The sequence below is a fragment of the Pseudomonas sp. NPDC079367 genome, assembly GCF_044542195.1.
Taxonomy (GTDB): Bacteria; Pseudomonadota; Gammaproteobacteria; order Pseudomonadales; family Pseudomonadaceae; genus Aquipseudomonas.
This window is the reverse complement of the sequence record NZ_JBITTW010000038.1, coordinates 1-57,671: the sequence shown is the minus strand read 5'-3', so window position 1 is coordinate 57,671 and position 57,671 is coordinate 1. Positions and strand designations below refer to the sequence as shown.

At 61.3% G+C, this 57,671-nt stretch carries 43 protein-coding genes and 1 other RNA gene (1 of these 44 running past the window's edge); 24 read left to right on the top strand and 20 right to left on the bottom strand.

Annotation, left to right across the window (positions count from 1 at the left end; all coding sequences use genetic code 11):
* The 6 genes from ccoG to hemN all read left to right on the top strand — a co-directional run.
* Window positions 1–1,029 carry the 3' portion of a cytochrome c oxidase accessory protein CcoG gene (ccoG, locus tag ACIGDJ_RS22955; RefSeq protein WP_397479627.1) on the top strand. Its footprint begins 387 nt before the window's first position, so the window shows 1,029 of its 1,416 coding nt (coding positions 388–1,416); its start codon lies beyond the left edge, outside the window; the stop codon is at window positions 1,027–1,029.
* Window positions 1,030–1,042: 13 nt separating this feature from the next.
* Window positions 1,043–1,582, top strand: a complete 540-nt coding sequence (locus ACIGDJ_RS22950; RefSeq protein ID WP_101157375.1) for a FixH family protein — start codon at window positions 1,043–1,045, stop codon at window positions 1,580–1,582.
* A 135-nt stretch (window positions 1,583–1,717) separates the two neighbouring features.
* On the top strand, window positions 1,718–4,168 hold the full coding sequence (locus tag ACIGDJ_RS22945) for a heavy metal translocating P-type ATPase (protein WP_397479626.1): 2,451 nt from the start codon (window positions 1,718–1,720) through the stop codon (window positions 4,166–4,168).
* 23 nt (window positions 4,169–4,191) lie between these two features.
* Window positions 4,192–4,404, top strand: coding sequence for a cbb3-type cytochrome oxidase assembly protein CcoS (gene ccoS, locus ACIGDJ_RS22940; protein ID WP_101157371.1), 213 nt, complete (start codon window positions 4,192–4,194; stop codon window positions 4,402–4,404).
* Complete coding sequence (locus ACIGDJ_RS22935; RefSeq protein ID WP_101157369.1) at window positions 4,397–5,080, top strand: sulfite exporter TauE/SafE family protein; 684 nt, start codon at window positions 4,397–4,399, stop codon at window positions 5,078–5,080. The genes ccoS and ACIGDJ_RS22935 overlap by 8 nt, the downstream gene beginning before the upstream one ends.
* Window positions 5,081–5,249: 169 nt before the next feature.
* Window positions 5,250–6,632 (top strand): oxygen-independent coproporphyrinogen III oxidase, encoded by a 1,383-nt coding sequence (gene hemN, locus ACIGDJ_RS22930; RefSeq protein WP_397479625.1) that lies wholly within the window; start codon window positions 5,250–5,252, stop codon window positions 6,630–6,632.
* Here hemN and ACIGDJ_RS22925 read toward each other — a convergent pair.
* Window positions 6,629–7,111, bottom strand: a complete 483-nt coding sequence (locus ACIGDJ_RS22925; protein ID WP_101157365.1) for a hypothetical protein — start codon at window positions 7,109–7,111, stop codon at window positions 6,629–6,631. The genes hemN and ACIGDJ_RS22925 overlap by 4 nt on opposite strands.
* A gap of 154 nt (window positions 7,112–7,265) precedes the next feature.
* Here ACIGDJ_RS22925 and fnr point away from each other — a divergent pair, with 154 nt between their 5' ends.
* Window positions 7,266–8,000: a fumarate/nitrate reduction transcriptional regulator Fnr gene (gene fnr, locus ACIGDJ_RS22920; RefSeq protein WP_016773865.1), complete on the top strand. Its 735-nt coding sequence runs from the start codon at window positions 7,266–7,268 to the stop codon at window positions 7,998–8,000.
* A 75-nt stretch (window positions 8,001–8,075) separates the two neighbouring features.
* Window positions 8,076–8,624, top strand: a complete 549-nt coding sequence (locus tag ACIGDJ_RS22915; RefSeq protein WP_007918333.1) for an adenine phosphoribosyltransferase — start codon at window positions 8,076–8,078, stop codon at window positions 8,622–8,624.
* A gap of 90 nt (window positions 8,625–8,714) precedes the next feature.
* On the opposite strand, the gene ACIGDJ_RS22910 is transcribed toward ACIGDJ_RS22915, so the two are convergent.
* From ACIGDJ_RS22910 to dnaX, 5 genes are all read right to left on the bottom strand, one after another.
* Window positions 8,715–9,863 (bottom strand): acyl-CoA dehydrogenase family protein, encoded by a 1,149-nt coding sequence (locus ACIGDJ_RS22910; RefSeq protein WP_101157363.1) that lies wholly within the window; start codon window positions 9,861–9,863, stop codon window positions 8,715–8,717.
* A 150-nt stretch (window positions 9,864–10,013) separates the two neighbouring features.
* Window positions 10,014–10,616, bottom strand: a complete 603-nt coding sequence (gene recR / locus ACIGDJ_RS22905; protein WP_064363871.1) for a recombination mediator RecR — start codon at window positions 10,614–10,616, stop codon at window positions 10,014–10,016.
* 66 nt (window positions 10,617–10,682) lie between these two features.
* Window positions 10,683–11,717 carry an NADP-dependent oxidoreductase gene (locus ACIGDJ_RS22900; RefSeq protein ID WP_101157361.1) on the bottom strand — a complete coding sequence of 345 codons (1,035 nt, stop codon included), beginning with the start codon at window positions 11,715–11,717 and terminating at the stop codon, window positions 10,683–10,685.
* A 280-nt stretch (window positions 11,718–11,997) separates the two neighbouring features.
* Window positions 11,998–12,336, bottom strand: a complete 339-nt coding sequence (locus ACIGDJ_RS22895; protein ID WP_003223337.1) for a YbaB/EbfC family nucleoid-associated protein — start codon at window positions 12,334–12,336, stop codon at window positions 11,998–12,000.
* A gap of 66 nt (window positions 12,337–12,402) precedes the next feature.
* Window positions 12,403–14,493, bottom strand: a complete 2,091-nt coding sequence (gene dnaX, locus ACIGDJ_RS22890; RefSeq protein WP_101157359.1) for a DNA polymerase III subunit gamma/tau — start codon at window positions 14,491–14,493, stop codon at window positions 12,403–12,405.
* Between the two features lie 145 nt (window positions 14,494–14,638).
* Between dnaX and ACIGDJ_RS22885 the strand changes: the two genes are divergently transcribed.
* A complete protein-coding gene (locus ACIGDJ_RS22885) occupies window positions 14,639–15,388 on the top strand; it encodes a substrate-binding periplasmic protein (RefSeq protein WP_397479624.1) in 750 nt (249 codons plus the stop codon).
* A gap of 41 nt (window positions 15,389–15,429) precedes the next feature.
* Here ACIGDJ_RS22885 and ACIGDJ_RS22880 read toward each other — a convergent pair whose 3' ends face one another.
* The 8 genes from ACIGDJ_RS22880 to ACIGDJ_RS22845 all read right to left on the bottom strand — a co-directional run bounded on the left by ACIGDJ_RS22880 (window position 15,430) and on the right by ACIGDJ_RS22845 (window position 27,505).
* Window positions 15,430–17,397: a hypothetical protein gene (locus ACIGDJ_RS22880; RefSeq protein WP_397479623.1), complete on the bottom strand. Its 1,968-nt coding sequence runs from the start codon at window positions 17,395–17,397 to the stop codon at window positions 15,430–15,432.
* A 36-nt stretch (window positions 17,398–17,433) separates the two neighbouring features.
* Entirely contained in the window at window positions 17,434–17,922 is a 489-nt protein-coding gene (locus ACIGDJ_RS22875) for a hypothetical protein (protein WP_313004436.1), read from the bottom strand.
* Between the two features lie 201 nt (window positions 17,923–18,123).
* Window positions 18,124–18,220, bottom strand: an RNA gene (ffs, locus tag ACIGDJ_RS22870) — signal recognition particle sRNA small type.
* Window positions 18,221–18,366: 146 nt separating this feature from the next.
* Entirely contained in the window at window positions 18,367–19,530 is a 1,164-nt protein-coding gene (locus tag ACIGDJ_RS22865; RefSeq protein ID WP_397479622.1) for a putative zinc-binding metallopeptidase, read from the bottom strand.
* A gap of 203 nt (window positions 19,531–19,733) precedes the next feature.
* Window positions 19,734–22,091, bottom strand: coding sequence for an NAD-dependent DNA ligase LigA (ligA, locus tag ACIGDJ_RS22860; protein ID WP_397479621.1), 2,358 nt, complete (start codon window positions 22,089–22,091; stop codon window positions 19,734–19,736).
* Window positions 22,092–22,230: 139 nt separating this feature from the next.
* Entirely contained in the window at window positions 22,231–23,094 is an 864-nt protein-coding gene (zipA, locus tag ACIGDJ_RS22855; RefSeq protein WP_101157350.1) for a cell division protein ZipA, read from the bottom strand.
* Window positions 23,095–23,354: 260 nt separating this feature from the next.
* On the bottom strand, window positions 23,355–26,843 hold the full coding sequence (gene smc, locus ACIGDJ_RS22850) for a chromosome segregation protein SMC (protein WP_313004426.1): 3,489 nt from the start codon (window positions 26,841–26,843) through the stop codon (window positions 23,355–23,357).
* 2 nt (window positions 26,844–26,845) lie between these two features.
* Window positions 26,846–27,505 (bottom strand): GntR family transcriptional regulator, encoded by a 660-nt coding sequence (locus tag ACIGDJ_RS22845; RefSeq protein WP_016773849.1) that lies wholly within the window; start codon window positions 27,503–27,505, stop codon window positions 26,846–26,848.
* 268 nt (window positions 27,506–27,773) lie between these two features.
* Here ACIGDJ_RS22845 and xdhA point away from each other — a divergent pair, with 268 nt between their 5' ends.
* The 4 genes from xdhA to guaD all read left to right on the top strand — a co-directional run bounded on the left by xdhA (window position 27,774) and on the right by guaD (window position 33,916).
* On the top strand, window positions 27,774–29,228 hold the full coding sequence (xdhA, locus tag ACIGDJ_RS22840; protein WP_397479619.1) for a xanthine dehydrogenase small subunit: 1,455 nt from the start codon (window positions 27,774–27,776) through the stop codon (window positions 29,226–29,228).
* Window positions 29,221–31,614, top strand: a complete 2,394-nt coding sequence (gene xdhB / locus ACIGDJ_RS22835; protein ID WP_397479618.1) for a xanthine dehydrogenase molybdopterin binding subunit — start codon at window positions 29,221–29,223, stop codon at window positions 31,612–31,614. Before xdhA ends, xdhB begins: the two co-directional genes overlap by 8 nt.
* Before the next feature lie 126 nt (window positions 31,615–31,740).
* On the top strand, window positions 31,741–32,598 hold the full coding sequence (gene xdhC / locus ACIGDJ_RS22830) for a xanthine dehydrogenase accessory protein XdhC (protein ID WP_397479617.1): 858 nt from the start codon (window positions 31,741–31,743) through the stop codon (window positions 32,596–32,598).
* A gap of 13 nt (window positions 32,599–32,611) precedes the next feature.
* The gene (gene guaD / locus ACIGDJ_RS22825) at window positions 32,612–33,916 is read left to right on the top strand and encodes a guanine deaminase (RefSeq protein WP_397479616.1); all 1,305 of its coding nucleotides are present in this window, start codon (window positions 32,612–32,614) and stop codon (window positions 33,914–33,916) included.
* A 107-nt stretch (window positions 33,917–34,023) separates the two neighbouring features.
* Here guaD and ACIGDJ_RS22820 read toward each other — a convergent pair whose 3' ends face one another.
* Window positions 34,024–34,788 (bottom strand): GntR family transcriptional regulator, encoded by a 765-nt coding sequence (locus ACIGDJ_RS22820; RefSeq protein WP_039763010.1) that lies wholly within the window; start codon window positions 34,786–34,788, stop codon window positions 34,024–34,026.
* 359 nt (window positions 34,789–35,147) lie between these two features.
* On the opposite strand from ACIGDJ_RS22820, the gene ACIGDJ_RS22815 reads away from it, so the two are divergent.
* Complete coding sequence (locus ACIGDJ_RS22815) at window positions 35,148–36,338, top strand: benzoate/H(+) symporter BenE family transporter (protein WP_101157336.1); 1,191 nt, start codon at window positions 35,148–35,150, stop codon at window positions 36,336–36,338.
* A gap of 134 nt (window positions 36,339–36,472) precedes the next feature.
* On the opposite strand, the gene ACIGDJ_RS22810 is transcribed toward ACIGDJ_RS22815, so the two are convergent.
* Window positions 36,473–36,817, bottom strand: coding sequence for a YggL family protein (locus ACIGDJ_RS22810; RefSeq protein ID WP_007916365.1), 345 nt, complete (start codon window positions 36,815–36,817; stop codon window positions 36,473–36,475).
* A 233-nt stretch (window positions 36,818–37,050) separates the two neighbouring features.
* Here ACIGDJ_RS22810 and dacB point away from each other — a divergent pair, with 233 nt between their 5' ends.
* Complete coding sequence (gene dacB, locus ACIGDJ_RS22805) at window positions 37,051–38,511, top strand: D-alanyl-D-alanine carboxypeptidase/D-alanyl-D-alanine-endopeptidase (protein WP_039763007.1); 1,461 nt, start codon at window positions 37,051–37,053, stop codon at window positions 38,509–38,511.
* Window positions 38,512–38,601: 90 nt separating this feature from the next.
* Here the strand turns inward: dacB and ACIGDJ_RS22800 are convergent, their stop codons facing one another.
* Together ACIGDJ_RS22800 and rlmKL are read right to left on the bottom strand one after the other, a co-directional pair.
* Window positions 38,602–40,986 carry a diguanylate cyclase gene (locus ACIGDJ_RS22800; protein WP_397479615.1) on the bottom strand — a complete coding sequence of 795 codons (2,385 nt, stop codon included), beginning with the start codon at window positions 40,984–40,986 and terminating at the stop codon, window positions 38,602–38,604.
* Window positions 40,987–41,131: 145 nt separating this feature from the next.
* A complete protein-coding gene (rlmKL, locus tag ACIGDJ_RS22795) occupies window positions 41,132–43,402 on the bottom strand; it encodes a bifunctional 23S rRNA (guanine(2069)-N(7))-methyltransferase RlmK/23S rRNA (guanine(2445)-N(2))-methyltransferase RlmL (RefSeq protein WP_397479614.1) in 2,271 nt (756 codons plus the stop codon).
* A 530-nt stretch (window positions 43,403–43,932) separates the two neighbouring features.
* On the opposite strand from rlmKL, the gene rmf reads away from it, so the two are divergent.
* Window positions 43,933–44,148, top strand: a complete 216-nt coding sequence (rmf, locus tag ACIGDJ_RS22790) for a ribosome modulation factor (RefSeq protein WP_003223300.1) — start codon at window positions 43,933–43,935, stop codon at window positions 44,146–44,148.
* 238 nt (window positions 44,149–44,386) lie between these two features.
* Here rmf and ACIGDJ_RS22785 read toward each other — a convergent pair whose 3' ends face one another.
* A complete protein-coding gene (locus ACIGDJ_RS22785) occupies window positions 44,387–45,409 on the bottom strand; it encodes a quinone-dependent dihydroorotate dehydrogenase (protein ID WP_397479613.1) in 1,023 nt (340 codons plus the stop codon).
* Between the two features lie 218 nt (window positions 45,410–45,627).
* Here ACIGDJ_RS22785 and ACIGDJ_RS22780 point away from each other — a divergent pair, with 218 nt between their 5' ends.
* From ACIGDJ_RS22780 to cobA, 8 genes are all read left to right on the top strand, one after another.
* Entirely contained in the window at window positions 45,628–46,839 is a 1,212-nt protein-coding gene (locus tag ACIGDJ_RS22780; protein WP_397479612.1) for a CmpA/NrtA family ABC transporter substrate-binding protein, read from the top strand.
* A gap of 15 nt (window positions 46,840–46,854) precedes the next feature.
* Window positions 46,855–47,430, top strand: a complete 576-nt coding sequence (locus ACIGDJ_RS22775) for an ANTAR domain-containing response regulator (RefSeq protein WP_101157324.1) — start codon at window positions 46,855–46,857, stop codon at window positions 47,428–47,430.
* Window positions 47,431–47,812: 382 nt separating this feature from the next.
* Complete coding sequence (locus ACIGDJ_RS22770) at window positions 47,813–49,024, top strand: nitrate/nitrite transporter (protein ID WP_313004379.1); 1,212 nt, start codon at window positions 47,813–47,815, stop codon at window positions 49,022–49,024.
* Between the two features lie 7 nt (window positions 49,025–49,031).
* On the top strand, window positions 49,032–50,702 hold the full coding sequence (locus tag ACIGDJ_RS22765; RefSeq protein WP_397479611.1) for a protein kinase: 1,671 nt from the start codon (window positions 49,032–49,034) through the stop codon (window positions 50,700–50,702).
* A gap of 406 nt (window positions 50,703–51,108) precedes the next feature.
* Complete coding sequence (nirB, locus tag ACIGDJ_RS22760) at window positions 51,109–53,562, top strand: nitrite reductase large subunit NirB (RefSeq protein WP_397479610.1); 2,454 nt, start codon at window positions 51,109–51,111, stop codon at window positions 53,560–53,562.
* Window positions 53,559–53,876, top strand: coding sequence for a nitrite reductase small subunit NirD (nirD, locus tag ACIGDJ_RS22755; protein WP_016773836.1), 318 nt, complete (start codon window positions 53,559–53,561; stop codon window positions 53,874–53,876). The genes nirB and nirD overlap by 4 nt, the downstream gene beginning before the upstream one ends.
* Window positions 53,876–56,587, top strand: coding sequence for a molybdopterin-dependent oxidoreductase (locus tag ACIGDJ_RS22750; RefSeq protein WP_397479609.1), 2,712 nt, complete (start codon window positions 53,876–53,878; stop codon window positions 56,585–56,587). The genes nirD and ACIGDJ_RS22750 overlap by 1 nt, the downstream gene beginning before the upstream one ends.
* Before the next feature lie 13 nt (window positions 56,588–56,600).
* On the top strand, window positions 56,601–57,362 hold the full coding sequence (gene cobA, locus ACIGDJ_RS22745; RefSeq protein WP_397479608.1) for a uroporphyrinogen-III C-methyltransferase: 762 nt from the start codon (window positions 56,601–56,603) through the stop codon (window positions 57,360–57,362).
* Between the two features lie 102 nt (window positions 57,363–57,464).
* Here the strand turns inward: cobA and ACIGDJ_RS22740 are convergent.
* Window positions 57,465–57,671 (bottom strand): OmpA family protein (locus tag ACIGDJ_RS22740; protein ID WP_397504622.1); only part of this gene is annotated, 207 nt, incomplete at its 5' end.

The following is a 57,671-nucleotide window of genomic DNA, read 5'->3' as shown; positions in this document are numbered from 1 at the left end:
TGGTGCGAGAAGGTCACCGAAGGCGACCGCAATCAGCGCATCAAGCTCGACAAGGCGCCGATGAGCGCCAACAAATTCCTGCGCAAAGCGGCCAAGCACGCGCTGTGGTTGTTGATCGGTTTTGTCACCGGCATGACCTTCGTCGGTTACTTCTCGCCGATCCGCGAACTGGTCATTGAATTCTTTACCGGCCAGGCCGATGGCTGGTCGTATTTCTGGGTCGGTTTTTTCACACTCGCCACGTACGGCAATGCCGGCTGGTTGCGTGAGCAGGTGTGCATCTACATGTGTCCGTATGCGCGCTTTCAGAGCGTGATGTTCGACAAGGACACGCTGATCGTTTCCTACGACCCGCGCCGTGGCGAAAGCCGTGGGCCGCGCAAGAAAGGCATCGACTACAAGGCGCTCGGCCTTGGCGACTGCATCGACTGCACGATGTGCGTACAGGTCTGCCCGACCGGCATCGACATCCGCGATGGCCTGCAGATCGAGTGCATCGGTTGCGCCGCGTGCATCGACGCCTGCGACAGCATCATGGACAAGATGGATTATCCGCGCGGGCTGATCAGCTACACCACCGAGCACAACCTGTCGGGGCAGAAAACCCATAAACTGCGGCCGCGCCTGATTGGTTACGCCGTGGTGTTATTGGCGATGATCAGCCTGTTGGTCGCCGCGTTCTTCATGCGTTCGCTGGTCGGTTTCGACGTCAGCAAGGATCGCGTGCTGTACCGCGAAAACGCCGAAGGCCGGATCGAAAACGTCTACAGCCTGAAGATCATGAACAAGGATCAGCGCGACCACACCTACGTGCTGCAAGCCGAGGGCCTGCCCGACCTGCGCCTGCAAGGCAAACGCGAGATCAGGGTTGCCGCCGGCGACATCGTCAGCATGCCGGTCGAGTTGTCGAGCGCGCCGGAACAACTGCCATCGAGCACCAACGAGGTGAAATTCATCCTCAAGGACGCCGATGACGACAGCGTCCACGTTGAAGCCAAGAGCCGATTCATCGGCCCACAAATCCGTTGAGAGAATTTTGAACATGCCCGCTGCAAACGCCGCAAGTCCCTGGTACAAGCACCTCTGGCCGTGGATCATCATCGCGATTCTGGCCTGCTCGGTGGCCTTGACCCTGTCCATGGTGACCATCGCGGTGAACAACCCGGACAACCTGGTCAACGACAACTATTACGAAGCGGGCAAAGGCATCAACCGTTCACTGGACCGTGAATTGCTCGCACAGAACCTGAAACTGCGCGCGGCGGTGCATCTGGACGATATGACTGGCGAAGTCGACCTGCGTTTGAGCGGTGACAGCCTGCCGCAAACCCTGGAACTGAACCTGATCTCGCCGACCCAGCCGGAGAAGGATCGCAAGATTGTTCTGACCCGCAGTGAAAGCGAGACCGGGCGCTACATTGGCCAGTTGAGCGACAAGGTCGAAGGCCGGCGGTTTGTCGAGTTGCTTGGCAGCCAGGACGAGCACGTGTGGCGCATGTTTGAAGAAGAACTGGTCAGCCATGACAAGGATCTGCTGCTGGGTGATGAGCCATTGCAGGGTGCGGAAGACCTGAAAAAATAAGCCTTACTCTGATCGTTCCCACGCTCTGCGTGGGAACGCAGCCAGGGACGCTTTGCGTCCCAGCCGAAGCGGACGCGGAGCGTCCGGGAAGGCATTCCCACGCGGAGCGTGGGAACGATCATCGGAACGCGCACCATGACCACTCCGCTCCCCTGCTACCACTGCGCCCTGCCCGTCCCGTCGGGCAGCCGCTTCACCGCTGTCGTCCTCGGGCAGGCACGCGAGTTCTGCTGCCCGGGCTGTCAGGCGGTGGCCGAAGCCATCGTCGCCGGTGGCCTGGAAAGCTATTACCAGCATCGCAGCGAAGCTTCGGCCAACCCCGAAGCGCTGCCGGTGCAACTGAGCGATGAACTGGCGCTGTACGATCGCGCCGACGTGCAGCAACCTTTCGTCCGCCACGAGGGCGACCTGGCCGAAACCACCTTATTGATGGAAGGCATCAGTTGCGCCGCTTGCGGCTGGCTGATCGAAAAGCATCTGCGCACTCTGCCCGCCGTCGCCGAAGCGCGACTGAACCTGTCCAACCATCGCTTGTATGTGCGATGGGCCGATGCGCAATTACCGCTGAGCCAGGTCCTCGCCGAACTGCGCCACATCGGTTACGCCGCCCACCCCTATCAAGCCGACCGCGCCAGCGAACAACTGGCCAGCGAGAATCGCCTGGCCCTGCGCCAACTCGGCGTCGCCGGTTTGCTGTGGTTTCAGGCGATGATGGCGACGATGGCGACGTGGCCGGAATTCAACATCGACCTCAGCCCCGAGCTGCACACGATCCTGCGCTGGGTCGCGCTGTTTCTGACCACACCCATCGTGTTCTACAGCTGCGCGCCGTTCTTCAAAGGGGCGATGCGCGATTTGCGTACCCGCCACCTGACCATGGACGTTTCTGTTTCACTGGCGATCGGCAGCGCTTACATCGCCGGAATATGGACATCGATCACCGGGGTCGGCGAGCTGTACTTCGATGCGGTCGGCATGTTCGCCCTGTTTCTTTTGGCCGGGCGCTATCTGGAACGCCGCGCCCGCGAACGCACCGCTGCCGCGACTGCGCAACTGGTCAACCTGTTGCCGGCCTCATGCCTGCGCCTGGACAGCGATGGCCAGAGCGAACGCATCCTGCTCAGCGAGTTGCGTGTGGGCGAGCGGATTCTGGTGCAGCCGGGCTCGATTCTGCCGGCCGACGGCAAAATCATCGACGGTCAGTCGAGCATCGATGAATCCCTGCTGACCGGTGAATACCTGCCGCAACCGCGCACACTGGGCGATGCAGTCACCGCCGGCACCCTCAATGTCGAAGGCGCACTGACCGTGCAAGTGCAGGCGCTGGGGCAGGACACGCGTCTCTCCGCGATCGTGCGCCTGCTTGATCGCGCTCAGGCGGAGAAACCGCGTCTGGCGGAAATCGCTGACCGCGCCGCGCAATGGTTTTTGCTGCTGTCGCTGATCGCGGCCGCAGTGATCGGCCTGCTGTGGTGGCAGCTGGATTCCTCACGGGCGTTCTGGATCGTCCTCGCCATGCTGGTGGCGACCTGCCCGTGCGCGCTGTCATTGGCGACGCCGACCGCCCTCACCGCCGCCACCGGCACGCTGCACAAACTCGGGCTGCTGCTGACACGTGGGCACGTGCTGGAAGGCTTGAACCAGATCGACACGGTGATCTTCGACAAGACTGGCACGCTCACAGAAGGTCGCTTGGTGCTGCGCTCGATCCGCCCGCTCGGCGCGCTCGACAGCGAGCAATGCCTGAGCCTTGCCGCCGCGCTGGAAAACCGTTCGGAGCACCCGATCGCCCGCGCGTTCGGTCGTGCGCCGCTGGCCGCCGAGGACGTGCACAGCACCCCGGGCCTGGGCCTTGAAGGGGTCGTCGGCGAGCGCCGTTTGCGCATCGGTCAGGCGTCGTTTGCCTGCGCGTTGAGCGGCGCGGCGTTGCCGTCAATGCCTGAAGAAGCCGGACAATGGCTGTTGCTCGCCGACACCCACGGGCCGCTGGCGTGGCTGGTGCTTGACGATCGCCTGCGTGACGACGCTCCGGCCCTGCTCGCGGCCTGCAAAGCACGGGGCTGGCGCACCTTGCTGTTGTCCGGCGACAGTTCACCCATGGTCGCCAGTGTCGCCGCCGAACTGGGCATCGACGAGGCCCGGGGCGGTCTGCGCCCCGATGACAAACTGCAAGTGTTGCAACAACTGCACAAGCAAGGGCGCAAAGTGCTGATGCTCGGTGACGGCGTCAACGACGTGCCAGTGCTGGCTGCGGCGGACATCAGCGTGGCCATGGGCTCGGCCACCGATCTGGCGAAAACCAGCGCCGATGCGGTGTTGTTGTCCAACCGTCTCGACGCCCTCGTACAAGCCTTCACGCTGGCGCGACGCACGCGCCGGGTAATCATCGAAAACCTGCTGTGGGCGGCGCTGTACAATGGCCTCATGTTGCCGTTCGCTGCCCTCGGCTGGATCACTCCGGTGTGGGCGGCGGTCGGCATGTCGATCAGTTCGCTGACGGTGGTGCTCAATGCCCTGCGCCTGACTCGCCTGCCGAGCGCGCCGGCTGCCGGCAGCCCGACCCAAACCCGCCCGCTGCCGGCCTGAGCCGCGCGGGCCTGGAGTGACAGATGCCAGCTCTCTACGTGATGATTCCCGCTGCCTTGCTGATCGTCGCCATCGCCGTGTACATCTTTTTCTGGGCGGTGGACAGCGGTCAGTACGATGACCTCGACAGCCCGGCGCACAGCATCCTCTTTGACGATCAGGACCCCAATCACACCGCCGCAGTAGACGAAGCCAACGCCTTCAAACCGGACGACAAGGCGCCACCTCATGCTTGAACTGGCGCCCCTGCTGGTATCGGCGCTGATCCTTGGCCTGCTCGGTGGCGGCCATTGTCTGGGCATGTGCGGCGGCCTGATGGGCGCGCTGACCCTGGCGATCCCCAAGGAACAGCGCAGCCGGCGCTTTCACCTGTTGCTGGCGTACAACCTGGGGCGGATTCTCAGTTACGCCACGGCGGGATTACTCATCGGCCTGGCCGGCTGGGCGGTTGCCAACAGCCCGGCAGCGCTGTTCATGCGCGTGCTGGCCGGGTTGCTGTTGATCGCGATGGGTTTGTATCTGGCCGGCTGGTGGAGTGGGCTGACCCGGATCGAAGCGCTCGGTCGTGGTTTGTGGCGCTTCATTCAACCCGTCGCGAATCGCCTGCTGCCGGTTTCCAGTCTGCCGCGTGCCCTGCTGCTCGGTGCGTTGTGGGGATGGCTGCCGTGCGGGCTGGTTTACAGCACGTTGCTGTGGAGCGCGAGTCAGGGCAATGCGCTGGACAGCGCATTGCTGATGCTTGCGTTTGGCCTCGGCACCTGGCCTGTGCTGCTCGCCACGGGGCTGGCGGCTGAACGAGTGACCGCGATCCTGCGCAAACGCAGCGTGCGCATGGCCGGTGGCTTGCTGGTGATTGTGTTTGGCCTGTGGACCCTTCCCGGCCCGCATCAGCATTGGCTTATGGGTCATTAGAAGCAAAAGATCGCAGCCTTCGGCAGCTCCTACAGGAGGTCGAATTCCAAGGTAGGAGCTGCCGAAGGCTGCGATCTTTTGATCTTGTGCCGTTGATGCAAATCAACAGCCCCATCGCCGCACCCCGATAGACTCGCCACACTGCCAGCCTATCCGGGGGAATGCCCGCATGCTCGACGCCATTCGTTGGGACACCGATTTGATCCGCCGTTACGATCTGGCGGGGCCGCGCTACACCTCGTACCCGACTGCCGTGCAATTTCACGGTCAGGTCGGCACCTTTGACCTGTTCCATGCCCTGCGCGACAGCCGCAAGGCGCAGCGGCCGTTGTCGTTGTACGTGCATGTGCCGTTCTGCGCGAACATTTGCTATTACTGCGCCTGCAACAAAGTCATCACCAAGGATCGCGGTCGCGCACAGCCGTATCTGCAGCGGCTCGAGCAGGAAATCCAGATGATTGCCTGCCACCTCGACCCGGCGCAAAAAGTCGAGCAACTGCATTTCGGTGGCGGTACACCGACCTTTCTCAGCCACGACGAACTGCGCCAGCTGATGGCGCACCTGCGCGAGCATTTCAACTTACTCAATGATGACTCGGGCGATTACGGCATCGAAATCGACCCGCGCGAAGCCGACTGGTCGACCATGGGCCTCTTGCGAGAACTGGGTTTCAATCGGGTCAGCATCGGTCTGCAAGACCTTGACCCGGCGGTGCAGCGCGCAGTCAATCGCCTGCAAAGCCTGGAAGAAACCCGCGCGGTGATCGATGCGGCGCGAACTCTGCAATTTCGCTCGATCAACATCGATCTGATTTATGGCCTGCCGAAGCAGACACCGGACAATTTCGCCCGCACCGTCGAGGAAGTGATCAGCCTGCAACCGGATCGTCTTTCGGTATTCAACTACGCGCACTTGCCGGAACGCTTCATGCCGCAACGACGGATCAACAGCAGCGATTTGCCGAGCCCGGCGCACAAGCTGGAAATGCTTCAGCGCACCATCGAGCAACTGATCGCGGCCGGTTACCGCTACATCGGCATGGACCACTTCGCTCTGCCCGATGACGAGCTGGCGATCGCTCAGGAAGACCACACCCTGCAACGCAACTTTCAGGGTTACACCACCCACGGCCACTGCGACCTCATTGGGTTAGGCGTGTCGGCGATCAGTCAGATTGGCGATTTGTACTGCCAGAACAGCAGCGACCTCAATGCCTATCAGAACAGCCTTGTCAGCGCGCAACTGGCGACCAGTCGGGGCCTCGTATGCAACGCCGACGATCGCTTGCGCCGCGCGGTGATTCAGCAGCTGATCTGCAATTTCACTCTGGTATTTGCCGAGATCGAACAGCAGTTCAACGTCGATTTCCAAGGCTATTTCGGCGCGCTATGGCCGCAATTGCAGGGTATGGCCGATGATGGCCTGATCAAACTTGATCGCGAGCGGATCGAGGTATTGCCGGCGGGCCGATTGCTGGTGCGCTCGGTGTGCATGGTCTTCGATGCGTACCTTGAGCAGCAGAACCGCCAGCGTTTCTCGCGAGTGATTTAAGGTTTGGTCAGCAACGAGCCGACCTTGAGGTTCTGATCCGGGGTCAGCGCCGACTGGTTCATGACTTTCGACAAGGCCAGGTTGGCGGTGATCAGGCCGCTGTTGAGGGCGGCAATAGCGCCACGCAGGGCGGCGAGCTTGTTGATCTTTTCTTCAATGGAAAGGGTTTTGTCTGACATGACTGCCGCCATGCGGGCTTTCTTCTCGACGATTTCTTTTTGGATTTTTCGAATCATTTTCAGCAAATGCCGGATGTTCTCTGGCAAGCCGCTGTTGTCGATGTCACTGTTTTTGCCGCCGACAGCAGCGGATTTGGCGATGGCCGCACCGGACAGCGACACTTTGACGCCCTCGACCAAGGTCGGGGTTGCGGTGTTGGACATCTCGTCATCGCGGCCCGTTGCAGTGTCGCTTTTGGTGCCCCCTGGCGAAGCAGTAACGCCACTACTACCGGGGCTTAGCGTGCCAATGGCGGTCATCGGGGCCTTCCTTGGATGAATGCTGATAACAGGTTATCGGCCGTAAGTGCTGCGGCTTTATCTCGGTAAGACAACGCCGCCGCGTGCTGGCCTGAATGTCCTTGTGTGGGTTACCCTTACGGCTTATGTGTGTTTTCCCACAAGGATTGAAGAAATGTCCGAGCCAGTCAAACTGCGCGCTCACAACCAGGCCCATTGCAAGGATTGCAGCCTGGCCCCGCTCTGCCTGCCACTTTCTCTGAATCTGGAAGACATGGATGCGCTGGACGAAATCGTTAAACGCGGCCGCCCGTTGAAAAAAGGCGAATTCCTGTTCCGCCAGGGTGACACCTTCGATTCCGTTTATGCAGTGCGCTCCGGCGCCCTCAAGACGTTCAGCCTGAGCGATGCCGGTGAAGAACAACTGACCGGCTTCCACTTGCCGAGCGAACTGGTCGGCCTGTCGGGCATGGACACGGAGAAACACCCGGTGTCGGCCCAGGCGCTGGAAACTACTTCAGTCTGTGAAATCCCTTTCGAGCGCCTCGACGAACTGGCCCTGCAACTGCCGCAACTGCGCCGCCAGTTGATGCGCGTGATGAGCCGCGAAATCCGTGACGATCAGCAAATGATGCTGCTGTTGTCGAAAAAAACCGCCGACGAGCGCATCGCGACCTTTCTGGTCAACCTGTCGGCACGTTTCCGCGCTCGCGGGTTCTCGGCCAACCAGTTCCGCCTGAGCATGTCGCGCAATGAAATCGGCAATTACCTGGGCCTGGCGGTGGAAACCGTGTCGCGGGTGTTCACGCGCTTTCAGCAGAACGAGTTGATTGCCGCCGAGGGCAAAGAGATCCACATTCTCGACCCGATTCAGCTATGCGCGTTGGCCGGCGGTTCGATCGAAGGCTGATCACGACCCGCGGTTGAGCGAATCGTTTCAGCCGCGGGTATACTGCGCCGTTTGCAGCCCTGCCAGGACACCCCGATGGTCTTCGACTCCTTCGACATCAAATCCCTGATCCGCCCCGTGATCGACTTCCCCAAGCCGGGCGTGATCTTTCGCGACATCACCCCGTTGTTCCAGTCGCCGACAGCCCTGCGCCTGGTCATGGACAGCTTCGCCCACCGCTACGTCGAAGCCGACTTCACCCACATCGGCGCGATGGATGCCCGTGGTTTTCTGATCGGTTCGGTATTGGCCTATCAGTTGAACAAGCCGCTGGTGCTGTTCCGCAAGCAGGGCAAACTGCCGGCGGACGTGCTCGCTGAAGGCTACGCGACCGAGTACGGCGAGGCCTTTCTGGAAGTGCACGCCGACAGCCTGTGCGAAGGCGATTCGGTGGTGATGTTCGATGACCTGATCGCCACTGGCGGCACGCTGATCGCGGCGGCCAACCTGATTCGCCGCATGGGCGCGCGGGTGCATGAAGCGGCGGCGATCATCGACTTGCCAGAGCTGCAAGGTTCGCAGCGTCTTGAGGACATGGGTATTCCAACGTTTTGCCTGACGCAGTTTGCGTTGACCGACAAATAATCAAGATCAAAAGATCGCAGCCTTCGGCAGCTCCTACACAGGGATCCGCATTTCCCTGTAGGAGCTGCCGAAGGCTGCGATCTTTTGCTTTCAGAGCCCCATCTGCTTGCTGATGATTTCGTTCATCACCTCCCGCGTCCCGCCGCCAATCGACAGAATGCGGTTATCCCGATACAGCCGCTCCACCAGACTTTCACGCATGTAACCAAGCCCCCCCAGAATTTGCACGGCCTCTGTGGTGATCCGGTCGGACGTGTCAGTGGCAAAGTTCTTCGCCATGGAAATTTCCTTGATCACGCTCTGTCCTGCCGCGATCTTCGCCGCTTGCCGGTAAGTGAATTCCCGCGACACTTCCAGCGCCGTGGCCATTTCGGCGAGGCGATGCTTGATCACCTGAAACTTGCCGATCGATTTGCCAAAGGCCTCACGCTCGCGCGCCCATTTAAGGCTCTGTTCCAATGCGAGTTGCGAAGTCATGTTGGCCATCAGCGCCAACGCCAGCCTTTCGTTCTGGAAGTTACCCATGATGCAGGCAAAGCCCATGTTCTCGGCGCCAATCAGATTGCCCACCGGCACGCGGCAGTCGTCAAAAAACAACTCGGCGGTGTCCGAGGCCCACCAGCCCATTTTCTTCAACTGGCGGCCGACACTGAAACCTGGCGTGCCCTTCTCGATCAGCAACAGGCTGATACCGCCAAACCCCGGCGCACCGGTACGCACCGCAACGGTGTAGAAATCCGCGCGCACGCCGCTGGTGATAAAGGTTTTGCTGCCGCTGACCCGATAGAAATCGCCGTCACGCACAGCGCCGGTCTGCAGGTTGGCGACGTCGGAGCCGCCGCCAGGCTCGGTCACCGCCAGGGCGCTGATTTTCTCGCCGCTGAGCACCTGTGGCACGATCCGCTCACGCACATCGGGTAACGCCCACTTAACGATCGGCGGCAGGCCGATATCGAGCGAACCCAGCCCCGCTACCAGCCCGCCAGAGCCGCAGCGCATCAGCTCCTCACTGGCAGCGACCTTGGCGAACAGATCACCTTCATGGCTGCCACCGAGCGCCTCGGGATAGCCGATGCCGAGAATCCCCGCCGCACCGGCCTTCAAGTACAGCTCACGGGGGAAGCTTTCGGCTTCTTCCCACTGATCGATGTCCGGCAGTATCTCGCGTTCGACGAAACGTCTGACGCTGTCGCGGACCAATTGGTGGCTGGGGTCGAAGTATTCCTGAAAGGCAGGCATGGGCGAGCTCCACGGAAGGGTTCGCCGAAGTTAACCGAGCGCTTGCTTGGTTAACAAGATAGAGAAGATCAAAAGATCGCAGCCTTCGCCAGCTCCTGCACTGGAAAGCGTTCCCTGCAGGAGCTGGCGAAGGCTGCGATCTTTTGATTTTTAAAGGGAAATCGGTTTACGCCCGGCGAACGAATGCGCCAGCGTGCCGCCGTCGACCAGCTCCAGCTCACCGCCCAGTGGTACACCGTGGGCAATCCGCGAAGCGATCAGGCCTTTGTTCTGCAACAACTGGGCGATGTAGTGCGCGGTCGCCTCGCCCTCCACCGTCGGGTTGGTCGCGAGGATGACTTCAGTAAACGTCCCGGCCTCTTCAATCCGCGCCATCAGTTGTGGAATGCCGATCGCTTCCGGCCCCAGGCCATCCAGCGGCGACAAATGCCCCTTGAGCACGAAATAGCGGCCACGGAAACCGGTCTGTTCGACTGCATAGACGTCCATCGGTCCTTCGACCACGCAGAGCAGCGTGTCGTCGCGGCGCGGGTCGGCACATTGCGGGCACAAATCGTCCTCGGTCAGCGTACGGCACTGGCGGCAATGACCGACGCCTTCCATGGCCTGGCTCAAGGCCTGGGCCAGACGTGTACCACCGCTGCGATCACGTTCGAGCAACTGCAACGCCATGCGCTGAGCGGTTTTCTGACCCACGCCTGGCAAGGTGCGCAGCGCGTCGATCAGTTGGCGAATCAAAGGGCTGAAGCTCATGTGTAAACAGTCCGACTAAACAACGAGACGCGGTTTATACCCGCGCCTCTGGCCAGCGTCAAATCCTCAATCCTGGGCAACCCGGACCACCAGTTTGCCGAAGTTGCGCCCTTCCAGCAGACCGATAAAAGCCTCGGGAGCCTGCTCCAGGCCCTCGACCACGTCCTCGCGGAACTTGACCTTGCCGTCGCGCACCCACGGGACCATGTGGCTGATGAATTCCGGCTGGCGATCACCGTAGTCGTCAAACACGATGAAGCCCTGAATACGCACGCGCTTGGTCAGCAGCGTGCGTTGCAGCATCGGCAGGCGATCCGGGCCAGTCGGCGCCTCGGCAGCGTTGTAGCCGGCGATCAGGCCACACAACGGGATGCGCGCCTTGGGGTTGAGCAACGGCACGACCGCGTCGAAAACATGGCCGCCGACATTTTCGTAATAGATGTCGATGCCGTTGGGGCAGGCCTTGGCCAGTTGCTCGGCGAAGTCGTCGGCCTTGTGGTCGATGCAGGCATCAAAACCCAACTCCTCGACCACGTATTTGCATTTCTCGGCACCACCGGCCACGCCGACGGCGCGCAACCCTTTGATCTTCGCCACTTGGCCGACCACCGAGCCGACGGCACCAGACGCCGCAGCCACTACCAGGGTTTCGCCTTCTTTCGGCTGACCGATGTCCATCAGGCCCATGTAGGCGGTCATGCCCGGCATGCCCAGAACGCCGAGGGCCATCGATGGGCTCGGCAGCCCGGCGGGAATCGGCATGATGTTACGGCCGTCGCTGAGGCTGTGGCTTTGCCAGCCAGTCGCACCCACCACGAGATCGCCGGCGTGGAATTTCGGATGACGGGACTGCTCGACCCGGCTGACCGCGCCGCCCGTCATGACTTCGCCGATTTGCACTGGCGCGGCGTAGGATGGTGCGTCGCTCATGCGCCCGCGCATGTACGGGTCCAGCGACAGGTAGAGGGTTTTCAGCAGCACCTGCCCTTCCTGCAGATCCGGCAACGCCTCGCGCTCGAGACGGAAGTTCTCCGGGGTCGGCGCGCCGGTCGGGCGCGAGGCAAGAACGAAGCGTTGATTGAGGGTGAGAGGGTCGGACATGTCAGCGTCTCCTGTGAATGGGAAATTCGGTGATATAGGGAGCAGACCTTGGCAGTGGTGGTGTGTTCGATGTTTCTTCATGTGGATCGAGTCGGCCCCTTCGCGAGCAAGCCCGCTCCCACATCCGAGCGCATTTCTTGAGATGGAACGCAATGACCTGTGGGAGCGGGCTTGCTCGCGAAGGCGTCAGTCCTGCACGCCCATGACCATCAGGTAGAAACAAAAATGCCAGGCGCAATGCCTGGCATTTTGTGTAGCTCATCTGCCGCCCAATGGCGAATCAGAAAGGCAATTTCATACCCGCTGGCAGGTTCATGCCGGCGGTCATGCTGCCCATTTTTTCCTGGCTGTTGGCCTCGATCTTGCGCACGGCGTCGTTGACGGCGGCGGCGACCACGGCTTCGAGCATCTCTTTGTCGTCTTCGCTCAGGCCTTCGACCAGGCTTGGGTCGATGCTCACGCTTTTAACGTCGTGACGACCGGTCATCACCACGGTGACCATGTCGCCGCCGGCCTTGCCGGTGACTTCGGCGTTGGCCAGTTCTTCCTGCATCTTGGCCATTTTTTCCTGCATCTGCTGCGCCTGCTTCATCAGGCCGGCCATGCCACCTTTCATCATGGGAATCACCTCAAACGTACTTGGATAAAACAGCGCCCGGCCATCGAGGCCGAGCACCTTCAGTTATTAGCCTTGGGTGACCAAGGCGTCGACAGGTTCAATAGTATCGCTTCGCACCACCGCGCCGAACTGCTGAACCATCTGCTGGATGAACGGATCACCGTGGATCGACTCCTCCGCCTCGCGCTGACGGTTGGCGCGGCGCCGCGAGGCAGCCTGGGCCGGGGTTTCCTGCTCGGGCTTGATCAGCTCGATGGTCAGGGTCAGGGTGCGCCCGTGAAACTGGTTCAACACGTCGTTGAGACGACGCTGTTGCGTGGCGTTGAACAGGGCGCTGTGAGCCGGATCGAGGTGCATCAGCCAGTGATCGCCGTCTACCGCGATCAACGTGCAGTTCGCGGCGATGCTGCCGGTCATGCCGGAAATCGGCAGTTTCGGGAACAGCTCCAGCCATTGCAGGGCCAGGCCAGTGGCCGGCGCGGCGGCAGGTTCCGGCTCGGGCTCAGGCTCGGGATCGGCGGCGTGTTCGCTGGCCAGTTCGTCGAGGTAGCTGTAGGCCGAATCCATGTCCGGCTCGATGTAATCCTCATCCAGCGGCGGCTCGTCATCCATGTCCATACCCGGCGTAGCGGCATCGACCTCGGCGACGGACGGCTCGGGAATCGGCGCCGCGGCCCACTCCGGCGCATCCGGGACGACGCTGTCCGGGGTTGGCAGCGGCATTGGCGGCAGCTCGGGCTGCTCGCCAGCGGTTTCCAGCACCGGTTCTACGGCAGGTTGCTGTACAGGCGCCGGCTCGGGCTCGGCTTCTACCGGATCGTTCCATGGCAGATCGACCACAGCTTCGACGGCGACCGGCTCAGGCTCCGGTTGCGCTTCGACAACCGGCGCAACAGGTTCTGGCTCGGGCATTGACGCCGCTACGGCTGCCGGCTCAGCCACCGCTGCTGGCGCAACCGCCGCAGCGACCACCGGCGCAGGCTTGGGCGCGGCAGCCACTGAGTTTGCGGAATCAACTGTGGCCTGGCTGATCCCCACTGGCTTTAGCGGTTGCCTCGGCGCGTCCGCCGTGTCCGCCGGTCGGAACGCCAGCATCCGCAGCAAGACCATTTCGAAGCCGCCGCGCGGATCCGGCGCCAGCGGCAAGTCGCGGCGACCGATCAGGCCCATCTGGTAATAGAACTGCACGTCTTCGGCCGGCAACGCCTGGGCCAGGGCCAATACGCGATCACGGTCGCCATGACCATTGTCGACGCCTTCCGGCAGCGCCTGGGCGATGGCCACGCGGTGCAGCACGTTGAGAATTTCCGAGAGCACGCCGTTCCAGTCCGGGCCTTGCTCGGCCAAGTGACGCACGGCTTCGAGCAGCGCCTTGGCGTCGCCTTCGATCAGCGCATGCAGCACGCCATAGACCTGACCGTGATCCAGCGTGCCGAGCATCGCCCGCACGTCGGTAGCGAGCACCTTGCCTTCACCGAAAGCGATGGCCTGATCGGTCAGGCTCATGGCGTCACGCATCGAGCCGTCAGCAGCACGGCCGAGCAGCCACAGTGCATCGTCTTCGAACGGTACGTTTTCCGCCGTAAGCACGTGGGTCAAATGTTCGACCACACGCTCCGGCGTCATGTTTTTCAGGGAGAACTGCAGGCAGCGCGAAAGAATGGTTGCCGGAAGTTTCTGCGGATCAGTGGTCGCCAGGATGAACTTGACGTAGGGCGGCGGCTCTTCGAGGGTTTTCAGCAGCGCATTGAAGGAATGACTGGAGAGCATGTGCACTTCGTCGATCAGGTAGACCTTGAAGCGCCCACGGCTTGGCGCGTACTGCACGTTATCGAGCAACTCGCGAGTGTCTTCGACCTTGGTGCGGCTGGCGGCGTCGATCTCGATCAGGTCGACGAAACGGCCCTCATCGATCTCGCGGCACACCGAACATTCGCCACAGGGGCTGGAGGTGATGCCTGTCTCGCAGTTCAGGCACTTGGCAATGATCCGCGCGATGGTGGTCTTGCCGACCCCGCGCGTCCCGGTGAACAGGTAGGCGTGGTGCAGCCGCTGGCTGTCCAAGGCATTGATCAGAGCCTTGAGCACATGGGTCTGGCCGACCATTTCGCGGAACGAGCGCGGACGCCATTTACGTGCAAGAACCTGATAACTCATCGAAAACCGTCGCAGCGAAGGAAGCAGAAGCGGCTAATGCTAGCGGAGCAAGGGCAAAATTGCATCCGGTGTCCTCGTCTAATATGGCTAAGCTGCATCAGCAGAGGCTTTTATCGGCTCGGGACGGCGAATGACCGGAGCGTTTATGCGGTGGGCCCTGTGGGCATTGCTGGGAATCAGCCTCAACGCGATGGCCGCTCAAGCGCCGTTGCGCTTCGCCGTGCCGGACAGCTGGGCGATGCCGATGGTGCAACTGCAAGACGGCAGACCGACCCAAGGCATCCTGCACGACATTCTGCTCAGCCTGGCGACCCAGGTCGGCGCGCCGGCGCACTTCATCGTGCTGCCGCGCGCGCGGATACAGAGCGCCATGGAGCACGGCGACATCGATGTACGCTGCTATGCCGCCCAGTCTTGGCTGCCGAATCAGTCCGGCGATTACATCTGGAGCGTGCCGCTGTGGTTTCAGCGCGACCTGCTGGTCAGCCGCCAAGACCAATCCGCACGGATCGATCCCGCCCACCTGCCGCGCCAGGCCATCGGCACCGTCAACGGTTACAGCTACCCCACCCTGCAACCGCTGTTCAACGCCGATCAGTTACAACGCGAAGACGCGCGCAATCAGGAACAGGTGCTGGAGAAGCTCCTTGCCGGACGCTATCGCTACGCCGTGAGCAACCAGTGGACGCTGGACTGGATCAATCAGCGCCTGCTGCCGGAGCAGCAGTTGCGCGGGGTCGCGGTGCTGCAGGAACAGGATATCGGCTGCTATGTGAGAAACGACCCGAAGGTGCCGGTACAGCGAATTCTGCGGACGTTGCTGCGAATGAAAATGTCCGGCGAGATCGACGACATTATCCGGCTCTACACGGGCAGCTCCGGGAACACTCGATAACCCTGCCGGGGTGAGCCTGCTCGCTCTTGCAAACGCGTCGATCAATAACCGTGCGATTCGCGGAATTTCGGCTCGCGGCTGTGGTGATAATCGATCCACTCCACCACATCGTAAGGCAGATAAAGCTGCTGCCGGGAGCGGGACACGGCGATGTACACGGCGCAGATGCGCTGGTCGAATTCGTAGGCGTCCCTGAATTTCTCGTTACTGAGCAATGCCCGCGTCAACAGCACCCGCCTGAACTCCATGCCGCCGGCCTGCTCGGCCATCATCAACAGACAGGCCTTGCCCGGTTCGATGATCTTTTGGCTCAGTCGAGTCAGGTCGGCAATCCTGAAGCCTTCTTGCAGTTGTGCTTCGATCCACAGAAACGCCTCGTCGAAACGGTTGGCCTCGCGCACTTGCCGCCAATCGGCCATGTCACTGAAATAGGGGTGTGGCCCTTTCTCACTGGTCCCGGCGTTATAGAAATCGCGGCGGAACAATTCGATGGCGGTGGTCATGAAATGCTTGATGTCGTCCTGCGCTTCCCTGTCAGGGAAACTGAAGGCGCAATTGGAATCGTGCAGGTGAATGGCCCACATCATCGTGTCCCATGGCGACGCGGTCAGCACCACACAACCCTCCGGCGGCACGAAGGCTTCGGGGTAGTACTCAATATCGACGTCAGCGTGACGAGCGCCTTCAAACGGCACTTTGCTCTTGTGCGTGTGGCGCGAGATCAGCGGATTGACCAAGCGCTCGACATTGCGCCCCGAGCGCACCGAATAGCAGATATCGCTCTGGCGGACTTCACGCTTGCGCTTGAGAGCCTCACCCGTGGCCTGTTGATATTCATCGCCGAGGGTGATCAGCACCTGCTTCCCGCGCTCGATGATTTGCAGCAGCGACGCCGGCACATCCTGGCTCTCATCGATGATCACATGGGTGTAGCGCGGCGGGACGCGGCAACCGGAGAGACTGGCGCGCTTGATCATGAGCAACGTCTGAAAACCCGTCTGGCTGGACCAGGCCGGGTTGGCCTCGAGATAAACCCACAGGCGACTGGAATATTCCAGCAGCGCCTGCGAGTCAGCGCCGGTCAAGGGCTGCTGAAAATGCGGCAGGTGCCTGGCGCACAACGTGTGATCTCGTGAGGCGCAGTACAACTCCAGCACGCGCAGGCAGACCTCAAGGGTGCCCTGCCCATCGTGGTGGCGAAAGCCGAACATGTTCAGTTCCTGCGCCAGCGCCTGCTTGCTCGGGATCCGCGCTGGCGTCCTGGCCAAATGCACCCGGGGACCCAGTAGCTGGGCCTGGGCGAAATCGAAAAACGTCTGGCCAATTTCGGTGTCGTGGACCTGCACGATGTGCTTGCGCAACGTCGCCAGTTTGGCCGGGGTGCGCGCCAGCACCAGGGTGCGTTTCGAGCGCAGGCATTCGATCAGCGCACTGAGCATGTAGCTCTTGCCGATGCCTGCATAACCTTGCACGTGCAGGTCTTCGTCGAGATTGGCGCGAAAGGTTCGCAGCAGCTTGTCCTGCGCCGCGCTTAACCAGTGCTCACGCTCGCGTGGCGTGATCATTTGCTGGCGGAACGGGTTGTTCTGTTTCTGATGGCGAATCTTGTAGTCGACATCCCATTGCCCATCGGGCAACAGGTATTCCTGCGCAGTGACTTCATCGGCCATGAGAAACCGCAGGTTCAGACTCTTGAGCGCATTGAGGCCGAAGTACAATTTGCGCGAATCGAACAGCCGCCGCGCCTCTGAAATCAGTCCCGCCGATCCCGACCGCCGAGAGGTGACAGACCAGTCAATGAGTTTGGCGAGAATTTTTTCTGCGGCGCTGGCGCTCAAATCCTTTTCCGTGGCCTGGGCGAGATTTTGGATGACCAGCAATGCCGCCAGCTCCGGGTCGCTCAGGCTGGCCAGTGTCGCGTCACCGTCGGGCTGCAACAACGCCATACACGCATCGTGAGCGATGGGCAGAAATACCGGGGTGGCCAAATCAAAATGTTCCGGGTGCATACAACCTCGCCGTCTGGGCTTTGACACATCACCAGATCAGTCCTGGTCATTCTCGTCGTGCAATTGATGGGTGTGCGCTAGTTGCCCCTCGCTGCCGGCCTCGGGATTGACCCGCAGCTCGAAGGCGTAGTCGCCCAGCGTCCCGGACATGCCGCGTCGATCTCCACCGGCCGACACCGCCCCAGCATCAATCTGCGCCTGCACTTCGTAGAGCGCCATTTCCAGCAGTTTGCGCAGGTGTTCAGGGCTTTGCGCGGTGGCGTGCAGTTGCAGGTCGTATTGGCCGGCCACCGACTCAGCGATGGCCGGCTGAGCCTGCACCGCGACCGGCTGAGTCGTTTCTTCAGCCGCATTGAATACAGTCGAAGCCGCCAGGATGGCGGCGTGCTCTTCGTCCATCAGGTCGAGCACTCGTGACAGCTCCAGCGTGCGCTCGGGCTGCTCCTGCATTTGCGCTTTGACTTCCAGACGACGCAACTGCCATTCGCGCAGTTTTTCCCGGGTCAGATCGTCAATTTCACCCACTTGCCTTACCTCTCGATACCAGGCGAGGGAGTATGCCACTGTTCAGCTTCGACAGCCTCAAGGGCGCCGGGAGGCTGCGTTGCGGTTCCGCGCGTTTCTGATGGCGGATCAACGCCAAAGCCAAATCGCAGGCATAAAAAAACCGCAGTGGGCGAAACCCATGCAGTTCTGTTTGCAGCCTTTGGTTCGTTAAGGTGGTGCCCCCACCAGCCACACCCCGGCACACAATGTTCCCGCTGTGGCTGCTTCCTTCCGGATCTGACCAGGTTCACGGGTAATCGTTGCGGGGGGACCGATGGGGTCACCATAACGACGCTTGCCTGTCGGCGAGCCGCGCCATTGTACCTGTCTGAGATGAAGTTACAACCGTTGGTTGCAGATAAAAAATACCAACAGGTTCAAGGACATGCGAAGACGGCAAAAGATCGCAGCCTCCGGCAGCTCCTACAGGGCCAGGACTTCGTCTGCACGACCGCCCGCTTGCTGGATCACCAGATGAATGAAGTGCAGCTTGGCGATTGCCGCTGCCGGCAGCACGAAGGGATAGAAATCCGGCTGGCCCATGCTGCGCGACAGTTCGTTGAGCATGCCGGCCAGTTCGATCCACGCATTGACGAACGAGAGGAACGCCGTGCCGCCCGGATGCTCGGGGTCATACAGGGTGCTGGCCGGAAACGGCTGATAGTCGAAATCCATTTCCCGCGCGCTCATGCCAAAGCCCAGCGCGGTGTCCACCGCGTCCATCATGTGCAGGTAATGCGCCCAGGTTTCCGCCCAGTCTTCCCACGGATGCATGGTCGCGTAGGCACTGACGTAGTGCTGCGGCCAGTCCAGCGGTGCGCCTTGCTGATAATGCCGGTCCAGCGCCTCGGCGTAGCTGGCGCGCTCGTCGCCGAAGAGATTGCGGAACGCGTCCAGCCAAGGGCCGTTGGCGATGAGGCGATCCCAGTAGTAGTGGCCGACCTCATGGCGAAAATGCCCGAGCAGCGTGCGATAAGGCTCGTGCATCGCTGCTCTGACTTGCTCACGGTGAGCGTCGTCGGCCTCTTTGATGTCGAGGGTGATCAGGCCATTGGCGTGGCCGGTCATCGGCGCGTTGCCTTCCAGGTCGACACCGATGAAGTCGAACGCCAGCCCGGCTTCCTCATCCTTGGTTTTCGGGATGACCGGCAGGCCGAGAGTGATCAGTTGCGCGACGAGGCGGCGTTTGGCGATCTCGACCTTGCGCCAGCGCTCGGGGTTTTGCGCGACGGACAAATCGGGAATGGTGCGATTGAGGCTACAGGCGATGCACAAGGTGTCGTGATCGTTGGCCGGCAGCAGCCAGTTGCAGGCTGCGGGCATGTCGAGGTTGGCGCAGCGGCGAAACAGGCCGGCCTCAGGATCGACGTCAAGCGTCCAGGTGCCCTCTTCCGGCCCCGGTTGCAGCGAGGTCAGGCGACTTTGTTCGGGTTGGTAACCGAGCAAGGCGTTACAGGCCAGGCACTGACTGTTGCGAAAGAACAGCGACTGGCCGCAACGGCACGGCCAGACTTTGCTGTTGCGCGAGGTTCCGGCCACGAACGGCGCGATGATGCGGGAACTGAGCTGCTCGAAAAAGCGGTGCATGGCGATCTCTCCCTGGGACTGGCCAAGACTAGATCATTCCCGCGCACTGATCGTTCCCCCGCGCTGCTGCACCGCCTGAACCTGATAGCTGATCGTTCCCACGCTCCGCGTGGTAATGCATCCCGTGACGCTCTGCGTCACAGCGGACGCGGAGCGTCCGGGGCGGCATTCCCACGCGGAGCGTGGGAACGAACAGGGCGAGGTCACACGGTGATGCCGTGGGTTTTGAGGAAGGCGATAAACGCTTCTTCGTCCATGACCTTCACCCCCAGTTCGTTGGCCTTGGTCAGTTTCGACCCGGCACCCGGCCCTGCGACCACGCAATGGGTTTTCGCCGACACCGAACCGGCGACCTTGGCACCCAGGCTTTCCAGGTGATCCTTGGCCACATCCCGGCTCATCAACTCGACCTTGCCGGTCAGCACCCAGGTTTCGCCGGACAACGGCAGACCTTCGACGACTTTCTTTTCGCTCTGCCAATGCATGCCGAAATCGCGCAGCTGCTGCTCGGCCCGCTCGGCCAGTTGCCGATGCTCAGGCGAGGCGAAGAACTCGCGCACCGAATTGGCCTGTTTCTCCGGCAACGCCTGACGCATGTCCAGCCAGTCAGCGTTCATCACCGCATCCAGCGAGCCAAAGCGGTCAGCGAGTTTCTGCGCACCGCCGGGGCCAACGAAAGGAATGTGCAGTTTGTCGATCAAGCCGCCCAAGGTCGTACTGGCGGCGAACTCGGCGCCCAATTCGCCCTGATCCTGAATCTGCAAACCATGGCCAAGCAATTCGCTGATCACCTGCTGATTGTGCGCATCCTCAAAGAAACTGTGAATCTCGTGCGCGACTTCCAGGCCGACGTCCGGCAAGTAGGTCAGCACGTGAGGCAAGGCCTGTTGCACGCGCTCCAGCGAACCCAGCGAACGCGCCAACACCTTGGCCGTCTCTTCGCCAACATCGGGAATGCCGAGGGCGTAAATGAAACGTGCCAGGCTCGGCTGCTTGCTGTCTTCGATGGCTTTGAGCAGCTTGTTGCTCGATACCTCGGCGAAACCTTCCAGATCGACGATGTCGTCGAACTTCAGTGCGTAAAGATCGGCTGGTGAACTGACCAGACCTTCATCAACCAACTGCTCGACACTCTTGTCGCCCAGACCTTCGATGTCCATCGCCCGGCGCGAAACGAAGTGAATGATCGCCTGCTTCAGCTGCGCACCACAGGCCAGTCGCCCGACGCAGCGATACACGGCGCCTTCGCTGAAGGTTTCCCTGCCCTTGCTGCGCTTGACCAGTTGCGTACGCTCGACATGCGAGCCGCACACCGGGCAGTTTTCAGGAATGGCGACCGGGCGCGCGTCATCGGGGCGACGCTCGGTGACTACCTGCACCACTTGCGGAATCACATCGCCTGCGCGGCGGATGATCACCGTGTCGCCGATCATCAAGCCCAGCCGCGCCACTTCGTCCATGTTGTGCAGCGTGGCGTTGGCCACGGTGACGCCGGCGACTTTCACCGGTTTCAGACGCGCCACCGGCGTCACCGCACCGGTGCGGCCGACCTGGAACTCAACATCGAGCAATTCGGTGAGTTCTTCCATCGCCGGGAATTTGTGCGCGATTGCCCAGCGCGGCTCGCGGGCGCGGAAACCCAACTCGCGCTGGTCGGCGATGCTGTTGACCTTGAACACCACACCATCGATTTCATAGGCCAGCGAATCACGGCGCGCACCGATGTCGCGGTAGTATTCCAGGCATTCGTCAATACCTTTGGCCAATTTCAGTTCGTGGCTGATCGGCATGCCCCACTTCTGCAACTGCTTGAGGTTGCCGATGTGAGTGTCGGAAATATCGTGGGACACTTGGCCGATGCCGTAGCAGCAGAATTCCAGTGGACGATTGGCGGTGATCTTCGAATCGAGCTGGCGCAGGCTGCCCGCCGCCGCGTTGCGCGGGTTGGCGAAGGTTTTGCCGCCGATTTCCAGTTGCGAAGCATTGAGGCGCTCGAAACCGGCCTTGGACATGAACACTTCACCGCGCACTTCCAGCGTCGCCGGCCAGCCTTCGCCGTGCAGTTTCAGAGGAATGTTGCGCACGGTGCGCACGTTGACGCTGATGTCTTCGCCGGTGGTGCCATCGCCACGGGTAGCGCCGCGCACCAGCAGACCGTCCTGATACAGCAGGCTGACCGCCAGGCCATCAAGCTTCGGCTCGCAGCTGTATTCCACCGCCGCGCCGCCACCAAACAGATCACCCGCTGGCACATCGAGACCTTCGTTGACGCGGCGATCGAACTCGCGCATGTCGGCTTCTTCGAAGGCGTTGCCGAGGCTGAGCATGGGGATTTCGTGACGCACCTGAGTGAACGCGGTCAGCGCCATACTGCCGACGCGCTGGGTCGGCGAGTCGCTGGTGATCAGTTCCGGGTTGGCCGCTTCCAGTGCCTTGAGCTCGTGGAACAAGCGGTCGTATTCGGCATCCGGAATGCTCGGTTCGTCGAGAACGTGGTAGCGATAGTTGTGCTGATCCAGCTCAGCGCGCAGCTCTAGAATGCGGTTTTTGGCGGCGGTCATGGGTGTTCTCTCATAAAGCAAAAGAGCAGCCGAGGCTGCTCCAGTGTTATTCCATCATCGGCGGCGGGCCAGAAGATCGCAGCCTCGTTGCACTCGTCAGCTCCTACAAGCCGAAGGTTGCGATCTGTTGATTCAAGCCTTAGCGCTTCTGGGTCAGGGCGCGGCGTTCGAATTCGACGATGCGCTGACGGTAGTGCTCGATCGTCTGCGCGGTCAGCACGCTGCGCTGATCGTCTTTCAATTCGCCGTTCAATTCCTGGGACAGCTTGCGTGCTGCCGCCACCATCACGTCGAAAGCCTGCTTCGGATGACGCGGGCCTGGCAGGCCGAGGAAGAAGCTCACTGCCGGAGTGCTGAAATGGTCGATGTCGTCCAGATCGAAAATACCCGGCTTGACCGCATTGGCCATGGAGAACAGCACTTCACCGTTGCCGGCCATGCTTTCGTGACGGTGGAAAATATCCATCTCACCGAAACGCAGGCCGCTTTCGAGAATGTTCTGCAGCAGCGCCGGGCCCTTGAAGCCGGCCGGGTCACGGCAGATCACGCTGATCACCAGGACTTCTTCGGCTTGCGGCTGATCTTTTTCTGCCACGGCAGATGCAGGCTTGCTGTCTTCGGCAAAATCGTCGTCACGGCTGCTGAAGCTCGGACCGCCGTCCAGATCCAGGTCGAGGTTCAAGTCGCCCTGCGCCGGGCCGTTGCTGCCGCGCTTGCCGCGTTTCGAGCCGGATTCACGCGGCTCGCGGGCTTCGCGATTGGGCATGCTCACCGACGGCAGATCGTGCTCGTCCAGTTGCGGCTCTTTGTGCGTATCCAAGACGCGGGCCGGGCCCAACAGCTCGGCGCTGGTGTCCTCGTCCGGCAGATTGGACAGGCTCCGGTCGAGACGGAATTTCAGCTTTCCCTTGCCGCCGCGCATACGGCGCCAGCCATCGAAAAGAATACCGGCAATCACAATGATGCCGATGACGATCAGCCACTCGCGCAGACCGATTTCCATGTAATCCCGTGCCTCTATAAAAAATGCTGAAAAAATAAGGGGTTTACACTGCGTAAACCGCTTTAAAACGTGGCGCCAACTCTATGTTCTGACAGGCGTTTTGCCCACGTATACGAAAAATTGACATTAAACTAGCACGACCAAAGACAACTTTACACCGTCTGTCTCATTTGGCTTGCGCGAATATGTCGATTGGCCATCCAGCCGATGTCGGTAAAAAGTCCTACAGACCTCCAAAACTATTCCCACACCAAACCGACTCAGGCATCCACCATCGCCATTGCCTCTTCGACATCCACTGCCACCAGTCGCGAACAACCCGGTTCATGCATGGTCACGCCCATCAACTGCTCGGCCATTTCCATGGCGATCTTGTTGTGGGTGATATAGATGAACTGCACGGTTTGCGACATCTCTTTGACCAAGCGTGCGTAGCGTCCAACGTTAGCGTCATCCAGTGGCGCGTCAACCTCATCGAGCATGCAGAACGGCGCCGGGTTCAACTTGAAGATGGCAAACACCAGTGCCAGTGCCGTCAGGGCTTTTTCGCCGCCGGAGAGCAAATGGATGGTGCTGTTCTTCTTTCCGGGCGGCTGCGCCATGATCGTCACCCCTGTATCGAGTAGATCTTCGCCCGTCAGTTCCAAATACGCGCGCCCGCCACCGAAAACTTTCGGGAAAAGTGCCTGTAATCCGCCGTTGATCTGATCAAAGGTATCTTTGAAACGGTTGCGGGTTTCCTTGTCGATCTTGCGAATGACGTTTTCCAGAGTCTCTAGCGCCTCGACCAGGTCGGCGTCCTGTGCATCCAGATAACGTTTACGCTCCGATTGTTGCGTGTATTCGTCGATGGCGGCGAGGTTGATCGCACCCAGGCGCTGAATGCGCGCGTTGATGCGTTCGAGTTCATCTTCGGCTTCGCGTTCACTGGCCTGCGCCGTCAATGTGGCGAGCACGCCATTGAGGTCGTAGCCATCTTCGAGCAATTGATCCTGCAAAGCCTTGCGGCGCACGGTCAGGGCTTGCCACTCCATACGTTGCTGTTCGAGCTGGCCGCGAATCAACTGCGATTGCTGCTCGGCCTGGGTCCGACGCTTTTCCGCGTCACGCAGTTCGCGGTCGGCGTCCTCCAGAGCGATTTGCGCCGTTTTGAGCTCTTCGTCGACGGTCATGCGCTTGTCGAGCAGTTCTTCGAGTTTCAGACGCAGCTCTTCCAGCGGCGCCTCGCCCTCCTCCAGGTTCAGGCTCAGCTGTTCGCGTTTTTCGGTCAGACGCTCGGCCTGCATTTCCAGGCGCTCCAGCGCCTGTCGCGTGGAATCGTGCTGAGCGCGCAGCGAGCCGAGACGCACGGCCAGTTGATGGGCATGATCCTTGTGCTGCCGGGCTTCCTGGCGCACGCGATCAAGGCGTTCGCGTAGGCTGTCGCGCTGGGCCAACAGCAATTCGCGCTGTTCGGTGTCCAGCGCCATGGCATCCAGCGCTTCCTGCAATTGCATGCGCGCTTCGCCGACCTGCTCGTGCTCGAGCTCACGCTGTTCGGCGAGTTCAACCAATTCTTCATCGAGGCGGGTGCGGCGCAACGTCAATTGTTCGGCCTTGGCTTTACCGGCCGACAGCTGCGCCTTCAGTTCGCCTTGCTGGCGCGCTTCGTCCTGCAGCAAGCGGCGCAGATGTTCGCGGCCGTTTTCCTGCTGGCGCTGTTGCGCGCGCAGTGTTTGCAGGCGGGTTTCCATGGCCTCGACCGTGGCTTCGCGCTCTTCGCGCTCCAGTTGCAGGTCTTCGATTTCCTGGCCACGAGCGAGCATGCCGCTTTCCGCTTCGCTGGCGCGACGTACGCGCAAAAAGTGCCGACCGACCCAATAGCCATCGCGGCTGATCAGGCTTTCGCCAGCGCCGAGCTGCCCGCGCAAGGCCAGCGCCTGCTCAAGGCTGTCGACCGGTTTGACCTGACCCAGCCACGGCGACAGATCGATCTGCGCCTCGACTTTGTCCAGCAGGCTGCCCGCCACCCGCACGCCATCGCTGGCCGGACTGAGCAAGCGCAGATCGCCCTGAGTGAAACCGGACAAATCAAAACCGCTGAAGTCGTCGACCAGCACCGCTTGCAGATCAGCACCGAGCACGGTTTCCACCGCCAGCTCCCAACCCGCCTCGACCTTCAAGCCTTCGGCCAGACGCGGACGCTCGGCGAGGTTGTGTTCCTTCAACCATTCGGCGGTGCCGGTGCCCGGATCCAGCGCTGCCTGCTGCAAGGCTTCAAGGGATGCGAGGCGCCCGTTGAGCCGCTGCAGATCGCCCTGCGCCTGTTGCTGCGCGGTCAACGCATGCTGTAATTCCTGACGTAGTTGTTCGAGCTTTTCGACTTGCGCTTCTTCGCTGGTCTGCAAATCTTCCAGGGTCGCTTCGGATTCGGCGAGCTGCTCGTTGAGCGCCATGATCGCCGCGTCTTCCGGGTCGGCGGAGAGCAACGCGCGCTCTTCAGCGAGGCGTTTCTGCCGGTCGGCGAGGCGCTCCATGCTGCTTTCCAGCTGCTGGATCCGCGATTGCTGGACTTCAGCCTGACGGCGCGGTTCGGCAGCGGTGAGGTTGAAAGCGTCCCACTGCTCCTGCCAGCCGTGCATGGTGGTTTCGGCTTCTTCGAGGGCCGCGGCGGCTTCCTCGGCAGCAGCGCTGGTGACTTCCTGCTCGGGGGTGAGCATGTCGAGCTCTTCGCCGAGGGTCAGCAGCAACGTGCGGTCGTGGCCCAGGTGCGATTCGGTTTCCAGACGCGCACGTTCGGCTTCTTTCAGGTCATCCTGCAATTGACGCAGGCGTTGCTGGCCATGCTGGATGCTCTGCTCGACCCGGGCGATGTCGCCGCCGACCGAATAGAAACGACCCTGCACCAGATTGAAGCGCTCGGACAAATCATGGTGGCCGTCGCGCAGGCGTTCGATGGCCGCATCAGCGTTACGCTGTTCAGCGACCAACGCTTCGAAGCTGACTTCCTGGTTGCCGATGATCGACTCGCGCTGACCGACCTGCTCGTTAAGATCCTGCCAGCGCAATGCCGAAAGTTGCGCCTTGAGCTGACGCTCTTCGGCCTTGAATTCCTGATACTTCTTCGCCGCTTCGGCCTGGCGGTGCAGACGTTCGAGCTGGCGCTCCAGCTCTTCGCGCAGGTCGGTCAGGCGGGCGAGGTTCTCGTGGGTACGGCGGATGCGGTTTTCAGTCTCGCGGCGGCGCTCCTTGTATTTGGAGATGCCCGCTGCTTCTTCGATGAAATTGCGTAGGTCTTCAGGCTTGGATTCGATCAGCTTGGAGATCATCCCCTGTTCGATGATCGAATAGCTGCGCGGGCCGAGGCCGGTGCCGAGGAAGATATCGGTGATGTCGCGCCGACGGCATTTGGTGCCGTTGAGGTAATAAGTGGTCTGGCTGTCGCGGGTGACTTTGCGACGAATGGAGATTTCCGCGTACGCCGCGTATTCGCCGAGCAGCGTGCCGTCGGAGTTGTCGAACACCAGCTCGATACTGGCCTGGCTCACCGGTTTGCGGCTGGTCGAACCGTTGAAGATGACGTCGGTCATCGACTCGCCACGCAGGTTCTTCGCCGAACTTTCGCCCATCACCCAGCGCACAGCGTCGATGATGTTCGATTTGCCGCAACCGTTCGGCCCGACGACCGCCGCCATGTTACTGGGGAAGTTCACAGTGGTCGGATCGACGAAGGATTTGAACCCCGCCAGTTTGATGCACTTTAGCCGCACGCTCAGGCAACCGTCAGCGCAGACACCACCAGATCGCAGCTGCGCTGGGCATATGCCGTGAGCACGATGCGGATCTGCGGCAAATCACGGGCGAGAACGGCGGCGAGCAAGCGTTCGAACAGTTCGAGGAATTCGCTCATTTCCGCCTTGCGCTGTTCGAGGGCGAGGAAATATGCGCGGCTCATCGCCGGCTGGAGGTTCTCGACGGTTTCCTGCAGGTATGGGTTGTTGGCAAATGGATAGGCGGCGCGCATCACCGCGAAGCTGTCATCGACAAAACTGCGGATATCGCCGCGCTCGTAACTGGCGGTCAGGCGCTGCTGGATCTGCACGAACGGCGCCATGTCCGACTGCACTTGCCAGCCATTGGCCACCGAATTGCCGAGCAGGATGTACAGCTCGCTCATCAGCGTGCACAGGCTCTGCACCTTGTGCGGCGTCAGCTCGGTAACGTGGGCGCCACGACGCGGCAGGATCGCGATCAGGTGACGGCGTTCGAGGATCAGCAAGGCTTCGCGGACCGAACCGCGGCTGACGTTGAGCGCCAGCGTGACCTTCTGTTCCTGGATGCGCTCTCCTGGCTTCATTTCGCCACGAATGATGCGTTCGGCGAGGTGGTGAGCGATTTGCTCGGCGAGGCTGTCCGGCGCCTTGAACGTCATGGTTGTCCTTCAAACTCTATCGATCTGCACAAGCGGCGCAGTGTAGCGCAAATGCACGGTCATGGCGGAGTGCCCACTCAGCGGTTTTTGGCACGAATCCCGCAAAAAAGCGCAGTGACCGATGAAGGTCAATACTGAATAGACACGCTGTTGATCGACGAAACGAATTTTCCTGACCTTTAAGTCAGAAAACCATTGACCGAAAAGTCAGACCTGCTAAATTCGGTTCACGTCGGTTAACAACAATAATGAGTCTGCGAGGCCTTCCGTGATCCAGTTTTTACTTAACCAGGAGCTCCGTAGCGAGCACGCCCTGGACCCGAACCTGACTGTGCTCAATTACCTGCGTGAACACGTAGGCAAACCCGGCACCAAAGAAGGTTGCGCCAGTGGCGACTGCGGCGCCTGCACCGTGGTGGTTGGCGAGTTGCAGACCGACGACACGGGGCGTGAACATATTCGCTATCGCAGCCTCAACTCGTGCCTGACTTTCGTCTCGTCCTTGCACGGCAAACAACTGATCAGCGTTGAAGACCTCAAGCACAAGGGCGAACTGCACAGCGTGCAGAAAGCCATGGTCGAGTGCCACGGTTCGCAGTGCGGCTTCTGCACCCCCGGTTTCGTCATGTCGTTGTTCGCCCTGCAGAAGAACAGTGACGCGCCGGACCAGGCCAAGGCTCACGAAGCGCTGGCCGGCAACCTCTGCCGCTGCACTGGCTACCGGCCGATTCTCGCCGCTGCCGAACAATCCTGCTGCGGCAAACAGGCGGATCAGTTCGATGCCCGAGAAGCGGAAACCATCGCCCGTCTCAAAGCCATAGCCCCGACCGATATCGGTGAACTCAACAGCGGCGACAAGCGCTGCCTGGTGCCACTGACTGTGGCCGATCTGGCCGACCTCTACGACGCTTATCCACAAGCCCGACTGCTCGCTGGCGGTACCGATCTGGCTCTGGAAGTCACCCAGTTCCACCGTACACTGCCGGTAATGATCTACGTCGGCAACGTCGCCGAAATGAAACGCATCGAAACCTTTGACGATCGCATCGAAATCGGCGCCGCCACCGCCCTCTCCGACTGCTACGAAGCGTTGAACGCCGAGTACCCGGACTTCGGCGAACTGCTGCACCGCTTCGCCTCGTTGCAAATCCGCAATCAGGGCACCCTCGGCGGCAACATCGGCAACGCCTCGCCGATCGGTGACTCGCCGCCGCTGCTGATCGCCCTCGGCGCGCAGATCGTGCTGTGCAAAGGCGAGACCCGCCGTGCATTGAATCTGGAAGATTACTTCATCGACTACCGCGTCACCGCGCGGCAGGAAAGCGAGTTCATCGAAAAAATCATCGTCCCGCGTGCCAGCGCCGAGCAGCTGTTCCGTGCCTATAAAGTGTCCAAGCGTCTGGACGACGACATTTCCGCCGTCTGCGCTGCGTTCAATCTGCGCGTGGAAAACGACGTGATCGCCGACGCCCGCGTGGCCTTCGGCGGCATGGCGGCGATCCCCAAACGCGCCGCGCATTGCGAAGCCGTGCTGCAAGGCGCGCCGTTCAATAACGCTGTGATCGAACGCGCCTGCGCCGCGCTGGCCGAAGACTTCACGCCGCTGAGCGACTTCCGCGCCAGCAAGGAATATCGCCTGCTCAGCGCGCAAAACCTGCTGCGCAAATACTTCATCGAACTGCAAACACCGCACATCGAGACTCGGGTGACCGCTTATGTCTAACCATCACGCCGTAGAGAAGACTCAAGCTGAACTGGCCGAACTGTTCGCCCAGAACCTGACAACTGGAGTCGGCCGCAGCGTCAAACACGACAGCGCCGCCAAGCATGTGTCCGGTGAAGCGCAGTACATCGATGATCGCCTGGAATTTCCCAACCAACTGCACCTCTATGCACGCCTGTCGGACCGCGCACACGCGAAAATCCTCAGCATCGACACGCAGCCGTGCTACGCCTTCGAAGGCGTGCGCATCGTCATCACCCACGAAGACGTGCCAGGCCTGAAAGACATCGGCCCGCTGATGCCGGGCGACCCGCTGCTGGCCATCGATGACGTGCAGTTCGTCGGCCAGCCGGTACTCGCAGTGGCTGCGAAAGATCTGGAAACCGCACGCAAAGCGGCGATGGCCGCGATCATCGAATACGAAGACCTCGAACCGGTGCTCGACGTCGTCGAAGCCCTGCGCAAACGCCACTTCGTGCTCGACAGCCACACCCATCAGCGCGGCGATTCGGTGTCCGCGCTGGCCAGCGCCGAACATCGCATTCAAGGCACGCTGCACATCGGCGGCCAGGAACACTTTTACCTGGAGACGCAGATCTCTTCAGTGATGCCTACTGAAGACGGCGGCATGATCGTCTACTGCTCGACGCAGAACCCGACCGAAGTGCAGAAACTGGTCGCCGAAGTGCTCGACGTGTCGATGAACAAGATCGTCGTCGACATGCGCCGCATGGGCGGTGGTTTCGGTGGCAAGGAAACCCAGGCTGCGAGCCCGGCGTGCCTGTGCGCGGTGGTTGCGCACCTCACCGGCCAGCCGACCAAGATGCGCCTGCCGCGCGTCGAAGACATGCTCATGACCGGCAAGCGCCACCCGTTCTATGTCGAGTACGACGTCGGTTTCGACAGCAGCGGCCGCCTGCACGGGATCAACATGGAGCTGGCCGGTAACTGCGGCTGCTCGCCGGATCTGTCGGCGTCGATCGTCGACCGCGCGATGTTCCACTCGGATAATTCATACTATCTCGGCGATGCCACCATCAACGGTCACCGCTGCAAGACCAACACCGCGTCGAACACCGCCTATCGCGGCTTCGGTGGCCCGCAGGGCATGGTCGCCATCGAAGAAGTGATGGATGCGATTGCCCGCCACCTCAACCTCGATCCGCTGGCCGTGCGCAAGGCCAACTACTACGGCAAGACCGAGCGCAACGTCACCCATTACTACCAGACCGTCGAGCACAACATGCTCGAAGAGATGACCGCCGAACTGGAAGCCAGCAGCCAGTACGCCGAGCGCCGCGAAGCGACCCGTCGCTACAACGCCAACAGCCCGATCCTGAAAAAGGGTCTGGCACTGACCCCTGTGAAATTCGGTATTTCCTTCACCGCCAGCTTCCTCAATCAGGCCGGCGCGCTGATCCACATCTACACCGACGGCAGCATCCATCTGAACCACGGCGGTACGGAAATGGGTCAGGGTCTGAACACCAAAGTCGCCCAGGTTGTGGCTGAAGTTTTCCAGGTCGACATCGACCGCGTGCAGATCACCGCGACCAACACCGACAAGGTGCCGAACACCTCGCCGACCGCCGCCTCCAGTGGTGCAGACCTGAACGGCAAAGCCGCGCAAAATGCTGCGCAGACCATCAAGCAACGCTTGGTCGAATTCGCCGCGCGGCACTACAAGGTCAGCGAAGAAGACGTCGAATTCCGCAATGGTCACGTGCGTGTCCGTGAGCAGATTCTGACCTTCGAAGCGCTGATCCAGCAGGCATATTTCAATCAGGTGTCGCTGTCGAGCACCGGTTTCTACAAGACCCCGAAAATCTACTACGACCGCAGTCAGGCCCGTGGTCGTCCGTTCTACTACTTCGCCTTTGGCGCGGCGTGCTGCGAAGTGATCGTCGACACCCTGACCGGCGAGTACAAGATGCTGCGCACCGACATCCTGCATGACGTCGGCGCCTCGCTGAACCCGTCGATCGACATCGGTCAGGTCGAGGGCGGTTTCGTCCAGGGCATGGGCTGGCTGACCATGGAAGAGCTGGTCTGGAACAACAAGGGCAAGTTGATGACCAACGGCCCGGCCAGCTACAAGATCCCGGCCGTGGCGGACATGCCGCTGGATCTGCGGGTGAAACTGGTGGAAAACCGCAAGAATCCGGAAGACACGGTGTTCCATTCCAAAGCCGTCGGTGAACCGCCGTTCATGCTCGGGATCGCCGCATGGTGCGCGATCAAGGATGCGGTGGCGAGCCTCGGTGACTACAAGCATCAGCCGAAAATCGACGCGCCGGCGACCCCGGAGCGGGTGTTGTGGGGGTGTGAGCAGATGCGCCAGCTCAAAGCGGTGAAAACAACCGCGACCGAAGTCGAGGTTGTTTGATGATCGTTCCCACGCTCCGCGTGGGAATGCAGCCCGCGACGCTCTGCGTCGCTCCCTGAACAGCGGACGCGGAGCGTCCAGTGATGCATTCCCACGCAGAGCGTGGGAACGATCTGAGAGGTGTTTATGTACAACTGGATCGACGCCCTCGCCGACCTGCAGAACCAGGGCGAGCCCTGTGTGCTGGTGACGATCATCGAAGAACTCGGCTCGACGCCACGCAACGCCGGCTCGAAAATGGTCGTCAGCGCCAACCGGATGTTCGACACCATCGGTGGTGGACACCTGGAATTCAAAGCCATGCAGATCGCCCGCGACATGCTCGCCAGCGGCAAACAGGACACCCATCTGGAGCGTTTCAGCCTCGGTGCCAGCCTCGGCCAGTGCTGCGGTGGCGCCACGGTGTTGCTGTTCGAACCGATGGGCCAGGTGCAGGCGCAGATCGCTGTATTCGGCGCCGGCCATGTCGGTCGCGCGCTGGTGCCGCTGCTCGCCAGCCTGCCCTGTCGGGTGCGCTGGATCGATTCGCGCGAGGCCGAATTCCCTGAACACATCCCCCACGGCGTGCGTAAAATCGTCAGCGAAGAGCCGGTGGACGAAGTCGATGACCTGCCCGCCGGCAGCTACTGCATCGTCATGACCCACAATCATCAGCTCGATCTGGAACTCACCGCCGCCATCCTCAAGCGCAACGATTTCACCTGGTTCGGCCTGATCGGCTCGAAGACCAAACGGGTCAAGTTCGAACATCGCCTGCGTGATCGCGGTTTCGACCCGAGCATAGTGCAACGCATGCGCTGCCCGATGGGCATCGGCGAAGTCAAAGGCAAACTGCCGGTGGAAATTGCCATCTCGATTGCCGGGGAAATCATCGCCACCTACAACGCCAACTTCGGCCAGCAAAGCGCCAGCGCCGAACCGATTGCCCGTCTGCTTCCCGCCTCGCGCCGCAGCCAGTCCGCCAAACTCAAAGCCTCAAACTGATTAGAGAACCCTCATGCCTCTGACTCGCAAAGCCTACCGCGCCGCCATCCTGCACAGCATTGCCGACCCCGCCGAGGTCGGCATCGAAGCCTCCTATGAATATTTCGAGGACGGCCTGCTGGTGGTCGACGGCGGCAAGATCAGTGCCCTCGGCCACGCCAGCGAACTGCTGCCAACCCTGCCGGCGGACATCGAGATCAATCATTATCAGAATGCGCTGATCACCCCCGGCTTCATCGATACGCACATTCACTTGCCGCAAACCGGCATGGTCGGCTCCTACGGCGAGCAGTTGCTCGACTGGCTGAACACCTACACTTTCCCCTGCGAAAGCCAGTTTGGCGACAAGGCTCACGCCGACGAAGTGGCGGACATTTTCATCAAGGAACTGCTGCGCAACGGCACCACCACGGCGCTGGTGTTCGGCAGCGTACATCCGCAGTCAGTCAATTCGTTTTTTGAAGCAGCCGAGAAGCTCGACCTGCGCATGATTGCCGGCAAGGTGATGATGGACCGCAATGCCCCGGACTATCTGGTCGATACCGCCGAATCCAGCTACGTCGACAGCAAGGCGCTGATCGAGCGCTGGCACGGCAAGGGCCGTTTGCACTATGCGGTGACGCCGCGTTTCGCACCCACCAGCACCCCGGAACAACTGACCCTTGCCGGGCAATTGCTGACGGAATATCCGGATCTGTACATGCAGACCCACATCAGCGAGAACCTCAAGGAAATCGAGTGGGTCAAGGAGCTGTTCCCGGAGCGCAAGGGCTACCTCGACGTCTACGATCACTACCAACTGCTCGGCGAACGCTCGGTGTTCGCCCACGGCGTGCACCTGTGTGACGACGAGTGCGCGCGACTGGCGGAAACCGGCTCGGCGATCTCGTTCTGCCCGACGTCCAACCTGTTCCTCGGCAGCGGCCTGTTCAACCTGCCAATGTCCGAGAAACACAAACTCAATGTCGGCCTTGGCACCGATGTCGGCGGCGGCACCAGTTTCTCGCTGCTGCAGACTCTCAACGAAGCCTACAAGGTCATGCAACTGCAAGGCGCGCGGCTGAGCCCGTTCAAGTCGCTGTACCTGGCGACGCTGGGCGGTGCGCGGGCACTGCGTCTGGAGGACAAGATTGGCAACCTGCAACCGGGCTCCGATGCCGACTTCCTGGTGCTCGACTACAACGCCACGCCGCTGCTGAGCTACCGCTTGGAGCAGTCGAACAACATTGCCGAGACGTTGTTCGTGCTGATGACGCTGGGCGATGACCGCACGGTGCAGCAGACATATGCTGCGGGGGCGCTGGTGCATCAGCGCTAAGCCTCTTCGCACTGATCGTTCCCCCGCTCTGCGTGGGAACGATGAGTCAGGCAAAAAAAATCCCCCGCAACTTTCCAGCTGCGGGGGATTTTTTTGCATCAATCAGCTCAGAGCTTGGCGCTCGAGCGCCCCGGCTTTTTGGTCTGCAACAAATGCGAGAACACCGCGTGCAGATCATCCGACGCACCTTCCTCGTCGAGGTTGAGCTTGCTGTCGATGTGATCCATGTGGTGCATCATCAGGTTCACAGCCAGCTCGCCGTCGCGTTTCTCGATAGCATCGATCAACTGCGTGTGTTCGTCGTACGAACAATGCGAACGGTTGCCGCTTTCGTACTGAGCGATGATCAGCGAGGTCTGCGAGACCAGGCTGCGCTGGAAGCTGATCAACGGTGCGTTCATCGCCGCTTCCGCCAGTTTCAGATGGAACTCGCCCGACAGACGAATACCGGCGCCGCGATCCCCGCGAGAGAAACTGTCGCGCTCATCATTGACCATCTGCCGCAGTTCAGCGATCTGCTCGGCAGTGGCATGTTGCACCGCCAGTTCGGTGATCGCGCGCTCGACCAGACGGCGGGCGAGAAATACCTGACGCGCCTCTTCAACGCTCGGGCTGGCGACGACGGCGCCACGGTTCGGCCGCAACAGCACCACGCCCTCATGGGCCAGACGCGACAGCGCGCGGCGAATGATGGTGCGGCTGACCCCGAAGATTTCCCCCAGCGCTTCTTCGCTCAACTTGGTGCCGGGCGCCAGACGCTGTTCGAGGATGGCCTCGAAGATATGTGCGTAGACAATATCGTCCTGGGTTCCGCTGCGGCCGGCTTTGCCTGCTCGCGGTTGTTTCTTGAGGGGTTGCAACTGTTCGTTCATGGGCACTCGAGTCGGGAAAACTGCGGCGAATAGACCGTGACTGTAATACGGCACAGTAGGTCGCTGGCAAGTATCGCGTAAAAAACAGCGCGATTGTACACAATGAATGGTGGCAACACGACTGTACGGCTGTTTGCGACTTCGGCTGTATTGCAACGGTGAGTTACGTTTGAGTTTAGGCTTGATCGCAGAATTCGCTGCTTGAAAACAATTCCCACTGTGGGAGCGGGCTTGCTCGCGAAAGCGCTGTGCCAGTCGACATCTGCTTTGCTGACCCACCGCTTTCGCGAGCAAGCCCGCTCCCACAATGGTTCTGTGTTGTGGCGGACATCTCCATTGGTATAAGGAACACCGCCGTCATGACCGACGCCACCCACGCCCGCTTGCGCCCTCTCGCCGATACTTCGCCTTCTGCCATCGTCGCCGGTTTCATCGCGATGATGACCGGCTACACCAGTTCGCTGGTGCTGATGTTCCAGGCCGGGCAAGCGGCGGGCCTGAGCAGCGGGCAGATCTCCTCGTGGATCTGGGCGATTTCGATCGGCATGGCGGTGTGTTCGATCGGCTTGTCGCTGCGCTATCGCACGCCGATCACCATCGCCTGGTCGACCCCCGGCGCAGCGTTGCTGATCACCAGCCTGGGGGGCGTCAGTTACGGCGAGGCGATCGGCGCCTATATCACTTGCGCGGTACTGGTGACGATCTGCGGTATGACCGGCAGCTTCGAACGGCTGGTGAAAAAAATCCCGGCCTCTTTGGCAGCGGCGTTGCTGGCGGGGATTCTGTTCAAGATCGGCAGCGAAATATTCGTCGCCGCGCAACACCGTACCGGGCTGGTGCTGGGGATGTTCTTTACGTATCTGCTGATCAAGCGTCTGTCGCCGCGCTATGCGGTGCTCGCTGCGCTGCTGATCGGCACCGCACTGTCGGGCGCCATGGGCCTGCTCGATTTCAGCAGCTTTCAACTGGAGGTCGCCACTCCGGTCTGGACCACACCGCACTTTTCACTGGCCGCGACCATCAGCATTGGCATTCCGCTATTCGTGGTCGCCATGACCTCGCAGAACATGCCCGGCATCGCCGTGCTCCGTGCCGATGGCTATAACGTTCCGGCCTCGCCACTGATCACCACCACCGGCATCGCCTCGCTGTTGCTGGCACCGTTTGGCTCCCACGGCATCAACCTCGCGGCCATCAGCGCGGCGATCTGCACCGGCCCGCATGCCCACGAAGATCGCAACAAACGCTACACCGCCGCCGTGTGGTGCGGGGTGTTCTATGGCATCGCCGGGGTGTTTGGCGCGACGCTCGCGGCGCTGTTTGCTGCGTTGCCCAAGGAACTGGTGCTGTCGATTGCTGCGCTGGCGTTGTTCGGGTCGATCATCAATGGCTTGAGCATTGCCATGACAGAGGTGAAGGAGCGTGAAGCAGCGTTGATCACCTTTATGGTCACGGCGTCTGGGCTGACGCTGTTTTCCATTGGTTCGGCATTCTGGGGAATTGTTGCGGGGGTTTTGACGCTGGTGATTTTGAATTGGCGTAAAGCCTAGAAGCAAAGATCGCAGCCTCCGGCAGCTCCTAAAGGAGATCGCGTTCCCCTGTAGGAGCTGACGAGTAAAACGAGGCTGCGATCTTTTGATCCATCAAAAAAAACGGCGACCCGAAGGTCGCCGTTTTTTCAGTATCACTTAGCCGCGTTGATCGGCTTTTCCGGATACCACACGTCCAGCAGCGGGCTGACTTCATACTTGGTCAGCTCGGAGCGGGTTTTCAGCCAGGCTTCAACGGCAGCGCGCTGCTCTTCGTTGACCGAGCCACGCTTCTGCAGGCACACCAGACCGAAGTCGTCGCCGCCAACATAACCCAGACCGTTGGCTTCCATGGCTTCTTTGATGAATGCTTCGAGGAAAGCGTCAATGGCTTCTTCGGACAAGTCTTCTTTGAAGTCCAGGTTCAGTTCGAAACCCAGCTCTTGAAATTCATCAACGCACAGTTTTTTGCGCAGACGCTGGGAACGGTTAGTCGCCATTGGAACAATCCTCTTAAGTAATAACGGCCGGCACTTTACCAGTTTAAGCCGGCGATTGCCCGACTCTCTGGCCCCTGCGGCCGACCGCCTGTAAAAAATAACGATTTGCAACGCCCCGACAAGGCACAAGCTGTTACAGCTTGGGGCATAATGCCGACACTTTCATGACCACTGAGGGCCTTTTCATCCATGCCCTCGTCTTTTTCCCCCTCTTCTGCAGGGTTTTATTGCATATGATCAAATCGTTGCGTCCACTGTTTCTCGCCGGCCTTCTTCTGCCTCTGGCCCTGCCCGTCTCCGCTGCCACCATCAACACTTCCCTGACCCCGAACGTCGAAAAAGCCCTCAAGGCCAGCAAGTTGCAGCCTACCGCGCTGTCGCTGGTGATGGTGCCGCTCGACGGTCCGGGTACGCCAACCGTGTTCAACGCCGACGTGTCGGTCAATCCGGCGTCGACAATGAAACTGGTCACCACCTACGCGGCGCTTGAGATGCTCGGTCCCAACCACCAGTGGAAAACCGAGTTCTACACCGACGGCGACCTGAGCGGCGGCATCCTCAACGGCAACCTCTACCTCAAGGGTGGCGGTGATCCGAAGCTGAACATGGAAAAACTCTGGCTGCTGATGCGCGACCTGCGCGCCAACGGCGTCACGCAGATCACCGGCGACCTGATCCTCGACCGCAATTTCTTCGTGCAGCCGCAATTGCCGGAATTCAACGATGACGGCAACGATGACAACAAGCCGTTCCTGGTCAAACCCGACTCGCTGCTGGTCAACCTCAAGGCCCTGCGCTTTGTCGCGCGCAATGACGGTGGCCGCGTATTGATTTCGGTAGAGCCGCCGATTGCCAGCATCCGCATCGAAAACACCGTCAAGGCCCTGCCCTCCAAACAATGCACCGGCGGCGTGCGCTACAACCCGGTGCCGCAGGCCGACGGCAGCGTGACGGTGACTGTTGGCGGTCAATTGGGCGAAGGCTGCAGTTCGCAGACTTATCTGTCGCTGCTCGACCACGCGACCTACACCGCCGGCGCCGTCCGCGCGATCTGGAAGGAACTGGGTGGCAGCATCCAGGGCAAGGATCGTCTGGCACCGACGCCGAGCAGCGCCAAACTGCTCGCCCGCGCGTACTCGCCAGATCTGGCCGAGATCATCCGCGACATCAATAAATACAGTAACAACACCATGGCCCAGCAGCTGTTCCTCAGCCTTGGCCAGCGTTTCCGCAACGATGCCGACGGTGATGACGCCCGGGCTGCGCAGCGCGTGGTGCGTCAGTGGCTGGCGAAGAAAGGCATCACCGCGCCACACCTGGTGATGGAGAACGGCTCCGGTCTGTCCCGGGCCGAGCGGGTCAGTGCGCGTGAAATGGCCAACATGCTGCAGGCTGCCTGGCACAGCCCGTACGCCGCCGAATACATCAGCTCGCTGCCGATTGCCGGTACCGACGGCACCATGCGCAAACGCCTGAAGACCACAGCGATGCGCGGCGAAGCCCATGTCAAAACCGGCACCCTGAACACCGTGCGCGCGATTGCCGGTTTCAGCCGTGACGTGAACGGCAACACCTGGGCGGTGGTGGCGATCCTCAACGACAAGGCCCCGTTCGGCGCCTCGTCGGTGCTCGATCAAGTGCTGCTGGATCTGTACAAGCAGCCGAAACTGCCGCAGACCGCTTCGGTGTTGTAACCCTCAAAAGCAGAAGATCGCAGCCTTCGGCAGCTCCTACAGGTGTTCGCATATCCCTGTAGGAGCTGCCGAAGGCTGCGATCCTTTGATCTACCCCAACTCCCGCTCAACCCGATCCCGGCCATTCTGCTTCGCTGCGTAAACGCCCGAGTCAGCGCGCAGCAACAACGCATCCGCCCCCTCCCCCGGTCGCCAGCTCGCAATGCCGAAACTCGCGGTGACCATGCCAACCACGTCCACCGGCGCGCTGCGCAGACCTTCCCACAATTCCATCGCCAGCATGTAAGCGTGCTCGCCGTCGATGTCCGGGCACAGCACCATGAACTCTTCGCCGCCCAGGCGGCAGAACACGTCGGTGCGGCGCAGGCGATGGCCGATCCGCTCGCACACCGCTTGCAGCACGCGGTCGCCGACGGCGTGACCGAACTGATCGTTGATGCGTTTGAAGTGGTCGATGTCGAGCATGATCACCGACAACTCACCGCCGCCACGCTCGACTCTCGCCATTTCGGTGGTCAGGCGCTCCTGGAAATAGCGGCGGTTGTGAATGCCGGTCAGCGAATCGGTGATCGACAACGCGCGCAATTCCTCTTCCACGCGCTTGAGGTCGGAGATATCCGAAATGTAGCCGTGCCACAGCACCCCGCCGCCCGGCAGCTCTTCCGGTGTTGCCTCGCCGCGCACCCAGCGCAAACCACGCTCGGGCAGTTGCACGCGGTATTCCTCGCGCCAGGGGCTGAGGTTTTCCGCTGATTCGCGGATCGATGAGCGCACGCGAATGGCGTCCTGCGGGTGGATGCGGCTGAAGATCGCCTCGGCGTCGAACAGCAGCGCATCCGGCTCAAGTTCGTAGATCTCGCGGATGCCATCGCTGGCGTAGATCACGCTGAAGCGGCCGTCGAATTCCATCTTGAATTGATAGATGCCACCGGGCACATGGGCGCTGAGCTTCTTTAGCAAAATGTCCCGCGCGGCCAACACTTCGTGCACGCGCTTGCGCTCGGTGATGTCGATGCAGATCGCCAGATGCCCCACCCACAGGCCCTGCTCGTCGAGCACCGGGGTGGCGAGCATGTTCACCGGCAGATGACTGCCATCGCTGCGCACCAGCGTCCACTCGCGCGCTTCATGGCCGCCGACTTCGCCGCCCTCGACCAGCATCGCGTGGCAAGTCGGAATGCTTTTGCCGTAGCGGGCACTCAACTCGGCGGAACGCGCCGCCAGCTCGCGAGGCAAATGCAAATTCTCCAGAGTCATGCGCCCGACCACTTCGGCGCTGCTGTAGCCGAGCATTTGCTCGGCGCCGGGGTTGAAAGTGTTGATCACGCCGCGCAGGTCGGTGGCAATGATCGCGACCTGAGTGGCGGCATTCAGCACGCCGCGCAGTTGACCGTGGGTGCCGCGCAGTTCCTGCTCGCGCTCGTGCAATTCCTGGGTGCGCACCTCGACCAGCCGCACCGCGCGCTGGCGCTGGCTGACCAGCACGTAAAGCAAGGCGCTGAGCAGCACGCTGAGCAAGCCGCCAAGAACGACCACGCTGCCCACAGAAGAATGATTGGCCTGCATGAACGCGTCGCTCGGCAGGATATCAACCTGATAGTCATGGTCGGCCATGCGCAGCAAACGCGTCGCCGCCAGATCGCCGGGCACCGCCTCATTGCTCGATTCGAACAGAGCCTCGTGCTGATCAGGGGTCGACAGATCCAGAATGCGCACTGACAGGTAATCGTGCAGGGCATCGGGCAAACCGTCGGCGAGCAATTGGCGCATGCTGATCACCGCCATCACATAGCCGAATGGCTTCGACTCACCCGGGCGATTGACCGGCGCCAGCAGCAATACTCCACGCGCATAGGCCGGCTCGATCCCGACCAGATGCATCGGTTTTGACACCGCCATGCTGCCGAGCTGGTCGGCGCGTTGCAGGGTTTCGCGGCGCAAGGGTTGGGCGAGTAAATCGTAGCCCAGCGGTGGCGCCAGTCGGCTTTGGGTCTGGGTGTACAGCACCGGCACGTAGACCTCGCGCGATGGCGCCAGTAGTAACTCACCTTTGGCGTCCAGCTCGCGAATGGTGAAGGTGCTCAGGCCTTCGTCACGCACACGCTGTTCGAACGCCTCCCGGTCAGCGCCGCTGATTCTCGGGGCGTAGGTATAGGCTTGAGTGCGCAGCAGCAAGGGCCGGGAGTAACCGTCGAACTCGGCGCGGGACACCGATTGGGAGTTGGCGAAGAACCGGCGCAGCCCATCCAGGCGTTGCTCCTGGTCCTGAAAACGTTCGGCGATGCGGCTGTAGCGTTCATTGGCCAGCAGTTGAAAGCGCTGACGCGATTGTTGCTGAAACTGATTGAAGGTACCCCACGCGAGCAGGCCGGTGAGAATCCCGCCGGCAAGCAATACCAGCATCGCGACCAGCCAGGCCGAGACGTCTTCGCTGATAAAGCCCAGTATCTTCGGGCGCACGGGGTGCAACGACATAAAGACCACTCACTACGCGAGCATAGACGGGAAAACCCCATTGACCGTGTGTGAGTTATAGCTATTAGCCACTAATTTAGCTAGCTCGGGCGGATCCACGGAGCCTTTTAAAATCAAGGCTCTGAGGATCCAATCCCGACTAGCGTCAACGGGCCGCGATTTTCCAGGCGCGGTGGATCTTGGTATTGCGGGCGAAATCCGGATCAATGGTCTGCCCGCTGATTTCCTCGACCGCGTAACGCTCGGCGAGGTTGTCCTCCAACTGGAACTTGCGGAAGTTGTTGGAGAAATACAGCACACCGCCTGGTGCCAGACGCGCCATCGCCAGATCGATCAACTGCACCTGATCACGCTGCACATCGAAGATGCCTTCCATGCGCTTGGAATTGGAGAACGTGGGCGGGTCGATGAAAATCAGGTCGTACTCGTCACGGCTGCTTTCCAGCCACGCCATCACATCGCCCTGTTCCAGACGATTCTTGTCCGAGAAACCGTTCAGCGACAGGTTGCGCCGGGCCCAGTCCAGGTAGGTTTTCGACAGATCGACACTGGTAGTGCTGCGTGCGCCGCCCTTGGCCGCGTGCACGCTGGCGGTCGCGGTGTAGCAGAACAGATTGAGGAAGCGTTTGCCGGCCGCCTCCTTCTGAATGCGCATGCGCATCGGCCGGTGATCGAGGAACAGGCCGGTGTCGAGGTAGTCGGTGAGGTTGACCAGCAACTTCACGCCGCCCTCATTCACCTCGACGAACTTGCCCTGCGCCGCCTGACGCTCGTACTGCTTGGTGCCGCTCTGCCGCTCGCGACGTTTGACCACGACGTGGTTCTTGTCGACGTTCAACGCCTGCGGAATGGCCGCCAGCGCATCGAACATGCGCGCCGAGGCTTTTTCCGGGTCGATGGATTTCGGCGCGGCGTATTCCTGAACGTGCACCCAGTCGTGGTACAGGTCGATGGCCATCGCATATTCCGGCATGTCGGCATCATAGACGCGGTAGCAATCGATGCCTTCGCGCTTGACCCATTTGCCCATGGCTTTGAGATTTTTCTGCAGGCGGTTGGCAAACATCTGCCCGCCTTCGCTCAGGCGCGGCTGCTCGATCACTGGTGCCGGGGCTGGCGTCGGCTTGATCGGGTTGCCGTTCTTGTTGAACTTGCGCTCTTGCGGCTCGTCCGGGGTCTGATCGTAAGCCGCTTGCTCGCGCTCGGCCTGACGCTGTTCCGGGGTGCGGCGTTCGCCAGTGACGAACTGATCCGGCAGCACCTTGATCAGCAGCAGCTTGCACGGCAACGCGCCGTTCCAGAATGAATACTGCTTGTGGCTGCGAATGCCCATGCGCTTGCCCAGGTCCGGGGCGCCGGTGAACACCGCCGCTTCCCAGTTCAGGCAGGCCTGACGCAGACGCTCGCCGAGATTCTGGTAGAGATACAACAGGCTGGCTTCGTCTCCGAGACGCTCGCCGTACGGCGGGTTACAGATCACCAGACCTTTCTGGTTCTGATCCGGGCGCGGCTCGAAGGTCGCCACTTCGCCCTGATAAATCTTGATCCACTCGCTGAGACCGGCACGTTCGACGTTGTTGCGGCCTGGCTGAATCAGTCGTGGATCGGCTTCATAACCGCGAATCCACAGCGGCGGTCTGGCCAGACCGGCAGCAGCACGTTCAGCCGCTTCTTCGTGAAGCTTTTTCCACAGCGCCGGCACGTGACCGAGCCACGCGGTAAAGCCCCACTGTTCGCGACGCAGATTCGGCGCCATGTCGGCAGCAATCATTGCTGCTTCAACCAGGAACGTACCAACACCGCACATCGGGTCAGCCAGCGCGCCGCCTTCGGCCGCAATGCGTGGCCAGCCGGAACGGATCAGGATCGCGGCCGCGAGGTTTTCCTTCAGCGGCGCCGCGCCCTGCTGCAAGCGATAACCACGCTGGTGCAGGCTGTGGCCGGACAGGTCGAGGGAGAGAATCGCTTCGCCGCGATCCAGACGCAGGTGAATGCGCAGGTCCGGGTTGAGTTTGTCGATGGATGGACGATCGCCCTGCGGCGTGCGCAGTTTGTCGACGATGGCGTCTTTGACTTTCAGCGCGCCGAAATGGGTGTTGTCGATGCCCGAGCCGTGGCCGCTGAACTCGACGGCCAGGGTGCCGTCGCTGAGCATGTGATCCTGCCAGTCGATGTCGAGCACGCCGTGGTAGAGGTCTTCGGCGTCCTTCATCGGGAAACGCTTGAGCACCAGCAACACACGGTTGGCCAGACGCGACCAGAGGCACAGGCGATAGGCGGTTTCCATGGTCGCCATGCCACGCACGGCGGAGGTGTGCTCGCGCGCTTCTTCAAGGCCAAGCCCGACGGCTTCCTCGATGAGCAGGCCTTCAAGGCCTTTGGGGCAAGTGAGGAAGAGTTCGAAACGATCGGACATGGTAATTCCAGAGCCTTTGGCTAGTGGGCCGGCAACGCATTGCCGACCCGGTTTTCAATCAGGCGCTTTTCTGAAAGAGCGCCCGCGTGGCACGAAGGTGTGCCGTTCCATCCCCGCTGCTCGGGTTAAAAGAGCTTAGATGCCGGGACAGATAAAAAAGTTGATGAAACAAAAAGACTGAAAGCGACCCTTCGTCGAATAGTACCCAAGCGCAAACGTGGGTCATTCTCACTAAAGGATTAACCCGCTGAGCCAGCGGGGCGCCGATCATACCGGGGTTTGCGCAGCGAACGTTGAATAAATGCGCGGTTACTTATCGCCATAGCATCCTTTACGTTACGTGCTTATGACAAAACGATCATTCCCTCGGTGTGACTCATTGGTTAGAACTGAGCACAGGTTGACGTCGCAACGGCGTCAACACCTTGGCTCGCCACGCCGGCAGCGAGCCGCACACTGGCAGGTTTTTTCTGCCCGACCTCGGTTGAGGTCAACGCGACACTACAGTCAACAAGTGAGGGAAACACCCTATGAGAAGACTTAAGCGTGATCCGTTGGAAAGAGCATTTTTGCGCGGATATCAATATGGCGTTGGTGGCAAATCCCGTGAGCTTTGCCCATTTACTCTACCGTCGGTACGCCAAGCCTGGATTAACGGCTGGCGAGAAGGACGCGGCGACAACTGGGACGGTATGACCGGCACTGCGGGAATCCACAGACTCAACGAACTTCACGCCGTCGGCTGACACAGGGCATTTATTCCGACACGACAATCTGAATATGCAATGAATTAACCACGCACGTCCTTCCCGGACGGCGGGCTTCGGCCCAGGGGCTCCTTCGAGGAGCCCTTTTTATTGCCGGTGTGGCTGACACACATCCCGTGTAGGAGCTGCCGAAGGCTGCGATCTTTTGATCTTGCTTTTGATTCTAAAAAAAAGATCAAAAGATCGCAGCCTTCGGCAGCTCCTACACTGACCTGTGTTATTTGCGCAACGCGGCGATTGCGTCTACCGATTCACGAATCAGCGCCGGGCCCTTATAGATGAAGCCGGAGTAAATCTGCACCAGGCTCGCGCCGGCAGTAATCTTCTCCGCCGCGTGCTTGCCTTCGGTAATCCCGCCAGCGGCAATGATCGGCAAGCGCCCGGCCAATTCGCCGGCCAGCACTTTCACGGTATTCGTGCTCTTCTCGCGCACCGGCGCCCCCGACAGACCGCCCGCCTCGTCACCATGTTCCATGCCTTCAACGCCGACACGGCTGAGGGTGGTGTTGGTGGCGATCACTGCGTTCATGCCGGTTTCGATCAACGCCTGGGCAACCTGCGCGGTTTCTTCGTCGGTCATGTCCGGGGCGATCTTGATCGCCAGCGGCACATGTTTGCCGTGACGCAGGGCCAGTTCGGCGCGACGCGTGGCCAGATCCGCGAGCAATTGCTTGAGCGAGTCACCGAACTGCAGGCTGCGCAGGCCCGGGGTATTCGGCGAGCTGACGTTGACGGTGACGTAGCTGGCGTAGGCGTAAACCTTGTCCAGGCAGATCAGGTAATCGTCGACCGCGCGCTCGACCGGGGTGTCGAAGTTCTTGCCGATATTGATCCCCAGTACGCCCTTGTATTTTGCCGCAGCGACCCGCGCCAGCAGGTTATCCACGCCGAGGTTGTTGAAGCCCATGCGGTTGATGATCGCCTCGGCTTCCGGCAGGCGGAAGATCCGTGGCTTCGGATTGCCCGGCTGCGGACGCGGGGTCACGGTGCCGATTTCGACAAAACCGAAACCCAACTGCGCGAAGCCATCGATGGCCGCGCCGTTCTTGTCCAGACCGGCCGCCAACCCCACCGGGTTCGGGAATTGGAGCCCCATGACGGTCACCGGCACTTGCGCCGGAGCCTTGCACAGCATGCCGTTGAGGCCCAAACGCCCACCCGCGCCGATCAGATCCAGCGACAGATCGTGGGAGGTTTCCGGGGAAAGTTTGAACAACAGCTGACGGGCCAGGGTGTACATGGGCGGCGATGACTCGAGCGGCGAAAAGAGGCGGCGATTATAGCCGGGCATCGTCCCCCGGCGCGAGGCGCCTGCGCGAATCAGGCGACTGGCATATGCCTTGCACCACCCCGCTCATCAGTCTGCCGACCAATGACGGCGCGCAGGCCAGGACAATGGCGTCGTCCCCGGGTTTTGCCTGCGCAGAATCCGGGACGGCGTTTTTTTTGAGGTAGCGTATGAACGAAACGTCCTTGGGGCCGCAGGCCTGGGTCAATGGCAGCGATGCGCCGGAAAAGAGCGCGATCAATCTCGGTTTCATGGCGCTGAGCGACTGCGCCTCGGTGGTGGTCGCCGCCACCCAGGGCTTCGCTCAGCCCTACGGCCTGACCCTGAACCTCAAGCGTCAGGCGTCATGGGCCAACCTGCGCGACAAACTGGTCAGCGGCGAACTGGATGCCGCGCACAGCCTGTACGGGCTGATTTATGCGGTGCACCTGGGCATCGGCGGCGTCGCCCCGACCGACATGGCGGTGCTGATGGGCCTGAACCAGAATGGCCAGAGCCTGAACCTGTCCCATGGCTTGCAACAGGCTGGCGTGAACAGTCCTGAAGCGCTCGACCGCCACGTGCACCAAAGCCGCGCAAAACTCACCTTCGCCCAGACCTTTCCCACCGGCACCCACGCGATGTGGCTTTATTACTGGCTGGCGAGCCAGGGCATCCATCCGTTGCAGGATGTCGACAGTGTGGTAGTGCCGCCGCCGCAAATGGTCGCGCACCTGCAAGCCGGGCGCATCGACGGTTTTTGCGTCGGCGAACCCTGGGCGGCCAGCGCGGTGCAACAGGGGCTCGGCTTCACTCTGGCGACCAGCCAGAGCATCTGGCCCGACCACCCGGAAAAAGTCCTCGGCTGCACCCGGGCGTTCGTCGAGCAATACCCCAACACCGCGCGGGCGCTGGTCATGGCCATTCTTGAGGCCAGCCGCTTCATCGAACAAAGCCCGGAAAACCGCCGCAGCACCGCCCAATTACTCAGCGCTGCGGAATACCTCGACACCCCGGCCACCTGCATCGAGCCGCGCTTTATGGGCGACTACGCCGACGGCCTCGGCAATCGCTGGCAGGATCCGCACGCGCTGCGTTTTCACGGCGATGGCGAGGTCAATCTGCCCTACCTTTCCGACGGCATGTGGTTCATGACCCAGTTCCGCCGCTGGGGCCTGTTGCGCGAGGACCCGAATTATCTGGCCGTCGCCCGTCAGGTTCAGCATCTGGATCTGTATCGCGAGGCCGCCAGCGCTATCGGTGTCGCGACTTCATATGCAGACCTGCGCAGCAGCCAGTTGCTCGACGGCAAGGTCTGGGATGGCAGCGATCCGGCGGGCTATGCGCGCAGTTTCAAACTGCACGCCCTGAACGACGCCACCCCCCTACTCGCCCAGCGCTGACAGGAGATCGCGAACATGTTGCGCATTCTGCTGATCAACGACACCGCGAAAAAAGTCGGACGCCTGAAAGCGGCGCTGACCGAGGCCGGCTTCGAAGTGATCGATGAGTCCGGCCTGACCATCGACCTGCCGGCGCGCGTCGAAACGGTGCGTCCGGACGTGATCCTGATCGATACCGAGTCACCGAGCCGCGATGTCATGGAGCAAGTGGTACTGGTCAGCCGCGACCAGCCACGGCCGATCGTGATGTTCACCGACGAACATGACCCAGGGGTGATGCGTCAGGCGATCAGGTCCGGGGTCAGTGCCTACATCGTCGAAGGCATTCACGCACAGCGCTTGCAGCCGATTCTCGACGTGGCGATGGCGCGCTTCGAGACTGACCAGGCCTTGCGCGCGCAATTGCAGGCGCGCGACCAGCAACTGGCCGAACGCAAGCGCATCGAACTGGCCAAGGGTTTGCTGATGAAGATGAAGGACTGCAACGAGGAAGAGGCCTACACGCTGATGCGCCGCCAGGCCATGAGCCGCCAGCAGAAGCTTATTCAAGTGGCGGAGCAGATCATTGCCATGAGTGAGTTGCTGGGCTGAATGATCGTCCCCACGCTCTGCGTGGGAATGCATCACGTGACGCTCTGCGTCACCTCGCAAGAGCGGACGCAGAGCGTCCATGGCGGCATTCCCACGCGGAGCATGGGAACGATCTGACCCTCCTGTAGGAGCTGACGAGTGCAACGAGGCTGCGATCTTTTCGAGCCTTGGCACAAATCTCGCTATGTAAACCGCACAGGTAACCAACGGCGGTTGCCCCACCCACGACAAAGACGTCGCTCACCCCATTCGCCCTCGCGCGGATCCGGTAGCGGCGTTTTTGCGTTTTGGCCCCACAGAGCGGGGCCGGTGGTGCGGCCGTGCAGGCGCTCCACCTGCTGTGCATGACTCCTTTCGAGACTCTTTTCAGCCGAGGTGCGCGATGAATTCAAGCTTCTGGAAATCCGGCCATACCCCGACCCTGTTCGCGGCCTTCCTGTATTTCGACCTGAGCTTCATGGTCTGGTACCTGCTCGGCCCGCTGGCGGTGCAGATCGCCGCCGATCTGCACCTGACCACCCAGCAGCGCGGCCTCGTTGTCGCCACGCCCATTCTCGCCGGCGCGGTGTTGCGCTTCGCCATGGGCATGCTCGCCGATCGCTTGTCGCCAAAAACCGCCGGGCTGATCGGCCAGGTCATCGTCATCTGCGCGTTGTTCGGCGCCTGGAAACTGGGCATCCACAGTTACGAACAGGCGCTGATCCTCGGTCTGTTTCTCGGCATGGCCGGCGCCTCGTTCGCCGTAGCCCTGCCGCTGGCCTCGCAGTGGTACCCGCCAGAGCATCAGGGCAAAGCCATGGGCATCGCCGGCGCGGGCAACTCCGGCACTGTGTTTGCCGCGCTGCTGGCGCCGGTGATTGCCGCCGCGTTCGGCTGGAGCAATGTCTTCGGCTTCGCCCTGATCCCGCTGGTTTTGACTTTGGCGCTGTTCGCCCTGTTGGCAAAAAACGCCCCACAGCGACCGAAACCGAAAGCCATGGCCGATTACTTCAAAGCCCTTGGTGATCGCGACAGTTGGTGGTTCATGTTTTTCTACAGCGTCACCTTCGGCGGTTTCATCGGCCTGGCGAGCGCCCTACCCGGTTACTTCAACGATCAATACGGTCTGAGCCCGGTGACCGCTGGTTACTATACCGCTGCCTGTGTGTTCGGCGGCAGCCTGATGCGGCCGTTGGGTGGCGCACTGGCCGATCGCTTCGGTGGCATCCGCACCTTGCTGGCGATGTACACCGTTGCCGCCATCTGCATCGCGGCCGTCGGCTTCAATCTGCCAAGTTCCTACGCGGCGCTGGCGCTTTTCGTCTGCACCATGCTCGGCTTGGGCGCGGGCAACGGTGCGGTTTTCCAATTGGTGCCGCAGCGTTTTCGCCTGGAGATCGGCGTGATGACCGGGCTGATCGGCATGGCCGGCGGCATTGGCGGCTTCGCTTTGGCGGCGGGTATGGGCGCAATCAAGCAAAGCACCGGCAGTTATCAACTGGCGCTGTGGTTGTTCGCCAGCCTCGGTGTGTTGGCGTGGTTCGGCCTGCATGGCGTCAAGCGTCGCTGGAGAACCACCTGGGGTTCGGCAGCGGTGACGGCGGCGCGGGTCTGAGGCGTCGATGGCCCTGCAACTGAGCTTTGCCGAAGCCAGCGCCACCGGGCCGTGCGCAGAGAATCAGGACGCCCTGCGAGCGGTGACCCCGGCGCCGGCATTGGCGCTGGGCAAGGGTTATCTGTTTGCCATTGCCGACGGCGTCAGCCAGTGCGCCGATGGTGGCCTCGCCGCGCGTTCGACCTTGCAGGCGCTGGCGCTGGACTACTACGCGACGCCGGAAACCTGGAGCGTGGCCCAAGCGCTGGATCGTCTGCTGCTTGCGCAAAACCGCTGGCTGCAGGCCAACGGCGGCGGGCAACCGCTGCTGACCACGGTCAGCGCGCTGGTGATGCGCGGTCGACGCTTCACCCTCGCCCATGTTGGCGATTGCCGGGTCTATCGCTGGCACGCCGAGCGTTTGCAGCGCATCAGCGAGGATCACGTCTGGGAGCAACCGGGCATGCAACACGTGCTCAAGCGTGCGCTCGGACTCGATCAGCATCTGGTCCTGGATTTCCTCGACGGCGAACTGCGTGAGGGCGAAAGCTTCGTGCTGCTCAGCGACGGCGTCTGGTCGACCTTGGGCGATACCGCGATCGCGGCGGTTCTGCGTGATCAGCCGGACCTGCACAGCGCAGCGCAAACCTTGGTCAACGCCGCGCATCTGGCCGGCAGTCAGGACAACGCCAGTGCCCTGCTGGTGCGCGTCGATGCGCTGGGCGAAGCGAGCATTGGCGATGCGCTGGTGCAGCTGCAGCAGTGGCCGCTGCCGCCCGCGCTGAAACCCGGGCAAGCGTTCGAGGGCTGGCAAGTGCAGAGCGTCGTCGGCCAGAGCCAGCAATCATTGCTGTATCGCGTGCTCGACGGCCAGGCCCAGCCCTGGCTGTTGAAGACCTTGCCGACGCGACTGGCCGACGATGCGCAGGCCGGGCAAGCGTTGCTGTCGGAAGAATGGTTTCTCAGGCGCGTCGCCGGTCGGCATTTTCCGCAAATTCATGCCTGCCCTCAGCGTCAGCATTTGTATTACGTCATGCGCGAATACGCCGGGACGACGCTGGCCGAAATGTTTCAACACAGCGGCCCGTTACCTTTGGCGCAGTGGCAGGACATCGCCGAGCGGCTATTGCGCGCGGTCGGGCTGCTGCATCGGCGGCAGATTCTGCATCGCGACATCAAACCGGAAAACCTGTTGCTGGGGGATGATGGCGAGCTGCGCGTGCTGGATTTCGGTCTGGCTTATTGCCCGGGACTTTCGGAGGACGCGCCGGCGACACTGCCGGGAACGCCAAGTTTTATCGCCCCGGAAGGGTTTCGCGGCGAACCGCCAAGTGCACAGCAGGATTTATATTCGCTCGGCGTAACGCTCTATTACCTGCTCACCGGGCATTTTCCCTACGGTGAGATCGAAGCGTTTCAGCGGCCTCGATTTGGCGTGCCGGTGAATCCCGGTCGCTATCGCCCGGACTTGCCGGAATGGCTGGCGCAGAGTCTGGAACGCGGCGTCGCGGCCGATCCTCAGCAACGCTTTGAAACCGCCGAAGAGTGGTTGCTGGTGCTGGAACAGGGTGAGCGGCGCAGCCTGAGTGTGCGGCCCCGGCCGTTATTGGAGCGGGAGCCGTTGAAGGTCTGGCGGACGATGGCTTTGGTGGCGTTGCTGGGGAATGTTGTGCTGCTGGTTTTGTTGTTTCACAGTTGAACCGAGGCGCGCCGTTCGCGAGCAAGCCCGCTCCCACGTTAGAACGCGTTCCCCTGTGGGAGCGGGCTTGCTCGCGAAGGCGCCAGACCGACACCCCAGGTCCTCCATAGATAACGCGCCACGAACGAGCAACGCGCCTCCATTCGGTGCAGAAAAATTTCGTGAGCCGTACCAAACCCCAATAAACCCGCGCCTTCCAAAGTTGGCACAACCACTGCATTACCTTTCTCACCATACATAAAGCCCAACCTTCAACGACGAAGGCTGCGCTTCCCGAGAGCACGGGACCAGGACAAAGGCGTCCTCGCTAGGCAACTAGCGGGACGCCTTTTTTTTGTTTGCGCAAAATTTGTCGAGCAAGGCCCGACGGCCCACCAGAGGCCAGCCGCAGCTCCCGGAGAACCTGATGAAAAAACTCAAACTGGTGATGATCGGCAATGGCATGGCCGGGGTGCGTACCCTGGAAGAACTGCTCAAGCTGAGCAACGAGCTCTACGACATCACCGTCTTCGGCGCCGAACCGCACACCAACTACAACCGCATCCTGCTGTCGCCGGTGCTGGCCGGCGAGCAGACGTTTGAAGAGATCGTCCTCAACGACCTCGACTGGTACCTGGAAAACAACATCAAGCTGCTGCTCAACCGCAAAGTGGTGGAGATCGACCGGGTCAAGCGCCGGGTGATTGCCGAGGACGGCACCGAGGCCGAATATGATCGCCTGCTGATCGCCACCGGCTCGACCCCGTTCATCCTGCCAATCCCCGGCAATACGTTGCAGGGCGTGATCGGTTACCGCGACATCGCCGACACCCAGGCCATGATCGACACCGCCAGGACCCACAAGCACGCCGTGGTCATCGGCGGCGGCCTGCTCGGCCTCGAAGCGGCCAACGGCCTGATGCTGCGCGGCATGCACGTGACCGTGGTGCACCTCGGCGAATGGCTGCTCGAGCGGCAACTGGACAAGACCAGCGGCCAGCTTCTGCAATCGGCGCTGGAATCCCGTGGCCTGCATTTTCGCCTGTGCGAACAGACCCAAGCCCTGCACGACGCCGGCAATGGCCGGGTCGGCTCGGTGCAGTTCAAGAACGGCGACATCATTCCTGCCGATCTGGTGGTGATGGCCGCCGGCATCCGCCCCAACACCGAACTGGCAGAAAAGGCCGGCATCCCGTGCAATCGCGGGATTCTGGTCAACGACACCCTGCAAACCTACGATCCGCGCATCTATGCGATCGGCGAATGCGCCAGCCATCGCGGCATCGCCTACGGCCTGGTCGCGCCGCTGTTCGAACAAGCCAAGGTCTGCGCCAATCACCTCGCGCAACTGGGTTTCGCTCGCTATCAGGGCTCGGTGACCTCGACCAAGTTGAAAGTCACCGGCATCGACCTGTTCTCCGCCGGCGATTTCATGGGGGGCGAAGGCACCGAGACCATCACTCTCTCCGACCCGATCGGCGGTGTGTACAAGAAACTGGTGATCAAGGATGACGTGCTGGTCGGCGCCTGTCTGTACGGCGATACGGCAGATGGTGGTTGGTATTTCCGGCAGATTCGTGAGAATCACGCCATTGGAGAGATCCGCGATCACCTCATGTTCGGCGAAAACGCTTTAGGCGACGTAGGACATCAGGGCCAGGACAAAGCCATGGTCATGGCCGACAGCGCCGAAGTCTGCGGCTGCAACGGTGTGTGCAAGGGCACCATCGTCAAGGCGATTCAGGAACACGGCCTGTTCAGCGTCGATGAAGTGAAGAAACACACCAAAGCCGCCAGCTCCTGCGGTTCCTGCGCTGGCCTGGTCGAGCAGATCCTGATCAACACGGTGGGTGGCGCGGCGGACGTCAAACCGAAAAGCGAAAAAGCCATCTGCGGTTGCAGTGACCTCAACCACGGGCAGATTCGTCAGGCGATCCGTCAGGAACACCTGCTGACCATCGCCGAGACCATGAGTTACCTGAACTGGCGCACGCCCAATGGCTGCGCGACCTGTCGCCCGGCGCTCAACTATTACCTGATTTCCACCTGGCCGGGCGAAGCCAAGGATGACCCACAATCACGCCTGATCAACGAACGCGCCCACGCCAACATCCAGAAGGATGGCACCTATTCGGTGGTGCCGCGCATGTGGGGCGGCGTGACCAACCCATCGGAACTGCGCCGGATCGCCGATGTGGCCGACAAATACAACGTGCCGATGGTCAAGGTCACCGGCGGTCAGCGCATCGACTTGCTGGGGATCAAGAAACAGGACCTGCCCGGCGTGTGGAAAGACCTCGACATGCCGTCCGGCCACGCCTACGGCAAATCCATCCGCACGGTGAAAACCTGTGTCGGCAGCGAATTCTGCCGCTTCGGCACACAGAACTCGACGCAACTGGGCATCGAACTCGAGCACGACCTGTTCAACATGTGGTCGCCGCACAAGGTGAAGCTGGCCGTGTCCGGTTGCCCACGCAACTGCTCGGAAGCGGGCATCAAGGACGTAGGAATCATCGGCGTCGATTCCGGTTGGGAGATGTACATCGGCGGCAACGGCGGGATCAAGACCGAAGTCGCCGAGTTCTTCGTCAAGCTCAAGACTGCCGAAGAAGTCCGCGAATACAACGGCGCCTTCCTGCAGCTGTATCGCGAAGAGGCCTTCTATCTCGAGCGCACCGTGCACTACCTGCAGCGGGTCGGCATGGAGCACATCAGGAAAAACGTGCTCGAAGACGGCGAGCGGCGCAAGGCCTTGAACGAGCGCCTGCAATTCTCCCTGTCGTTCGAACAGGACCCATGGAAAGAACGCCTGGCACAGCCGCAACTGAAGAAAGAATTCGACGTGATCCCCGTGAAAAACCTGGAGGTGCCGGCATGAACTGGCTCGATATCTGTGCGCTGGAAGAGATCAACGCCCTCGGTTCGCGGATCATTGCCGGGCCGAAAGGTGACATCGCGATTTTTCGTACAAGCGACGACGAAGTTTTCGCCCTCGATGATCGCTGCCCGCACAAGGGCGGCCCGCTGTCGCAGGGCCTGATTTATGGCAAGCGCGTGGCCTGCCCGCTGCACAACTGGCAGATCGACCTCGAAACCGGCGAAGCCCAGGCGCCGGACATCGGCTGTGCGCACCATCATCCGGCGCGGGTCGAGAATGGCCGAGTGCAACTGGCCCTGCGGGACGCCATCTGATGAACCGCCAGACGACCGCATCGACCTGCTGTTACTGCGGGGTCGGCTGTGGCGTGCTGATCGAGCATGACGGCGAGCGCATCCTCGGCGTCAGCGGCGATCCGGCGCACCCGGCCAACTTCGGCAAACTGTGCAGCAAAGGCTCGACGCTGCACCTGACCGGCGACCTCGCCGCGCGCGCCTTGTACCCGGAACTGCGCCTGGGCAAAGGCCTGGCGCGCAGCCGTACTGACTGGGATACCGCCCTCGACCACGCGACCAACGTGTTCGCCGAAACCATCGCCGAGCACGGCCCGGACAGCGTGGCGTTCTACATCTCCGGGCAGTTGCTCACCGAGGACTACTACGCCTTCAACAAACTGGCGCGGGCGCTGGTCGGCACCAACAACATCGACAGCAATTCGCGGCTGTGCATGTCGTCAGCGGTGGTCGGCTACAAGCGCAGCCTCGGCGCCGATGCTCCGCCGTGCAGCTATGAAGATCTGGAGCTCAGCGACTGCGTGATGATCGTCGGCAGTAACATGGCCTACGCCCATCCGGTGCTTTTCCGTCGACTGGAGGAAGCCAAATCCCGTCGTCCGCAGATGAAAGTGATCGTCATCGACCCGCGTCGCACCGATACCTGCGAACTGGCTGACCTGCATCTGGCGATTCTTCCGGGCACAGATGTCGCGTTGTTCCATGGGATTTTGCATCTGCTGCTGTGGGAAGACTGGATCGATCGCGATTTCATCAAGGCGCACACCGAAGGCCTAGCCGAACTCAAAACGCTGGTCCGCGATTACACCCCGCAAATGGTTTCGCAGCTGTGCGGCATCAGCATCGAGCAACTGCAGCAATGCGCAGAATGGGTCGGCACTGCGCCGAGCTTCCTGTCGCTGTGGTGCATGGGCCTGAATCAGTCCACCGCCGGCAGCGCAAAAAACAGTGCGCTGATCAATCTGCACCTGGCCACCGGGCAAATTGGCCGGCCCGGTGCAGGACCTTTCTCGCTGACCGGTCAGCCGAATGCCATGGGCGGGCGTGAAACCGGCAGTCTGTCCAATCTCCTGCCGGGCCATCGTGATGCCGCCAACCCGCAGCATCGCGCCGAAGTGGCGGCGTACTGGGGCGTGGAGAGCTTGCCCGAGGCGCCGGGCCTTAGCGCCATCGAACTGTTCGAAAACCTGCGCAGCGGCAAAATCAAAGCACTGTGGATTGCCTGTACCAATCCGGCGCAATCAATGCCTGATCAGAGCGCAGTCCGCGCAGCGCTTGAGGCCTGTCCTTTTGTGGTGTTGCAGGAAGCTTTTCGAACCACCGAAACCGCTGCGTTTGCCGACCTGCTGTTACCCGCCGCCAGTTGGGGCGAGAAAGAAGGTTCGGTGACCAACTCCGAACGGCGCATTTCCCACGTGCGCAAAGCGGTTGTCGCACCGGGCGAAGCGCGGCCGGACTGGGCAATCACGGTGGATTTCGCACAGCGTCTGGAACAACGTCTGCGTCCTCAGCAGCCAAGTCTGTTCGCTTTCGATCAGCCTTCGCAGTTGTTTGACGAATTCAAACTGCTGACCCAGGGGCGCGATCTGGATCTCTCCGGGATCAGTCATGCCTTGATCGACGAGATCGGCCCGCAGCAATGGCCCTTCCCTGCCGGCGCCCGCCAAGGCACGCCACGCTTGTACGGCGACGGCATTTTTCCTACGGCCAATGGCCGCGCGCAGTTCATTGCCGATCCGTACCGCGCCGCCAAGGAACAACGTGACGCGCGCTTCCCCCTGACCTTGCTCACCGGTCGCCTGCGTGACCAGTGGCACGGCATGAGCCGCACCGGCACCGCCGCGCAATTGTTCGGCCACGTCAGCGAAGCCGTGCTCAGCCTGCACCCTGACGAGATGCGCCGGCACCGATTGCAGCCCGGCGATCTGGTCAATCTGAAAAGCCGCCGTGGCGCGGTGATTGTTGCGGTCGGCAGCGACGACAGTGTGCGTCCGGGCCAGGCATTCCTGCCGATGCACTGGGGCGATCGCTATCTCAAGGGCGGTGTAAACCAGCTGACCTTGCCGGCGTTTGATCCGCTGTCCAGGCAACCGGAGCTCAAGCACAGCGGCGTGCGTCTGGAGGCAGTCAACCTGCCGTGGCAGCTGTTCGCCTTGATCGAGGGTGATGTTCAGCGGCATTTCGAGATGCTACGCCCGCTCTGCGAGGCGTTTTCCTACGTCAGCCTCAGCCTCGTTGGTCGTGAGCGGCCAGCGTTGCTGATACGCGCTGCGCATGCCGAGGCGCCGGCGCCACAGTTGCTGGCCGAGATCGACCAGTGCTTGTCGCTGCTCGATGGCCCGGTTCTGGCCTACGACGATCCGCGTCGCGCCATTGGCAAGCGAGTGCGCATCGAGACCGGCCGTATCACCGCCATTCGCCTGGCCGGCGAAACCCTTGCGCAACACTGGTTGCAAAGCCTATGGCTGGAGGGCCGCGCCGACCAGCAACTGCGCCGCTGGCTGCTCGCGCCGATGAGTGCACCACCGGGCGCTGTCGGCGCCATCGCGAGCGACAGAATTCTGTGCAATTGCGAAAACGTCAGCCTCAATACAGTCTGCGCCGGCATTCGCCAAGGCCTGGATCTGCAAGGCCTGAAAAACAATCTCCGATGCGGCACGCAGTGCGGCTCTTGCGTGCCGGAAATCAAGCGTCTGCTGGCTGCCGAAGCGCGGCCGGTGGCGGTCATTTAACGAGGACAACACCATGAATGCGAAAGTCTGGCTGGTGGGCGCAGGCCCTGGCGATCCGGAATTGCTGACGCTCAAAGCGGTGCGCGCATTGCGCGAGGCCGACGTGGTGATGATCGATGATCTGGTCAACGGAGCGGTGCTCGAACACTGCCCGAGTGCGCGGGTTATCCCCGTCGGCAAGCGCGGCGGCTGCCGTTCGACACCGCAGGCGTTCATTCATCGGCTCATGCTGCGTTACGCCCGTCAGGGTAAATGCGTGGTGCGGCTCAAGGGCGGCGATCCGTGCATTTTCGGGCGTGGTGGTGAAGAAGCGCTGTGGCTGCGCGAGCGTGGCGTTGAGGTGGAACTGGTCAACGGCATCACCGCCGGGCTGGCCGGGGCGACTCAATGCGATATCCCCTTGACGTTGCGTGGCGTGGCGCGCGGGGTGACGTTGGTGACCGCGCACACTCAGGACGACAGTCAGTTGAACTGGCAGGCTCTGGCGCAAGGCGGGACGACACTGGTGATTTACATGGGCGTGGCCAAACTGGGGGAGATTCGTGATCAGCTGTTGGCCGGGGGGATGGCGGCGGATACGCCAGTGGCGATGATCGAAAACGCCTCGTTGGCGCATCAGCGCGAATGTCGCAGTGATCTGAATGCGATGGCTGAGGATGCGTCGGCGTTTGAATTGAAGAGCCCGGCGATTCTGGTGATCGGCGCGGTGGCTGCTGTCGTGGAAGAGCAAAAGATCGCAGCCTTCGGCAGCTCCTACAGGACACATATGATCTGAATGTAGGAGCTGCCGCAGGCTGCGATCTTTCAAAATTCAAAGCCAAATCGCAGACAAAGAAAAGCCCGGCCTGAGCCGGGCTTTTCCATCAGCGGCAGCTAATTACTTAGCTTGAGCTTCAACCTGCGCTTCTACGCGACGGTTTACAGCGCGGCCAGCGTCAGTTTTGTTGTCAGCAACTGGGCGGGATTCGCCGTAGCCAACAGACTGAACGCGGGACGATTCAACACCGTACTGGTTGGTCAGAACTTGCTTAACGGCGTTTGCACGACGCTCGGACAGTTTCTGGTTGTAAGCGTCAGGACCGAC

What these genes read in the sequence shown, in the direction of transcription:
- ACIGDJ_RS22950 (WP_101157375.1), top strand. Translation starts at nt 1,043, where the DNA reads ATGCCCGCTGCAAACGCCGCAAGTCCCTGGTACAAGCACCTCTGGCCG.
- ACIGDJ_RS22945 (WP_397479626.1), top strand. Translation starts at nt 1,718, where the DNA reads ATGACCACTCCGCTCCCCTGCTACCACTGCGCCCTGCCCGTCCCGTCG.
- ccoS (WP_101157371.1), top strand. Translation starts at nt 4,192, where the DNA reads ATGCCAGCTCTCTACGTGATGATTCCCGCTGCCTTGCTGATCGTCGCC.
- ACIGDJ_RS22935 (WP_101157369.1), top strand. Translation starts at nt 4,397, where the DNA reads ATGCTTGAACTGGCGCCCCTGCTGGTATCGGCGCTGATCCTTGGCCTG.
- hemN (WP_397479625.1), top strand. Translation starts at nt 5,250, where the DNA reads ATGCTCGACGCCATTCGTTGGGACACCGATTTGATCCGCCGTTACGAT.
- ACIGDJ_RS22925 (WP_101157365.1), bottom strand. Translation starts at nt 7,111, where the DNA reads ATGACCGCCATTGGCACGCTAAGCCCCGGTAGTAGTGGCGTTACTGCT.
- fnr (WP_016773865.1), top strand. Translation starts at nt 7,266, where the DNA reads ATGTCCGAGCCAGTCAAACTGCGCGCTCACAACCAGGCCCATTGCAAG.
- ACIGDJ_RS22915 (WP_007918333.1), top strand. Translation starts at nt 8,076, where the DNA reads ATGGTCTTCGACTCCTTCGACATCAAATCCCTGATCCGCCCCGTGATC.
- ACIGDJ_RS22910 (WP_101157363.1), bottom strand. Translation starts at nt 9,863, where the DNA reads ATGCCTGCCTTTCAGGAATACTTCGACCCCAGCCACCAATTGGTCCGC.
- recR (WP_064363871.1), bottom strand. Translation starts at nt 10,616, where the DNA reads ATGAGCTTCAGCCCTTTGATTCGCCAACTGATCGACGCGCTGCGCACC.
- ACIGDJ_RS22900 (WP_101157361.1), bottom strand. Translation starts at nt 11,717, where the DNA reads ATGTCCGACCCTCTCACCCTCAATCAACGCTTCGTTCTTGCCTCGCGC.
- ACIGDJ_RS22895 (WP_003223337.1), bottom strand. Translation starts at nt 12,336, where the DNA reads ATGATGAAAGGTGGCATGGCCGGCCTGATGAAGCAGGCGCAGCAGATG.
- dnaX (WP_101157359.1), bottom strand. Translation starts at nt 14,493, where the DNA reads ATGAGTTATCAGGTTCTTGCACGTAAATGGCGTCCGCGCTCGTTCCGC.
- ACIGDJ_RS22885 (WP_397479624.1), top strand. Translation starts at nt 14,639, where the DNA reads ATGCGGTGGGCCCTGTGGGCATTGCTGGGAATCAGCCTCAACGCGATG.
- ACIGDJ_RS22880 (WP_397479623.1), bottom strand. Translation starts at nt 17,397, where the DNA reads ATGCACCCGGAACATTTTGATTTGGCCACCCCGGTATTTCTGCCCATC.
- ACIGDJ_RS22865 (WP_397479622.1), bottom strand. Translation starts at nt 19,530, where the DNA reads ATGCACCGCTTTTTCGAGCAGCTCAGTTCCCGCATCATCGCGCCGTTC.
- ligA (WP_397479621.1), bottom strand. Translation starts at nt 22,091, where the DNA reads ATGACCGCCGCCAAAAACCGCATTCTAGAGCTGCGCGCTGAGCTGGAT.
- zipA (WP_101157350.1), bottom strand. Translation starts at nt 23,094, where the DNA reads ATGGAAATCGGTCTGCGCGAGTGGCTGATCGTCATCGGCATCATTGTG.
- ACIGDJ_RS22845 (WP_016773849.1), bottom strand. Translation starts at nt 27,505, where the DNA reads ATGACGTTCAAGGCGCCGGACAGCCTCGCCGAGCAAATCGCTCACCAC.
- xdhB (WP_397479618.1), top strand. Translation starts at nt 29,221, where the DNA reads ATGTCTAACCATCACGCCGTAGAGAAGACTCAAGCTGAACTGGCCGAA.
- xdhC (WP_397479617.1), top strand. Translation starts at nt 31,741, where the DNA reads ATGTACAACTGGATCGACGCCCTCGCCGACCTGCAGAACCAGGGCGAG.
- guaD (WP_397479616.1), top strand. Translation starts at nt 32,612, where the DNA reads ATGCCTCTGACTCGCAAAGCCTACCGCGCCGCCATCCTGCACAGCATT.
- ACIGDJ_RS22820 (WP_039763010.1), bottom strand. Translation starts at nt 34,788, where the DNA reads ATGAACGAACAGTTGCAACCCCTCAAGAAACAACCGCGAGCAGGCAAA.
- ACIGDJ_RS22815 (WP_101157336.1), top strand. Translation starts at nt 35,148, where the DNA reads ATGACCGACGCCACCCACGCCCGCTTGCGCCCTCTCGCCGATACTTCG.
- ACIGDJ_RS22810 (WP_007916365.1), bottom strand. Translation starts at nt 36,817, where the DNA reads ATGGCGACTAACCGTTCCCAGCGTCTGCGCAAAAAACTGTGCGTTGAT.
- dacB (WP_039763007.1), top strand. Translation starts at nt 37,051, where the DNA reads ATGATCAAATCGTTGCGTCCACTGTTTCTCGCCGGCCTTCTTCTGCCT.
- ACIGDJ_RS22800 (WP_397479615.1), bottom strand. Translation starts at nt 40,986, where the DNA reads ATGTCGTTGCACCCCGTGCGCCCGAAGATACTGGGCTTTATCAGCGAA.
- rlmKL (WP_397479614.1), bottom strand. Translation starts at nt 43,402, where the DNA reads ATGTCCGATCGTTTCGAACTCTTCCTCACTTGCCCCAAAGGCCTTGAA.
- rmf (WP_003223300.1), top strand. Translation starts at nt 43,933, where the DNA reads ATGAGAAGACTTAAGCGTGATCCGTTGGAAAGAGCATTTTTGCGCGGA.
- ACIGDJ_RS22785 (WP_397479613.1), bottom strand. Translation starts at nt 45,409, where the DNA reads ATGTACACCCTGGCCCGTCAGCTGTTGTTCAAACTTTCCCCGGAAACC.
- ACIGDJ_RS22780 (WP_397479612.1), top strand. Translation starts at nt 45,628, where the DNA reads ATGAACGAAACGTCCTTGGGGCCGCAGGCCTGGGTCAATGGCAGCGAT.
- ACIGDJ_RS22775 (WP_101157324.1), top strand. Translation starts at nt 46,855, where the DNA reads ATGTTGCGCATTCTGCTGATCAACGACACCGCGAAAAAAGTCGGACGC.
- ACIGDJ_RS22770 (WP_313004379.1), top strand. Translation starts at nt 47,813, where the DNA reads ATGAATTCAAGCTTCTGGAAATCCGGCCATACCCCGACCCTGTTCGCG.
- ACIGDJ_RS22765 (WP_397479611.1), top strand. Translation starts at nt 49,032, where the DNA reads ATGGCCCTGCAACTGAGCTTTGCCGAAGCCAGCGCCACCGGGCCGTGC.
- nirB (WP_397479610.1), top strand. Translation starts at nt 51,109, where the DNA reads ATGAAAAAACTCAAACTGGTGATGATCGGCAATGGCATGGCCGGGGTG.
- nirD (WP_016773836.1), top strand. Translation starts at nt 53,559, where the DNA reads ATGAACTGGCTCGATATCTGTGCGCTGGAAGAGATCAACGCCCTCGGT.
- ACIGDJ_RS22750 (WP_397479609.1), top strand. Translation starts at nt 53,876, where the DNA reads ATGAACCGCCAGACGACCGCATCGACCTGCTGTTACTGCGGGGTCGGC.
- cobA (WP_397479608.1), top strand. Translation starts at nt 56,601, where the DNA reads ATGAATGCGAAAGTCTGGCTGGTGGGCGCAGGCCCTGGCGATCCGGAA.